We start from the raw sequence: 43,352 nt of genomic DNA, 5'->3' as shown, positions 1-43,352 counted from the left end.
CAGGCTGAAGGACTGGCGCCGTATCGCCACACGCTATGACAGATGCGCCACGACCTTCCTCTCCGCCGTCGCTCTCGCCGCAACCGTCATCTTCTGGCTTTGAAAATCAATGAGTCTGGAGCCTAGCCACCCCACGGTTCAAGGAGCGCTTCCTTGTTCGGAGATCAATCGAGTCAGGTGGGAAGACGCGTAATTTGGTGTATCCCGAGTCCCGGCTACGCGGCGTGCATGAACGACTGAAGTACCAACTCGCAAAGATCTATCAACCAAGCTACCTCATGAGCCCGCGTGTCGGTAAAGCGCAGCGCGACAACGCCGAAGCGCATATGAACGCTGCGGAATATCTGACTCTAGACATCAAGCAATTCTATCCTTCAACGACGCGTGGTATGATCCGGAACGCTCTGGTCGGGCAATTCGGAATGGCCGCCGACGTTGCGGGATTGATCGCCCACCTGGCCACGGCAGACGACAGAGCGTGCTTCGGCTCCCCGCTGACGCCAGTCTTGGCGTCTATTGTACACCGGCCAATGTTTGATGCGATTGCGAACCTGTGTTCAGAATATGACCTCAGCTACACCGTGTGGGTCGATGACTTAACGATCTCCGGCGATTGCATTCCCGGGGAGTTTCGCGCCAAGATTCGGGCCATCGTTTCGAAGAGCGGATTGCGGTCGCACAAACTTCGAATGCGAACAGGGAACCGTGTCGTGTTTATCACTGGCGTTGGGGTGGTTGGCTCAGAGCTTGTAGTTCCCCGCCGCCTAGAGTTACGAAGCAAGGAACTCTGGGACGAATTTAAGGCTGCTGAATCATTCGACGCGCTGGACATGGCGGCGATTCGTTTACTCGCGCATCTCGGTGGAATTCGACATGTTGTGGGCAAGGCATCCCAAAGGGGACGGAAGCTTGCCGATGAAATGAACTCTGTTCGGCAGAAACGCGAGAAAGCACTTCGTGCGAATGTAGCACGCTTGACGGTGGACGTGTCTGGTCTGCGATACTTTACGGACGAAGAGAAAGAAGAACGTATGGAAGAGATCGCCGCTATCCCCTTCTAGTGCTGATCGCCCAATAGAAGATTCCCGCGCGTGGGTGAATGTGCCGTTGTCGGGGCATAAGACGTCACGGCATCTGCCTTCTTGTCGGCCCGCCGACTGCGCGCCATGCTGCTCCGCCAAGCTTGGTACGCGGCACGCTACAGCACCGCATGACCGGTTCGAACCCAGGTTGCTCATTCGATAGTATTCAGCCAGAGGTCTTCTTCCTTAAAGCTCGCGTGCAAAAATCGAGAAATTTGCACGGGCGCGTATCGAGGACTGACCGCATTACGCATGCGAAAGTTGTAAGGGTTTTCGTCGCGCTACATTTAGATATCTCTGCTTTCGACAGATCAACATGAGGCATTGTCACTATGGCTGGGAGCAAGAAGGATGGCGGCAAGATCGCCGAAAACCCAAGTGCTGCAAATCTGGCTGCCATGCTACCCCTTGTGGATGTCATGGCAGCAGGGCCAGACTTCTTGAAATTGCTCGGTTTATCCCCTGAAATCATTAGCGAACTTCAGAAATCAGCGCTGGAACTACAGGATCACGCCAACATTCTAACTCTGCCGGATGAGTTCAACGCACAGTTCGCCAACCAGGGCTGGATCGCGACCGGAGCACTGTCGCCAGAAGTAATGCGAAACGCGCTCGCCCATTCACGGGAGGGTAACAGCGAAGCTGCTGAAGCCGAAATACTATCGTGGTTCACCGAGGACAGAATTCGGCTCTTTGCAATCACGCGTGGCAAACGTTTCAACAAAGCGCAAGCGCGCTATCACCAGATGGTCGAAGCGCTGAGCCTCTACAAAGAAGAACGGTACATCTCAGCGGTGCCGCTGATCCTGATCGTCTGTGATGGTCTGGCGTCCGACGTTCTTGGCGGCAGTCCGTTTGAGAAGGATGCTGATCTGTCGTGCTTCGATTCAATCACCGGGCACCCTACTTCGCTTCCGAAGCTGATCAAGCTCGTGACCAAGGGGGTGCGCAAGTCGTCTGACGATGTGCTCTCGCTGCCCATGCGGCATGGAATTCTGCACGGCAGGTCGGTCAATTACGCCTCGAAAGCGGTTTGCTGCAAAGCTTGGCTACTACTCATCGCTTTGGTCGATTGGGCTTGCGACAAGGTCGATGAAGAGGCGCGGCGGAACCGTCACGAGACTGAACAGGAGCAAACACTGGTAGGCTCGCTCTCGAAGCTCCGCAAGACGCAGGAGGATAAGCGGAAGCTCAATGCTTGGGTGCCTGTCGTTCTGACTGCCCCGTTCGATCAGCCATTCGAGCCAGGATCACCAGGCGAAGCGTTCCAGCGGTTCTTTTCGGGTTGGAAAGCCAAGAACTACGGCATGATGGCCGCGCACGCGGTCAATCTGGCGGACAAGTCACCGCGCGCGCTGGCAGGCGAACTGCGTCGGGATTGCGAGTTTATCGAGCTTCTGGATTTCGATTTGGTCAAAGTTGTTCAAGCTAACCAAGCACGCGCAGACGTGACCTTGGACGTGCGCGGCAAAACGCTCAAGGGGCCGGTCGAAGGCCGGATCAATGCGACGGCCGTCTGCTACCTGCCGAACGGCGACCCGGCTATGCCGACCGATGACGGCGGCACTTGGTGCGTCCAGCAGAACTGCATCTACAAGGTCATGCACCTCGATATACCGTCAGAGGAATAGATGCGTTGATTTGCATGTGACTTATGCACGCCATAAGCCCTTGATGCTAAGGGCGTCGATCGGGGGTGAAAAAATCACGCAGTTTGAGCAAGCGCACGAAGGCTGTCCTTCGCTGCGTGTCCGCTCTGCCGGCCTCGGGTCGTTGGACACGCGGCGGCGGGGATGAGCGGCCGCTTCGGTGACGCTGCGCTGCCGCACTGGCAGTCGCTTCGAATGGCCGGATTGGGCCGATCGCGAAGCGCTTGCTCTTAACTCATGTGGTCTTCTACCCGCCCCCGAAAATACCGCTCCATCCCGACCGCCAGGGCAAAGGCCGGTGCACCCAGCACCAGCACAGCCGCAGACACTGCCGCCACGACCGCCATCGCCCCGGCAGCAGCCCCAAGCACCATCACCACCGCCCAGCTCGCCAGATAGGCCACCCCGCACAGCCCCACCACGCGGATCACCGGATGGGTATAGCGCGCCAGATCCCGCTGCATCCGCTCCAACGTCGCCAGCTGGTGCCGTTGCCACGCGTCGCTCTTTTCGATTTCCATCATCATTCTCTCAACAATTCGATCCAGGTGTGGACGTCGTCCATCGGGATTTCCTTCCCCTCCAGGAACGACCGGTACCAGCGCGCCACGATCGCCCCGCGCTTCTCGCTTTTCAGGCGGATGCCGGTCACGCTCAAATGACGGTCGAGCGCCGTCTCGAACCCTTCCAGCGCGGCAAGGTCATGGCCTGGGCGCACAGCTTCGACCCCCAGCAGGATCCAGTTCAGGTCCACGCCGAACTGGCGGTGCATGTCGACCAGCGCCTCGACCGGCATCGAGCGTTTGCCGGTCTCGTAGCTCTGATAGGCGCGCTGCGACATGCCAAGCTCCGCAGCCATGCGGGCCTGCGACAGGCCAAGCTCGTTGCGCGCGATCGCCATGCGCGCGCCGAGGCCGCCGAGGTAGGTATCCGAACGATTCACCATTCTTGACATCAATCAGCTTGTAATGACTCATAAAAGCAGATAAATGCACGTTTGTGCGTTAACGTCTGCGCTCCACCATCGAACCACGGCGCGGCACCGCATTCAATGCGTTTTCGTCCATTTGCAAGAAAGGAGAGAGGTTTGTCACAGGAAAAGCTGCTGTCGCCCAAGGAACTTGGCGCCCTTGTGGGGCTCAGCACGGCGCAGATTCGTGCCTTGATGAACGACGGGCGGCTCGAGTTCGTCGAGATCACGCCCAAGACCCGCCTGCTGACCATGACCGGCTGGGAGCGGTTCCAGAAGCGCGCGACCAAGCTGCGCGGGGACGAGAGTGAGAGGGATGGTTCGGTGTCGAGTGTGAATTGATCAGGGGGAGAGCCGATGGGCACGACCAATCTCAACATCAGCGTGATCGACAAGCGCATGCTGAAACAATCCGAGGCCGCCAGCTACACCGGCCTTGCCATCAAACATTTCAAGGCAAGTTGCCCGGTGCGGCCTGTCGAGCTGGCGCGGGGCACCCTGCTGTGGGACCGGCGCGACATCGACCGCTGGATCGACACGATGAAGGCCGACCACATCGAGATGACGCGCGACGACATCCTGGACCGGCTGTGATGACCCATGTGCGCGTCAAGGGGTTCAAGATATTCAAGGATCGTCACGGCCGGATGCGCTGCTACCACCGCGCGACAGGCCACAAGATCGACCTGAGCGAGGCCCCGCTGGGGTCGGCCGAATTCCTCGCGCAATGCGAGACGATCCGCGCCATCGCAGTGGCACAGAAAGAGAAAGGCCCTCGCGCGGGCACCCTTGGCGGGCTGATAAAGGGCTATTTCGAGACCGGGCATTTCGCCAATCTGGCCGAGGCTACGCGCCGCGACTACCGCAAATGCGCGGATTTCCTTGCCCCCATCCGCGACACGCCGGTCCATGTGATCGACACGCCGCTGATAGCCGGTATCCACGACAAGGCCGCGAAAAAGATTGGCTGGCGGCGGGCCAACATGGTACGCACCCTGCTGAGCGAGGTGTTCCGCCATTCCATCCCGCAGGGCCTGATCGCCGCGAACTACGCCAAGGACGTGATCCCCAAGCGCCGCCCCCGCGACCGCGCCTATGCCAACCGGCCATGGACGATCCAGGAGCGCGACATCGTCCTGTCCCGCGCCAAGCCGCATGTGCGGGTGGCGCTGGCGCTGATGATGAACACTGGCCTTGATCCCTCGGACGCGCTGAAGCTGCGCAAGAACCAGATCGACGGTGACACGATCTGGGGCGTGCGTGGCAAGACAGGCGAGGAGGTGGCGATTCCCGTCAGCCCGACCCTGCAGGCGGCCCTCGACAGCATCCCCGCGCATGAGGCGGCTACCGTGCTGGCCAGTTCACAGGGCGCGGCCTGGACCTACAACGGCTTTTCGACCGTCTGGCACCGCTTCAAGGCGGGGCTGGAGGAGGAAGGGCTGATCGCCCCGGGCCTCACTCTGAAGGGCCTGCGCCATACCGTGGCGACGACGCTGCGCGAGGCGGGACTCGATGAGCGGCGCATCGCGGACCTGTTGGGGCAGAAAACGCCGTCCATGGCCCGGCACTATTCGCGGTCGGCGAACCTTGCCGACAAGAACCGCGAGACGATGGCGACGCTGGAAAAAGAGAACGCAAGACGCGCGAAGATTGTCAAACCTGTCGCCGAAAAGCGTCAAACCCGACCCTGACAAGGACCAGACATGACCACAAAACCCAACCATTTCAGCTTGTTAAGTGGTGCCCGGGGGCGGAATCGAACCACCGACACGAGGATTTTCAATCCACTGCTCTACCCCTGAGCTACCCGGGCACGGGAGAGCGTCGCCGCTCTGGGTTGGGGTGTATTAGTCGGGGCGGCAGGGGCTGTCCAGAGGGTCAGGCGAAAAATTTCGCCGATCAGAGAACCTCGCGATCCTCCTGCAATTCCCGGCAAGCCGCTGAAATAGTCCCGCCTCGACGACGGTTGGAACACGGGATCATCCTTCGCACGACCACGGGGGGATGATGAAGCGGCGCGGACGCGGCGCGCGGGCCGCAGTGCAGCCACGTTGATCTGCAAGAAACGGTTCTGCGGCGGCGGACTGTCGAAGGACTGCGTCACGGCGCGCCCGGCCCAATTGCGGCACGCGGCGCGAATCGGACGCGTGCTGCAACAACCGCATCTCCTACATGGACAAGGCTGCGGTGCTGAGCGGCCCCATGCAGCACCCTCAAGGCCCCGCATCTGTTGAGGGAGTTCGCCGTAGCCCATCAGCAAGAGCGCCAACGTGCGGCGGCGGGCAAGCGGTGGCAGCACATCGTTCGGAAGAACAAGCTTGCGCAGATCAGAAGGCGCCTCGACCGAGCTTGGAAGATGACCTGGCCGGACGCCTGCCGACCGATGTGATCGGCGCACAGATGCTTAAACTGTCTGCGCGGCAAAAATAAAGTGAGGCAAGTCGGCATTCGTGCCCGGAGGCCCGCAAGGTCTGGGCCTGCATCCCGCCGCACTGCGCCGGTACGAGGCCGCCACACCGAGAGCCATGGCGGCGATCTGGAGGGTGTGCACGCGGCAGGGATATCCCCGGACAGCGAAGATGCAGTCGAACGGATCAGGCACCTGATCCCGAAGCTTCTGGCCACACCAGAGGAGACGGGTTTCAAGATAATGCCGGAGGACGGTTTGTCGGAGCTTTTGGAAGCCGCGAACCTCTCTCCCGATATGGGCCTCAGGAGAGCGGCGGTAACGTGGTAGCGGAGGAGGGACTTGAACCCCCGACACGCGGATTATGATTCCGCTGCTCTAACCAACTGAGCTACTCCGCCACTGGGTGCGCGCTAGGTAAAAGAGGGGCCGGGCCGCGTCAAGCGGAAAAACCGTCCCCCGACCGGCAAATCCATCCGCCTAATCGGCCACACGCAGCACATGGGCGGGCCGGGCCGCAAGCGGCCTGAGAGCAAAGACCAGACCGGCGAGCAGAGTCGCCAGAACCCCGCCCAGAACGATGGCTGTGGCCGATATCGGCTCGATCCGGAAGGGCGCCTCCATCACGAAACGCATCACCGCCCAGGCGGCGAGCGCCCCCGCCGCCACCGCGACCAGACCGGCAGCTCCGCCCATAAGCGCAGAGCGAAGCGCAAAGCTGCCAAGGATGCGCCCGCGCGTGGCCCCAAGGGTCTTGAGCACCGCCGCCTCGAATATCCGTCCCCTCTCACCCGCCGCCGCAGCCCCGATCAGGACGATGAACCCGGTCAGAAGCGTTGCCGAAGCCGCATAGGCGGTCGCCGTGGCGATCCCCCCCAGTGCCCCCGCAACCTGATCGATGGCGTCCCTGACCCGGATGCCGGTAATGTTCGGATAGGCCCCGGCCAGGTCGCGCAGGATCGCGGCCTCGGCCATCTCATCGGCATAGACCGTCGCGATATGGGTGTGCGGCGCCCCGGCCAGAGCGCCCGGATTCATCGACATGACGAAGCCGATGCCGCCGGCCGAAAAATCGACCTCGCGGAAGCTCGTGATGGTCGCGGTGATGTCGCGGCCAAGAATGTTCACCGTGATCTCATCCCCCAGGCTCAGGCCCATCTCGGCGCCTTCCTCGGCGGCAAAGCTGATCACCGGCGGGCCGTCGTAATACTCGGGCCACCAGCTGCCCTCGGTCACGACGGTTTCCGCCGTGGGGGCATCGGAATAGGTCACGCCGCGATCACCGCGCAGAATCCAGTGATCGCCCGCAACCTCCCGCGCCGGCCGGCCGTTGATCTGGGTCAGGATGCCCCGCAGCATGGGCGCCGTGTCGACGCGGCTGACCGCCGGATCCTGATCCAGCCGCTGCAGGAAGCCCTCCAGTTGGTCGTTCTGGATATCGACGAAGAAATAGGCAGGCGCGCGGTCAGGCAGGTCACCCTGAATGGCCTGACGCAGGTTCCATTCGATCTGCCCCACCGCCGCCAGCACGGCAAGCCCCAGTCCGAGCGAAAGGATGACCGATGTCGCCTCGGACCGGGGGCCGCCCACGGCCCCAAGCGCCAGACGCCAGGCGGGCCAGCCGCGCACCGCACGCGACCGCGCCCCGCGCCGGGCCAGCCGGCTGATCGCCATCGCCGCGAGCCAAAGGATGACCAGCGCCCCCATCACCCCCCCGGCAGCGCCGAGTGCAAGCTGTGGCACGCCGGAAAACCAGACCGCCGATCCGACAAGCAACGCAAGCAGCAGGGCGCTGAGCGCGATCCACACTGCTCCGGGCCGGATGCCGCCCATCGCCTCGGTCCCGCGAAACAGCGCCGCCGCCCGGACCTTGCGCGTCCGCGCCAAGGGCCAGAGCGTGAAAAGCGCCGCCGTGAGAAAGCCGTAAAGCGCGGCCTCGATCAGCGGCGCGGGATAAAGCGCAAAGTTCGCCGGGATGGGCAGGCGCGCCTCGATCACCGGAGCAAGGGCCAACGGGACCCCCGCGCCCAAGATCAGGCCCAAAAGGACGCCAAGCGCGGTCAAGACCCCGATCTGCGCCGCATAGATGCCAAAGATCATGCCGCCCGTCGCGCCCAGCGTCTTGAGCGTGCCGATCACCGGCGTCTTGCCATCCAGGTAGGCGCGCACCGCGGCCGACACGCCCACGCCGCCCACGGCAAGCCCGGCAAGGCCCAGCAGGACCAGAAAGGCGCCGATCCGTTCCACGAACCGCTGGATGCCGGGGGCCCCGTTGCGCCTGTCCTGCCAGCGCAGGCCGCTGTCACGAAACTGGGCCAGTGCCTCGGCCCGCAGCGCCGCAAGGTTCGCATCCTCGGCCAACCGCAGGCGATAGCGGGTATCATAGAGCGTCCCCGGCCCCAGAAGCCGCGAATTGGCCAGCGCCTCGGTGGCAACGATGGTGCGCGGGCCGAGTCCGAAACCGCCCGAGCTGCTGTCGGGCTCGGACACCAGAATGGCGCTCAGCCGGAAGTCCTGCACGCCAAGGCGAAAGACGTCACCGGGCGCAATCCCCAGACGGTCGGCAAGCAGGCTGTCCATTATGCCGCCGGGAAGATCGTCGCCCGCCAGCGCCGCGCCGATCTCCATCGGCGGGTCCAGCACGACGGAGCCGAGCAGCGGATAGGCATCGTCCACCGCCTTGACCTGCGTGAGCGCCCGGTCCGCCCCCGTCCCCTCGCCCACCGTGGCGAGCGAGCGGAAATCGACGATTTCCGAGACCTCTTGCGCGTTCGCCTCCATCCAGGCGCGCTCCTCGGGTGCGGCAAAGCGATAGGTAAAGCTCAGCGCGGCATCGCCCCCCAGAAGGACCGCACCCTGATCGCGCAACCCCGCCTCGAGCCCCGCGCGGATCGTGCCGACGGCGGCGATGGCCGCGACGCCCAGCGTCAGGCAGGCCAGAAAGACACGAAACCCTCGCAACCCGCCCCGCAATTCCCGGCGGGCGATGCGCAGCGCCGCGCTCATTCCGCGGCCCCGCGCAGATGTCGTTCCTCTCCCTCGATGCGGCCGTCACGCAGGCGGACCACCCGGTCGCAGCGCGCCGCGAGTTCCGGCGCGTGGGTGACAAGGATCAGCGTCGCCCCGTGCCGGTCGCGCAAGCCAAAGAGAAGGTCCATGATCGCCTGCCCGGTCGATCCGTCCAGATTGCCGGTCGGCTCATCCGCCAGAAGGATCGCCGGGCGCGGTGCCGCCGCCCGGGCCAGCGCCACGCGTTGCTGTTCCCCGCCCGACATCTGCGTCGGGTAATGATCCAGCCGGTCGCCGAGGCCCACGGCGCGCAATTCCGCCTCGGCCCGGTCAAAGGCATCGGTGACACCGGCGAGTTCGAGCGGGGTCGCGACATTTTCAAGCGCCGTCATCGTCGGGATAAGGTGGAAGGATTGGAAAACCACCCCCATATTCCCCCTGCGAAAGCGGGCAAGCGCGTCTTCGTTCATGGCCGTCAGGTCATGGCCCAGCGCATGGACCCCGCCTGCAGTGGCGCGTTCCAGCCCGCCCATGAGCATGAGGAGAGACGACTTGCCCGACCCGGACGGACCGATCATCCCCAGCGTCTCTCCGCGCGCGACGTCGAGCGTGATGCCGCGCAGGATTTCCACCGGCCCCGCATTGCCCTGCAGCGTGAGCCGCACGTCACGAAGCATCAGAATAGGATCGTCCATGAAGCCCGCTCGCCTTTTCGCCACCCTGTCTGCCAAGGGATATGGGACGTACCGCCCCCTGCGCAACCGCTGCGTTGCAGCACTGATTGCCGCATCCGCATTTTTCCTTCCCGCAATGGCCGCGGCGGAAACGCGGCTTCTGGCGCTGGGGGACAGTCTGACCCAAGGATATGGCCTGCCGGCGGATCAGGGGTTCGTCCCGCGGCTGCAGGCCTGGCTGCGCGATCAGGGGCGGGATGTGCGCGTGATCAACGCCGGCGTTTCCGGCGATACCACCGCAGGGGGCCGCGCGCGGGTGGAATGGGCGCTGGCCGATGAACCCGACGCGATGATCGTGGCGCTTGGGGGCAATGACCTCTTGCGCGGGATCGACCCGGCCAGCAGCCGCGAAAACCTTTCCGCCATTCTGGATGCGGCGGCGTCACGCGACCTGCCGGTCCTTCTGGTCGGTCTGGTGGCGCCCGGTAACTATGGCCCCGAGTTTCAGCAGGCGTTCGAGGCGATGTATCCCGATCTCGCCGCCGAATACGAGGTCATGCATTATCCCAACATGCTGCAGCCGATGATGGAAAAGGCCGATGCGGGTGAAAGCTTTGTCGATCTCATGCAGGACGACCATATCCATCCGAGCGCGCGCGGCATCGATCTGATCGTCGAGGCGATGGGGCCGACGGTGCTCGAACTTCTGGATCGGGCCGAAGAAGGTTAGGCCCCGCCTTCGCGCCAGTCGAAAAATCCGGAAGGCGCGCGGTCCAGAAGATTGCGCGCCAGATCCCGGCCTGCGGCCGCACCCTGACCGACAGGCACCCGCACCTCATCGAACAGAGCCTCGGACCCATCGGGCCGCAATATTTCCCCCCGCAGCCAGAGCCTGTCATCCTCCAGCACCGCAAGACCGGCGATCGGCGTTTCGCATGACCCGTCAAGCTCGGCGAGAAATGCCCGCTCTGCAGCAAGGCGCAACCCCGTCGGATGGTCGTGGATGGCCGCCAGAAGCGCGGCAGCGCCGGCATCATCCTCGCGCCGCTCGATCCCGATCGCGCCCTGGGCGACGGCGGGCAGCATGAGTTCCGTCTCGATCGGACGGGCGGGGACATCGGACATCGCCAGACGGTTCAGCCCGGCGGTGGCAAGAAAGGTGGCGACGGCCACGCCCTCTTCCAGCTTGCGCATCCGGGTCTGGACGTTGCCCCGGAACTCCACCACCTGCAGATCCGGCCGGCGGTTCAACAGCTGGGCGCGGCGACGCAGGCTCGACGTGCCCACGACAGAACCCTCTGGCAGGTCAGCGACGCCGCCATGCCGGAAGGACACGAACGCGTCGCGCACATCCTCACGCGGCAGGTAACAGTCCAGCGCCAGCCCGGCGGGTTGCGCCACCGGCATATCCTTCATCGAATGAACGGCAATGTCGATGCCGCCGGACAAGAGCGCCTCCTCGATCTCTTTGGTAAAGAGACCCTTGCCGCCGATCTCTTTGAGCGGGCGGTCGATGACCCGGTCGCCCGTGGTGCGGATCACGACGATCTCAAAGGCTGCATCCGGCAGGCCATGGGCCGCCATCAGCCGGTCGCGCGTTTCATGGGCCTGCGCCAGCGCCAGCGGCGAGCCGCGTGTACCGATGCGAAGCGGGTGGTCGGGGGAAGGAAGCACCTGGGTCATGGCGACTTCCTACCCGCGACACATCGGCCTGACAACTGGCCGCGCCTTGACAACGCCCCACCGAACCCCGAAGCCCGTAGGCAAAGAGGAGCCGACATGTCAGCCACACCTTTGCCGGAAAAATCCATCCTGCGCGCCCTTCGCGGAGAGAAACAGGCCATCCCCCCGGTCTGGATGATGCGGCAGGCGGGGCGCTACCTGCCGGAGTACCGCGCGACCCGCGCCAGGGCCGGCGACTTTCTGTCGCTGTGCTACACGCCCGACCTGGCGGCCGAGGTCACCTTGCAGCCGATCCGACGCTACGGGTTCGATGCGGCGATTCTCTTTGCCGACATCCTTTTGCTACCGCAGGCGCTCGGGGCCGATCTGTGGTTCGTGACCGGCGAGGGGCCTCGTCTGTCGACGGTCACGTCATCGGCAGACCTGACCCGCCTGCGCCCGGTGGCTGAGGTGCATGAAACGCTCTCTCCCATCTATGAAACGATCCGCATCCTGCGGCGCGAACTGCCCGCGCCCGTGACGTTGATCGGATTTGCCGGGGCACCCTGGACGGTGGCGACCTACATGATCGCGGGACGGGGCACCCCGGATCAGGCACCGGCGCACCGGCTGATGCAGGAAGACCGCGAAACGTTCCGGCGGCTGATCGACCTCATCACAGAAGGGACCATCGAATACCTCTCGGCGCAGATCGAGGCGGGGGCCGAGGTCATCAAGCTCTTTGACAGTTGGGCCGGATCGTTGCACGGCGAGGATTTCGGCCGCTATGCGCTTGAACCTGCCCGCCGCATCATTGCGGCCCTGCGTGAACGCCACCCCGGCATCCCCGTCATCGCCTTCCCGCGTGAGGCGGGCGACAATTATATCGGTTTCGCCCGGGCGACCGGCGCCGATTGCGTCGCGCTCGACAATTCCGTCGCGCCGGAATGGGCGGCGGAACATGTGCAGCGGGACGGATGCGTTCAGGGCAATCTCGCCTCGTCGCATCTGGTCACCGGCGGTCCTGCGCTGATCGAGGAAACGCGCCACATCGTGCGCACATTCGCCGGCGGGCCGCATATCTTCAACCTCGGGCACGGGATCACCCCGGACGCCGATCCTGACAACGTGCAGCGCATGATCGACGCGATCCGCGATCCGGGACGGGTCTGACCGGCCTCAGACCCACTTGGCCAGCGGCGGCAGGCTCATCAGAACGGCATTCGCGTCATGCCCGGTCGCGAGGCCGAATTTCGTGCCGCGGTCGTAGACGAGGTTGTATTCGGCATAAAGCCCGCGATGGATCAGCTGGACCTCCCGGTCGGCATCGGTCCACGGCTGGTCGCGTCGCCGTTCCACCACGCCCAGAAAGGCGGGCAGAAAGGCGCGGCCCACATCCTGCGTGAAGGCAAAATCGGCCTCCCAGTCGCCGGTGTTCAGATCGTCATAGAAAATCCCGCCGACGCCCCGCGCACGGCCCCGATGCGGGATAAAGAAATATTCATCCGCCCAGGCCTTGAAGCGCGGGTAATAGTCCGGGTCATGCGACGCGCAGTGATCGCGCAGCACGTCATGAAAATGCGCCGTGTCCTCGGCATATTCGATGCAGGGGTTGAGATCCGATCCACCCCCGAACCACCAGGCATTGGGGGTCCAGAACATGCGGGTGTTCATATGCACTGCGGGCACATGCGGGTTCTGCATATGTGCGACCAGAGAGATACCCGAGGCCCAGAAACGCGGGTCCTGTTCGATGCCCGGCACACCGCGCGCGGCCATGGCCTTTTGCGCGGCCTCGCCCAGATGTCCGTGAACCTCCGAGACGTTGACACCGACCTTTTCGAACACGCGCCCGCCGCGCATGACGCTCATGAGGCCACCGCCCGCATCCGACCCGTCGTCCGAGGCCCGGCGCGTTTCGCGCAGTTCAAAGCGTCCCGCGGGGGCGTCGCCGTAGTGCCGGTCTTCCAGCGCTTCGAAGGCTGTCACGATCTCATCCCGCAGGCTCCGGAACCAGGTCGCGGCCCGGGCCTTCTCGGCTTCAAACATCCCGGCATCCTCCTTCTGACATGCTGACGCTCTGCAAGGCGTGAATTGGCTTTGCCCTGCTTTGGCCCTATGTTGTGCGCTCCGCAAGACCTTCGGAGTATCCATGCGCCTGCCCCTGACCATTTGTCTCATCGCGCCGCTGGCGCTCGCGGCCTGCTCGAACGCACGAGAACGCTGCATCAATGCGGCGACCGAGGAACTGAGGGTGATCAACGCCCTGGTCGCAGAGACCGAGGTCAACCTTGATCGCGGGTATACGCTGATCCGTGAACCAGGGGTGCGGACGGGAATGCATTTCTGCCTTTCGCCCACCAACCCGTTCACATTCTGCAGCACCACGCAGCCGACCGTCACCGACCGTCCCACCGCGATCGACATCCGGGCCGAGGAACGCAAGCTGGCGCAGTTGCGGGCAAAGCAATCGGAACTGACGGTGCGCGCCGCAAGCAGCATCGCCGCCTGCGATCAGCAGCACGGGCGGCGATGAGCGGTCTGCCGGCAGCGCCGCCTAATGCGCGGCGCAGCCCACCGGATCAAGCAGCGTCCGTCCGCCATCGACTGTCAGGATCTGGCCGGTCATGAACCGCGCCCCTTCCGATGCGAGGAACTGGACCGCTTCGGCCACCTCGTCCGGCGAGGCGATGCGCCCCATCGGGGTGCCTTCTGCGATGGCGCTGCGATAGCCTTCGTTCGTGCGCAAGGCTTCCTTGAGGCTCGCGCTCATGACGCTGCCAAAGGCCACGGCGTTCACGCGGATGCGATGCGGCGCAAGGGCCACCGCCATGGATCGGGTCATCTGGTCCAGTGCCGCCGCGCTCACGGAATAGGCCAGCAGCTCGGGCCGGGTCCGGTTTGCCGCGATCGACGACAGGTTGATGATCGAGCCAAGGCTCGTCTCCTCGTCCGCGCCCTTGCCCTGGGCGATCATCCGTTTTGCCACCGCCTGGCTCAGGCGCAGGCCGGTCAGCAGGTTCTGCTGCAACAGGGTCTCTACCCCGTCGTCATCTACGCTGAACGGGTCGGAATGGAGCATCTGGCGGCTCGCATTCACCAGGATGTCGACCCTGTCGAAGGCGTCGATGGTCGCCGAAACAAGGTTGGCGACCGTCAGCTTCTGACGCAGGTCGCCCGCGAAATAGCGCACGGCGCCTTCCTGTCGGGCCTCTTCACCGACTTCATCGGCCAGTCGTTCTTCGTCGATATCGGCGAACATGACATTCGCCCCCGCATCGACCAGGTGGCGGGCGATGGCAAGGCCGATGCCGTTGGCCGCACCGGTCACGATGGCGGATTTGCCAGAAATGGAGAAGGACATGGGATAACCTCTGTTCGGGCGCGATGGCGCCGTCAAGCCCGCCGGGGGCGGGAACCCTTTGGTGTGGCCGCCGGACGGGCGGCTCGGTAAATCTTGAAGGCGGGGGTCCCTGCAAGCTCCTCCACCTCGCGGAATCGCGCCTTCAGATGCTCTTCATACGGCAAATGCCGGTTTGCAACCAGCCATAGCGTCCCCGCAGTCGTCAGCATCCGCGCCGCAGCCGCTATGAAGTCGGCGCCGATCTTCGGGTCGGCGGCGCGGGCCGTGTGAAAGGGCGGGTTCATGATCACCGCGTCGAAACCCCCGTCCGGCACATGGGCCCGCGCGTCGGCCCAATGGAACCGCGCCCGTGGGTCCGCGACATTCTTCCGGGCACAGTCGAGCGCGACCAGATCGGCCTCGACCAGATGCAGTTCCTCCACCCCGTCGCGCGCCAGCGCGGCGAGCGACAGATAGCCCCAGCCGGCCCCCAGATCGGCGACGCGCGCCGGCAGCCGGTCGGGCAGGGTCGCCGCCAGAAGGGCCGAAGCCGGATCGACCCCATCCGCCGAGAACACGCCGGGCATCGTGGTGAAACCGCCCGCCAGCAGGACCGGCTGCGCCACCCAGTCGGCAAAGAACGGCCCCGAGGGCAGAACCGCGATCTTGCCATGGGCCTTGGAAATCGGCTGCGGAAACTCGACCCTCTCGCGCAGGGCCCGCACCATGGCATCCACGCCATCGGTCTTTTGCCCGTCGACCACAAGCGGCGCGCCCGGGGGCAGATGGGCCGCAGCCTCGGCGATCAGGCCCTTGGCGGCCGCGCGCGCACGGGGCAGGCAGACGATGGCGGCCGTGTAATCCCCCTCTGGCGCCGTTGCCACCTGCCAACCGGCCTGCAGCAGCGCGTCGTGATCGGGGCGGAACCGCTGGATCACCTGAACCCGGCCCCTCGGCAGATCTGCCAGGTCGCGGGCCGAGGTCGCGCCAAAGACCGCGACACGGCCCGATGCGGGCAAAGCCAGCAGACCGCTTTGCAGCGCCAGCGTCAGGCGATCGGACAGCATGAGCCGCCTATTCCTTTTCCATCGTGCATTGAAGGGGGTGCTGGTGGCGCCGTGCGAAATCCATCACCTGGGCCACCTTGGTTTCGGCCACCTCGAACGAGAATACGCCAACGACCGCCAACCCCTTTTTGTGAACGGTCAGCATGATCTCGAAGGCCTGCGCATGGGTCATGCCGAAAAACCGTTCCAGCACATGAACCACGAATTCCATCGGCGTGTAATCGTCGTTGAGCAGCAGCACCTTGTACATCGGCGGGCGCTGCGTCTTGGGACGCGTCTTGGTGATGATCGACTCATCGCCGTCACGCTGGTCCTTGTCGTCGGACATCATGCGGGGCACAAGTGTCAAGAGCATCTCCGGGGCATTCAGGGTTCTATCGGGCAGGGGTCTATCGGGGGACCGTTACGCGCTGCGCAATATAGTGGTTCTGGCGGCCAAGAAAAGCCCCGCCGGCCCACAGGGGGCCGCTGCGGAAAATCCGCTGGAACATTTGGCTCGCGCGGGGCCCGCGCCATCGACAACCCCGAATGAAGACGATGCCCGCAACATGTTTCCGCTCCGGATGAGTACCTTCCTCCAGCCCCTTGCGGTAGAAGAAGCCCGCGCCGCAAGATATTGAGAGACTGCAGAATTCCGCCTGAATCCTTTGGATTACGTGCTTTTCGGCCTGCATCTGCTGTGTTAGCCTTCACTCATAAAAGCAAAAGAAGCCCGACTTACGGGCACTGGCAGGAAAAGGACAGTGGCGTGAAACAGTCCGTGGGGCAGGTTGTCCGCACTTTCGTCGCGATGTCATTGGTTTGCGTTCTCGCTGCGCTCCCGGGCGCGGCCCTTGCGGCACCCTATGCCGCGATGGTGATGGACGCACGCTCGGGCGAGGTTCTGCATGCGCAGAACGCCGATACCCGGCTTCACCCGGCTTCGCTGACCAAGATGATGACGCTTTACATCGCCTTCGAGGCGATCCGGAACGGCGAGATCACCCTTGATACGCAGGTGCGCATCTCGCAGAAGGCGGCGAATGAGCCGCCATCGAAACTCGGGCTCCGGGCGGGGCAGACGATCGCCCTGCGCTATCTGATCCGCGCCGCGGCGATCCGGTCCGCGAACGATGCCGCCACCGCGATAGGTGAGGCGATATCTGGCTCCGAAGCCGCATTCGCCGAGCGCATGACCCGGACCGCCCGTGCGCTGGGGATGAACAGCACGACGTTCCGCAACGCGCATGGCCTGACGGCCTCGGGCCACCTGTCGACCGCGCGGGACATGACGATCATGGGCCGCAGGCTGTTCTACGACTATCCCCAATATTACAACATCTTTTCCCGCCGCTCGGCGGATGCGGGGATCGCCACGGTTCAAAGCACCAATGCGCGCTTTCTCGACAGCTATCGCGGTGCCGACGGGATCAAGACCGGGTTTACCCGTGCGGCGGGCTTCAACCTCGTCGCCTCGGCCGAGCGTGGAAACACCCGCGTGATCGCGACGGTGTTCGGCGGAACCTCGACCGCGCAGCGGAACCAGCGCGTGGCCGAGCTTCTCGACCTCGGGTTCCGCAACGCCCCGGCGCAGGTGGCGGTGAACCGCCCTGCCCTGCCCAGCTACACCGCCCCTGCGGCCAGCGGAACGGCCGCCGTCGTGACCGCGGTGGCCCGCAGCCCGCGCCCGGCGACGCGCCCGGTCGCCGCACCGCCGGCCGAGCTTCTGGTGGCGATGCGCGACGACATCAGTTCGGTGCTTGCCGAGGTTGCGGTCGTCGAGGAGGGTGCCGGTATCGAACCCCCGCCTGCCCCGCCGCAACGGCCCGAAGCGCTCGCCTCAGCCGAGACGGTTGCGGAAAGCGTGGCCGAAGCCGTGGCAACCGATATGGCCGCGATCATCGACCTGCCCTCGGAATCGGAAGAGGCGCCGTTCGAGGTCGCCGCCGCGGCCCCGGCCGCCGCTGCCACGATCCCCTATGTCGCGCCGCGCCCGCGCCCCGCTGCCGCAGCACCGACCCAGATGGTCAGCCCGGCGACGCAGGTGGTGGAACGCCCACAAGAGGTTCTGGCCGAGGCGACGCCCGCCGTCGCAACCGACCAGGAGGTCGTGACCCGCGTCTCCACCTCGGGCGGGCGCCATTGGGGCATCAATATCGGCCGCTACAACAGCCGGAACGATGCGGAACGCGTGCTGCTCACCACTGCGCTGGCGGAACCGAATGCGCTTGAGGGCTCTCTCCGCCGTGTCAACCAGATGAGCGGGGGGTTCGACGCGACCTTCATGGGGCTCAGCCAGGAACAGGCCGATCTTGCCTGCCGCAGATTGCAGGCGCGCAATCAGCTCTGCTTTACCATCGGACAGTAAATCACCGTTAAACGGCGCATCAGGGCCGGGTTCATCCCGGCCCTTTTTCCTGCGCGGTCATTCCTTCGGCGCTTCATCATAGTCAGGGTTAAGGATGCGCCGCGCGTCCCCCTCGGGATCTTCGTATTGCCGGTTTCGCAGGGACCAGAAGAACGCCACCAGCCCAAGCCCGCCAAGCAGCAGCGAGATGGGGATCAGCATCGCCAGAATGTTCATGGGCAGCCCCTACTTCAGACGCAACGCGTTGAGAGATACGGTAATCGACGACAGCGACATCGCCAATGCGGCGGCAAGCGGGGTCGCAAAACCCAGAAGGGCAATCGGGACGGCGACGACATTGTAAAGCCCCGAGATGGCAAAGTTCTCGCGGATCCGTCGCGCTGCCTTGACCGCAACCCGCCGTGCCTCGGCAATCGGCGCCATGTCGCGGCCCAAGAGCACGATGTCTGAGGCCACGCGCGCCGCATCGAGCGCCGAGGCCGGCGAAACCGAAACATGCGCCGCCGCCAGCGCGGCCGTATCGTTGAGCCCGTCGCCGACCATCAGCACATGTCGGCCAGCGGCGGCCATCGCCTGAACCAGCGCGGCCTTTTCCTGGGGCAGCGCTTCCGCCTGCCAGTTCGGAATGGCGAGGCGTGCGGCGAGTTCCGCCACGGCGCCCGTCGCATCGCCCGAGATCAGGTGCACCTCGCACCCTTGGGCCACCAGCCCGCGCACCGCCTGCGCCGCGCCCGGGCGCAACCTGTCCGCAAAGGTAAAAGCCAGCGGCGGCGCATCGCCCAAGGAAAGGTAAGTCGCGGTAACCGGCAGGGGCGTGGCCCCGACCCATTGCGCGCGGCCCAGACGAACGCGCCTGCCATTCCACTCGCCCTCGACGCCAAAGCCTGGAACCTCGCGCAGCGATGTGATGCGGACGGGGTTCAGGGGCTTGCCCGCCTGGGCCAGCGCCTGCGCCAACGGGTGGGAAGAGCCCGCGCCCAAAGCCGCCGCCACCGCCACCGCCTCGGGTCGGTGATCGGCCAGGTTTGTGGGTTCGGGCGTGCCGAGGGTCAGCGTGCCGGTCTTGTCGAACACGACCGTATCGACCTCGGCCAGACGTTCCAGCGCGGTTCCGTCCTTGATCAGCAGTCCCGCCCGGAACAGCTTGCCGCTCGCCGCCGTAATCACCGCCGGGACCGCGAGGCCCAGCGCACAGGGGCAGGTGATGATGAGCACCGCCGCCGCGATATTGACCGCAAGCCGCACATCCCCGCCCGAGACATACATCCAGCCGATGAATGAAATCAGTGCCATGAGGTGAACGACCGGCGAATAGGCCCGGGCAGCACGGTCGGCAAGCGAGGTGTAGCGCGTCCGCGCGCTTTCCGCCACGGCGACAAGATCGGCCATCCGGTGCAGCGAGCTGTCCCGGCCCGCGGCCGTCACGCGGATGACAAGCGGGCCCGTCAGGTTGACCTCGCCGGCAGAGACAAGGGTGCCGCGCCCGGCAAAAACCGGCAGGCTTTCGCCTGTCAGGAGCGAGCGGTCAAGCTCGCTTTCGCCGTCGACCACCGCGCCATCGACCGGCATCCGCCCGCCGGGGCGGACCCGCACCAGATCGCCCGCCCTCAGATCGGCGATCGCAACGGTTTCCTCGGCCCCGTCGCACAGACGAACCGCCCGCGGCACCTCCAGCGCGGCAAGCTCCTGCGCGGCCGAACGCGCGACCGCCCGGGTGCGATAGTCGAGATAGCGCCCCGCAAGCAGGAAGAAGGTCAGCATCACCGCCGCGTCGAAATAGGCGTGATGGCCGCTGTGAAACGTCTCGAACACCGAGATTGCCGAGGCCAGCACAAGCGCGAGCGAGATCGGCACGTCCATGCCCAGCCGCCCCGCCCGCAGCGAGGCCCAGGCGGACCGGAAAAAGGGCTGCCCGGAAAAAGCAACCGTCGGCAGGGCGATCGCGCCGGATATCCAGTGAAAGAGGTCGCGGGTCGCATCCTCGGCCCCCGACCAGACGGCGACCGACAAGAGCATGACATTCATCATCGAAAACCCGGCCACGCCGAGCCGCATCAGCAGGTCGCGCCCCTGCCGGTCGGTTTCCGTCATCGAAAGGCTGCCCGGGTCAAGCTCATGCGCTTCATATCCCGCGCGGGACAGCGCCTCGACCAGCGGTTCGGCGGTGATGTCCTGCGTCGCATCGACGCTCGCCCGCCGCAGGGTCAGGTTGACCCGGGCCGACCGGACACCCGGCACCCGCGCCAGCGCCCCTTCGACCGCCGAGATGCAGGCGGCACAGTGGATCGTCGGCAAGGACAAGAGAATCCGGCCTCCGGGATCGGCCGTCGCCTGGGCGGCAGGAACCACGGCGCAGGCCGGGCAGGCAGAGGGCGGGGGGCGCAGGGCACTCGTCATCGCTCAGCCCCGAACATAAAGGACAACGCGCTGGCGAAAGACCGTTCCGTCAGAGGCGGTCGCCGTCAGGCGCAGGTTCCAGTTGCCGGTTTCGACCGTCACCGGGGCCACGAACCGGCCATTTCGATAGATGAAGGCCGGCATCTGATCGTCGCGCAGATGGGTGGGACGGCCAAGGATGCCCTCCAGCCGGGAAACCTGCGCCGGGCGACCGTCCGCATCGGTGATCCGCAAGGTCAGGAGCCCCTTTTCGATCTGCGCGTCAATGGCCCAGCCCAGCCCCACTTGCGCGGCGCGATCGGCGTTGAAATGCTGGCTCGCGATATAGCTGTTCTGGACCTCCAGCCCCGAAAAGGTGCCGACGGCCTTGACGGCCATCACGACATTCACCGCGATGATGATGCTGAAGGCGGAGCAGGTGATCGCCAGAACCTTGCGGCCGGTCAGCGGGCGGGGTGCAGAAATGCTCATTCGCTTTTTCCATTGAAGAGGGTGTCGGCATGGACGCGTCCGGCACCATCGGGCGCAGTGACCCAGATGCGCAGATCCGTCATGGCCATCGTTGCTGCGGGCGTTCCCGCAGGGGCGGTGATATAGAGGCGCTGCAGCTTCTGGCTGTCGGCGGGAACCACGGTTTCATGGCCCTCCTCGCCTTCGAGCGTCATCACGAAGGGGGCGTCGGCGCTGTAGGAGAGGGTGAAGACCCGATCCTCACCCTGCTGGTTGCGGATACGGACATCATAGGTGTTGCGGATCGAGCCGTCAGACAACGTGACAAAGGTCGGGTTCCGCACCGGCGAGACCGACACCCCGATATCCGACCGGACAAACAGCGCGACGATCAGACCGATCCCGATTCCCGCCCAAAGCACGGTGTAAAGCATCGTCCGCGGCCGCAGGACATGTTTCCATACGGGGCGCGGCGGGCGCCCGGCTTTTTCCGCGACCTCATCCGAAAGCGCCAGATAGCCGATCAGACCGCGCGGCTGGCCAACCTTGTCCATTACCTCGTCGCAGGCGTCGATGCAGAGCGCGCAGGTGATGCAGGCCAGTTGCTGTCCGTCACGGATGTCGATGCCCATCGGGCAGACGTTCACGCAGGCGCGGCAGTCGATACAATCACCCCGGGGCGCGGTGCTTTTCAGTTTGCCGCGCGGCTCGCCCCGCCAGTCGCGATAGGCGACGGTCAGCGTATCTTCGTCCATCATCGCCGCCTGAATCCGCGGCCAGGGGCAGGCATAGATGCAGATCTGTTCGCGGAAAAACCCGCCGAAGAAAAAGGTCGTCAGAGTCAGGATGGCAATGGTGATCCAGACGACGGGATGGGCCGAGAGCGTGAGGATATCCCGCGCAAGGGTCGGCGCATCGGTGAAGTAAAAGACCCACGCCCCCCCTGTCGCCAGCGCGATCAACAACCACAGCGCCCATTTCACCAGCCGCAGCCGCAGCTTGCGCAGGTCCCAGCCCTGATTCCAGAGCCGCACCCTCGCGTTGCGGTCCCCCTCGACCCAGCGTTCCACCAAAATGAAAAGGTCGGTCCAGACGGTTTGCGGGCAGGCATAGCCGCACCAGACCCGCCCCAGCGCCGAGGTAAACAGGAACAGTCCAAGCCCCGCCATGATGAGAAGGCCCGCCACGAAATAGAATTCATGCGGCCAGATCTCTATCCAGAAGAAAAAGAAGCGCCGCCCCGCCATGTCGACCAGCACGGCCTGATCCGGCAGGTGCGGCCCGCGGTCCCAACGGATCCACGGCGTGATGTAGTAGATCCCGAGCGTCACCGCCATGATCCACCACTTGAGCGTCCGGAAACGCCCGCTGACCCGGCGGGGGAAAATGGGTTCGCGCGCGGCATAAAGACTGGCGGGTTGTTGATCCTGTGCAGACACGGGGGCGTCGCCTTTCGTTTCGCTCCGCCCCTGATAGCGCCCGATCCGCCGGCGCACCTTGACCTGAGTCAAAGAAGCGGATCGCCCGCATCTTTTCATGCCCCGTATCGTCCATGCAAAGGGCCGGCCCCCGAAAGGACCGGCCCGATCATCGCGCCCTCAGGCTGTCAGCGCCTATTCGCCCCCGCCCAATTGATGTACATAAAGCGACACGGCACGGATATCGGCCTCGCGGATACGCCCGGCAAAGGCCGGCATGACGCCGAAGCGGCTCTTCGCTACCGTCTCGCGGATCGCGGCCTCCGAACCGCCATAGAGCCAGATCGCGTCGTTGAGCTGCGGCGCCCCCTGGAAACGGTCGCCCTGCCCTGCATCACCGTGACACGATGCACAGTTGTCCGCAAACATCCCCGCCCCGGTTGCCGCAAGGGCGCGATCATGGCTCTGCCCCGAAAGGGCAAGCACATGCTGCACCACCGCGTCGATCTCTTCGCGGGGCAGGATCTCGCCGAAGGCGGGCATTTGCGACCAGCGGGCATCGGGGTCGGTTTCGTTCCGGATGCCGTGGCTTACCGTGGCATGGATATCCTCGACCGTGCCGCCCCACAGCCAGTCATCGTCCAGAAGGTTCGGAAAGCCCTGCGCCTGCACGCCCGCCGCGCCAGAGCCATGGCATTGCGAACACTGGGTCCGGAACACCGCCGCCCCGGCCGAAACGGCAAAGCGGTTCAACTCATCATCCTGTGGCACGGTGGCAAGATCGGCCGAGGCGAGGCGTTCGAACCAGATGGCGTTGCGCTCGTTGAAGCCCTCGATCTCGGTCACGACAGCCGCCCGGGTCGAATAGCCCAAAAGACCCGGGGTCGCCTGCCGGATCAGTGGCCAGGCGGGAAAGGCGATCATGTAGAGGATCGCCCAGGCGATCGTCACGTAAAAGGTCCAGAGCCACCAGCGCGGCATCGGGTTGTCGTATTCCTCGATCCCGTCCCAGACATGACCGGTGGTCTGCACCTCGCCGGGAACCTTCTTGCGCAGCACCGGCTTCGGGTCGGGATATTGCCGTTCCGGCGGCGCGACCCGGTTTTCCGGCACCTTGTCTTCTTTATCGACCATCACCGGGTCTCCTTTTCGGGTGCGGGGCAGTCATCGTTGCGAAAGATCATGCCAGCGGTTTCCTGATGCACGCGGCGGCTGCCGGGCCGGAAGGCAAAGAGGATGACGCCCACGAAGAACAACGTCATGAACAAGAGCATCCAGCTGTCGGCAAAGGCGCGCAGAAGCGTATAGAGTTCCATCGCGACCTCCTCAGCGGCTCGCGTCGGGCGTGAAGGTCGAGAAATCGACCAGCGTGCCGAGCATCTGCATGTAGGCCACCAGCGCATCCATTTCGGACACCCCCGGCCGCCCGTCGAAGTTGCGCACCTGTGCGCCCGGATAGCGTTCGACCAGCGCGTCAAAGTTGCTGTCGGCATCCGCCTGCGCAAGGAAATCGGCGCGGGCGTTCCGGATCATCTCATCGGTATAGGGCACACCGATGGCACGATGCGTGCGCATCAGGTCGGCGATATAGCGGCCATCGAGCTGCCGGTTCAGCAGAAAGCCATATTTCGGCATGATCGATTCCGGCACCACCGATTGCGGGTCGATCAGATGCTGGACGTGCCATTCGTCGGAATAGCGCCCGCCAACCCGCGCCAGATCGGGGCCGGTCCGTTTCGACCCCCACTGGAACGGGCGGTCATACATCGATTCCGCCGCCAGGCTGTAATGGCCATAGCGTTCCACCTCATCGCGCATCGGGCGGATCATCTGGCTGTGACAGGCATAGCACCCTTCGCGGACATAGACCTCGCGCCCCGCCAGTTCGAGCGGGGAATAGGGCCGCACGCCCTCCACCTCTTCGATGGTGTTTTCCAGATAGAACAGTGGTGCGATCTGCACGATGCCGCCGATGGTGACCACCAGAAAGCTGAGCACCAGAAGCAGCGTGGCGTGGGTTTCGATTTTCTTGTGCTTGTCGAGGATTCCCATGACAGCCCCCTTATTCAGCCGGAACGGCCGTGGCGGTGGCGGTCGAGCGGGCGCCGACCGAAGTCACGGTTTTCCAGAGGTTGTAACACATGATGAGCGCGCCCGAGAGATAGAGCACCCCGCCCAGCGACCGGACCACATACATCGGGAACTTGGCCGCCACGGTGTCGGCGAAGGAGTTCACGAGGAAGCCCTGGGCGTCGACCTCGCGCCACATCAGGCCTTCCATGATGCCCGTCACCCACATCGAGGCGGCGTAAAGCACGATCCCGATCGTCGCGAGCCAGAAGTGCCAGTTCACGAGGCTGACGCTATAGAGCCGTTCCCGCTGCCAGAGCCGCGGCACGAGGAAGTAGAGCGCGCCAAAGGTGATCATCCCGTTCCAGCCAAGCGCGCCGGAATGGACATGCCCGATGGTCCAGTCGGTGTAGTGCGACAGCGAGTTGACCGCCTTGATCGACATCATCGGCCCCTCGAAGGTCGCCATGCCGTAAAAGCCCACCGCCACGACCATCATGCGGATCACCGGATCGGTGCGCAGCTTGTCCCACGCGCCGGAAAGGGTCATCAGCCCGTTGATCATGCCGCCCCAGCTCGGCATCCAGAGCATGATCGAAAAGGTCATGCCCAGCGTCTGGGCCCAGTCGGGCAGCGCGGTGTAGTGCAGGTGGTGCGGCCCCGCCCAGATATAAAGAAAGATCAGCGCCCAGAAGTGGATGATCGACAGCTTGTAGCTGTAGACCGGACGCTCGGCCTGTTTGGGGATGAAGTAATACATCATGCCCAGAAAGCCCGCGGTCAGGAAGAAACCCACCGCGTTATGGCCGTACCACCACTGGACCATCGCGTCCTGCACGCCCGAAAACGCGCCCACCGACCGCGACCCCCAGATCGACACCGGCAGGCTGAGGTTGTTCACCACATGCAGCATCGCGACAGTGACGATGAAGGCAAGGTAGAACCAGTTAGCGACATAGATGTGCCGCTCTTTCCGGTTGATGATCGTCCCGAGGAAAACCGCAAGATAGACGACCCAGACAATGGTCAGCCACCAGTCCACATACCACTCGGGTTCCGCATATTCCTTGGACTGCGTCGCGCCCAGCAGATAGCCCGTGGCGGCCAGCACGATGAAGATGTTGTAGCCCCAGAATACGAACCAGGCCGCGTTCCCGCCCCAGAGCCGCGCGGCGCTTGTCCGCTGCACGACATAGAACGACGTGGCGATCAGCGCGTTGCCCCCGAAAGCAAAGATCACGGCCGAGGTATGCAGCGGCCGCAGCCGCCCGAAATTCGCATAGCCCTCGGCCCAGTCGAAATTGAGCACGGGAAAGGCAAGCTGGAAGGCGATGAAGGTGCCGACCAGAAAGCCCGCAACCCCCCAGAAGGCGGTGGCGATCACGCCGGCGCGCACCACACCGTCCATGTAGCCGGCCTGCGGCACGGGTTTCGGCTCATCTATCCGGCGGACCTGCCACAGGAACATCCCGCCCGCGATGAGCATGATCAGTATTGCATGGACCATATAGGCCAGGTCGCGCGCGTAGTTGGCGGCGATCGCTGCGAACAGCGCAATCAGCCCCAGCGCGACCAGTTTGACGTAATCCCACATTTTTCTCGTTTCCTCGTCCCTGCCCCATGCGGGGAATCATCGCGCGGGGGGCGTTTCGACAGCCTGCTTGTGACGGAAGGCCGCTGGGGAAACCTTGATCTGCGTCAAACCGCCGGACGGCGCCGCTTGATCCGTGTCAATGTCGCGCCTCCGGAATGTGCTAAGGTGCAACCAGTAGCCAAGAGGAGGTGACCGATGGCTTACAAGACATTGCTGACTGTTCTGACCCGCGAGGCGGATGTCGCCCCTACCCTTTCGGCGGCAGCCGACGTGGCACAGCGGATGGATGCCCATCTCGAGGTGCTCTGCCTCGGGCTCGACCGGACGCAGGTCGGGTTTTACTACGCCGGTGCCTCGGCGGTGGTGTTTCAGGAAACGCTCGCCAGGGCGCAAGAGGATGCGAAGGCGCTGGACAAGGCCGCGCGCGACTGGCTGGGCCGGCAGACCCTGCGCTGGGGCGTCGAGACGGCCGTGACCCAGGTCGGCGCGCTGACCGACATTGTGTCGCTGCGCGCCCGGTTCAGCGACCTCGTCATCCAGCCGAAACCCTACGGAGAGGACAAGGCGCTGGAAGATGAGGCGGTGGTCGAGGCGGCGCTCTTTGCCGGCGGCGCCCCGGTGCTGGTCATGCCGGCCGAAATGCCCGCGGCTTTCGGCAAGCGCATCCTCGTCGCCTGGAACCAGAGCGCCGAGGCGATGGTCGCGATCCGCCGCGCACTGCCGCTGCTCAAGGAAGCGGATCTGGTGAACGTGGCGATCATCGACCCGCCACAGCACGGTCCGGAACGGTCCGACCCGGGCGGTGCACTTTGCCAGATGCTGGCACGGCACGGGGTGCGGACCGAGGTTTCGGTGCTTGCCCGCACCATGCCCCGCATTTCAGACGTCATCATCCGCCACGGGCGCGATATCGGCGCGGACATGGTGGTGATGGGTGCTTATGGCCATTCGCGCCTGCGGCAGGCGATCCTTGGCGGCGCGACCCGGAACATGCTGGAAAACACCGACCTGCCGGTCTTCATGGCCCATTGACCCTGCGCCACAGCGACGGCGTCAGACGAGGAAACCGCCGTCGCTGTCATCGCCCGCCTCTTCCAGCAGGCGGTCGAAATCGGGGATCGTGACGTGGCGCTTGCCATCCAGGACGATGATGCCGTCCTTGCGCAGCGCAGAAATCTGCCGGCTGACGGTTTCGAGCGTGAGCCCAAGGTAATCCGCCATCGCCTCACGCGTGAGCGGCAGGTCAAGCGTCAGGTTCCGCGTCTTGCCCCTGAGCCCGAGCGCCGCGTCGCGGCGTGCGATAATGGCAATCAGGCTCGCAATCTTTTCGCGCGCGGTCTTGCGGCCCAGAAGCAACATCCACTCCCGCGCCGCGTCCAGTTCGTCCAGCGTCATCTCAAGCAGGCGCTGGCCGATATGGGGCGTCCGGATCATCATGTCTTCGAACGGCTTTTTCCGGAAACAGCACATGACAAGGTCGGTGGTCGCCGTCACGTCATAGGCCGCCCGGTCGCGCCCCGGCCGACCCACGAAGTCCGACGGCAGCAAGAGCCCCACCATCTGCCGGCGCCCGTCCTCCATTGTCTGGGTCAGGGTGGCGATTCCGGTCACGACCGATGCCACGAAATCCATCCGGTCGCCCGACCAGACCACGGTCTGGCCCGCCTCGAAGCTGCGGTAGAACTTGATCTCTTCCAGCTGCACCAGTTCGTCCGTGTCGCAGCGTGCGCAAACCGCCCGATGCCGTATCGGGCAGTCGCCGCATTGCTGGTGCACGACGATGGGTGCCGGGTCTTTCAGGGCGGGTCGGTTCAAGGGATTGATCTGTATCAAGGCTGCAAGGGCGTATCGAACCTACGGTAGTGCAATGAACACGGAATCGCAACTTACCCGTCTCGGGCTCTTTGACGCGCGTGTCCCGCGCTACACGAGCTATCCGACCGCGCCTCATTTCTCGGCCTCGGTGGGGCCGGGAAACTTTACCGACTGGGTGTCCGCCATCCCCCGTGGATGCGACGTCTCGCTTTACATCCATGTGCCTTTTTGCCGCCGGCTGTGCTGGTTCTGCGCCTGCCGGACGCAAGGCACGAGCACGCTTGGCCCCGTCCAGTCCTATGTCGAGGTGCTGAAGGCCGAGCTTGCCATGCTCTCTCGCATCCTGCCGGAAGGGGTGCGGCTCGGGCGGCTGCACTGGGGCGGCGGGACGCCGACGCTGCTCGATCCCGCGCTGATAACCGATCTTGCCCGCGCGATTGCCGCCGTGGCCCCCCTTGCTCCCGGTGCCGAATTCTCGGTCGAAATCGACCCGAACGAGATAGACGGCCCGCGTCTTGACGCGCTGGTCGCGGCCGGCATGACACGCGCCTCGATCGGGGTGCAGGATTTCGACCCGCTGATCCAGAAAACCATCGGTCGCGACCAGAGCTACGAGATCACGGCAGCGGCAGTCGAGGCGATCCGCGCCCGCGGCATCGCCAGCCTGAACGCCGACATCCTCTATGGCCTGCCGCACCAGACCCAGCGGCGGATCACCGACTCGGTGCAAAAGCTCCTGAGTCTCTCGCCCGACCGCGTTGCCCTTTATGGATATGCGCATGTGCCATGGATGGCACGGCGCCAGACCATGATCCCGTCAGACGCCATGCCGACCCCCGAAGAGCGCCTGCATCTTTTCGAAACCGCGCGCCGCCTTTTCGCATGGGACGGCTATGAAGAGATTGGCATCGACCATTTTGCCCGCCCTGGCGACGGTCTCGCTGTGGCGGCCCGCACCGGGCGTCTGCGGCGGAATTTCCAGGGCTATACCGACGATACCGCGCCCGTCCTGATCGGGCTGGGGGCGTCCAGCATCTCGCGGTTTCCGCAGGGCTATGCGCAGAACGCCCCTGCGACCTCCGACTACATCAAGGCGGTCCGGGGGGGCGGTTTTGCGACGGCGCGGGGCCATGTCTTTCGCGGCGACGATCTGATGCGCGCCCGTCTGATCGAGGCGGTGATGTCCGACTTCGCCATCTCGACCGCCGAGATCAGCGAAACCTTCGGGGTGTCGGCACCGGAGCTGACCGCCCTGTTCCACGACGTTCGGGCGAGGTTCGAGGGGATGATCGAGGTCGATGCGCAGGGTCTGCGGGTGCCGCCAGAGGCGCGCCCCCTTACGCGGATGATCGCGCGCTGCTTCGATGCCTATGATCAGACCAAGGCGCAGCATTCGGCCGCGATCTAGGTTCCGGCGGTTTCCACGAAGTCGAGAAGACGGGGCAGGCAGATGCGGCGGAAATCGAACCGGGCGACCGCCTCTGCCCGCGCCGCCCGTCCCAGATGCGCATATGCGGCCGGGTCCGCCAGCGCATCGGCTAGGGCGTCGGAAAGACGGGTCGTGTCGAAGTAATCGACCAGCAGCCCGGTTTCGCCGTGGCGGATGACCTCCTGCACCGGGGCGGTGTCGGACCCGACGATGGTCGCGCCGGTGCTCATCGCCTCGATGAGCGACCACGACAGGACAAAGGGCACCGTCAGATAGCAATGCACCCGCGACACCTGCATCAGGCGGCGATAGCTGTCATAGGGCAAAGTCCCGGTGAAATGGACGCGCGAACGGTCCAGCCTGTGCCCCAGTTCATGGATCATCGCGTCCTTCCAACTGCCGCCGCCCGTGGGCGGGGCGCCGTAGCTGGTGGCCGTCCCGCCCACGATAACCACCTGCGCGTCCGGGCGGGCCTGAAGAACGGCCGGCAGCGCACGCATGAAGCGATGAAAGCCGCGATAGGGCTCCAGATTGCGGGAGACATAGGTCAAGACCTCCTGCCCCGCATGAAGGAACCCGCCATGATCCGGCAGCCGGAAGCGGGCAGTCGGGTCGGGGCAAAGCGTATCGGTGTCGATCCCGTCATGGATCACGCTGATGCGCGGCCGGAAACAGGCGGGAAAGGTGCTCGCCTGCCATTCGGTCGGGCAGACGGCGGCATCCGCCTGCGCCATCGCCTGCGCGTAGCCCGCCGTCCGCGCCACGACCCCGAGGGCCGCCGGCAACCCGGGCTGGCCGAATTCCGGGTCGAAGAACGTGTCGCGGCCCCGGGTCCCGTGAAAGAATTCCGCATAAACCAGCAGGCGCGCCTGCGGCCAGACCTCGCGCAGGAACAGCGTCTCGCCCCAGCCGCAATGGCCAAAGATGACATCGGGCACATATCCATGCCTGTCCCGCAGCACCAGCGCCGCCCGCGCCACCGCGGACGCACGGTCGGTCTGCTCGACATAGCTGCGGCCAAGGCGCACGGCCCCACCGTCGACCGGGGGCGGATCGAACCGGTAATAGGAGACGGGCACCGGCGACGGGCGACGGTTCCCGAGCGCCGTGAGCCCGAGCACCTCATGCCCGCGCGCCCGCAGGGCGGGGACAAGATGCAGGAACTGGCCCGGAAAGTTCTGGTGGACCAGCAGAACCTTCACGCCGGCCTCACACCGGCTCTGCCTTCATCTGAAAGGCCGCCGCCATCAGGGCGCGGGTGTAATCCGTCTGCGGCGCCTCGAAGATCTGCGCCCCCTCGCCCGCCTCGACCACATCGCCGGCGCGCATCACGATCACCTTGTGCGCCAGCGCCCGCACGACACGCAGATCGTGGCTGATGAACAGATAGGCCAGCCCGTATTTGCGCTGCAGGTCGCGCAGCAGATCGACGATCTGCACCTGAACCGTCATGTCGAGCGCCGAGGTCGGTTCATCGAGGACGACCAGCTTCGGGCGCAGGATCATCGCGCGAGCGATGGCGATCCTCTGGCGTTGCCCCCCCGAGAATTCGTGCGGATAGCGGGACATCATCGCGGGGTCGAGCCCGACCTCGGTCATGATCCGTGCGACCAGATCGTCCGGTTTTTCACCAGGCGCGGTGCCGTGAACGCCCAGCCCCTCGGCAATGATCTCGCCCACCGTCATCCGGGGCGAGAGGCTGCCGAACGGATCCTGAAAGACGATCTGCATGTCCTTGCGGAACGGACGCATGGCCTTGGATCCAAGCCCCTGCAGATCACGCCCCATGAAGACGACGGGCCCGTCCGACTGGATCAGGCGCAGGATCGCAAGGCCCAGCGTCGTCTTGCCCGATCCGCTTTCGCCCACGACGCCCAGCGTTTCCCCGGCCCGGAGGCTCAGCGTCGCCCCGTTCACCGCCTTCACATGGCCGACAGTGCGCCGCAGGAACCCGCGCGTGATCGGAAACCAGATGCGCAACGCGTCGGTCCGCAGAATCTCCGGCGCCCCTGTGGGCAAGGGATCGGGGCGGCCCTGCGGTTCTGCGGCAAGCAGCTTTTGCGTGTAGGGATGCTGCGGATTTCCGAAGATCTCGGCCACCGGTCCCTGTTCCACGATCTCGCCGGATTTCATCACGCAGACCCGGTCCGCGAACCGGCGCACGATGCCCAGATCATGGGTGATGAACAACATGCTCATCCCCTCGGCCCGCTTGAGATCGGCCAGAAGGTCGAGGATCTGCGCCTGAATGGTGACATCGAGCGCGGTCGTCGGTTCATCCGCGATCAGCAAGTCCGGCCCGTTCGCCAGCGCCATCGCGATCATCACCCGCTGGCGCTGCCCGCCCGAAAGCTGGTGCGGATAAGCCCCCAGCCGGCTTTCGGCGTCACGGATGCCGACCTTCTCCATCAGTTCGAGGATGCGCGCCCGCGCCTTCGGCCCCTGCAGCCCCTGATGCAGGGCAAGGCTTTCCCCCAACTGCCGTTCGATCGTGTGCAGCGGGTTGAGGCTCGTCATCGGCTCCTGAAAGATGAAGCTTATGTCATTGCCCCGCACCTTGCGTAGCCGCGCCTCGCTTGCGCCCACAAGCTCTTCGCCCCGATAGGTCACCGACCCGTCGACCTCGGCCGCGTCGCCAAGCAGCGATACGGTGGAAAGCGCGGTCACCGACTTGCCCGAGCCGCTTTCACCCACCAGGGCGACCGTTTCCCCATGCGCCACGCTAAAGGACACCCCCTTGACGGCCTCGGTCGTCCTGCCGTCCTGGCGGAACCGGATGCGAAGGTCCTTGACCTCCAGGATCTGGGTCATCGAAAGGTCTTTCGTGGGTCGAATGCGTCGCGCACCCCTTCGAATATGAAGACGAGCAGCGAGAGCATGATCGCAAACGTGAAAAATGCGGTAAAGGCGAGCCAGGGCGCCTGCAGGTTCTGTTTCGCCTGCAGCGTCATCTCGCCCAGGCTGGGCGCCGAGGCCGGAAGGCCGAAGCCAAGGAAGTCGAGCGCCGCGAGCGAGCCGATGGTGCCCGTCACGATGAAGGGCAGCATGGTCAGCGTCGCAACCATCGCATTGGGCAGCACATGGCGGAACATGATCCGGCCGTTCGACACGCCCAGGGCCCGCGCCGCGCGCACATATTCAAAGTTGCGCGCCCGCAGAAATTCGGCCCGCACCACGCCCACCAGCGCCGTCCAGCCGAACAGCGTCATGAGGCCGACAAGCAGCCAGAAGTTCATCGGCAGGATCGCCGCGACGATGATGATGATGTAAAGGCTGGGCGTCGCGCCCCAAAGCTCGATCACCCGCTGAAAAAAGAGATCGACCGCGCCGCCGAAATACCCCTGGATCGCACCGGCTGCGATCCCGATGACCGAGGTGAGAACCGTCACGATCAACGCGAAGAGCACCGACAGACGGAAACCGTAGATCACCCGCGCCAGAACGTCGCGCGCGGTGTCATCGGTGCCGAGCCAGTGGTTCCGGTCCGGGGCCGACGGTGCAGCGACGCCAATATCGTTCACCGTATTGTAGGAATAGGGGATGGGCGGCCAGATCATCCAGCCCTCCACCACGGGCTCCCCCTCGACCGAGCCCGTCTCGGCCTCGGCCAGCGCCGCGCGGGGATCGTCCAGGCAAAGCTCCGCCCCGCCGGTGCGGATCAGGCAGCGGACCTCCGGGTCGCGATAGACGGCCTCGGTCTGGAAATCGCCGCCAAAGGCGGTTTCGGGATAAAAGCGGAAGATCGGCGCGTAATAATCGCCGCGATAATTCACGAGGATCGGGCGGTCATTGGCCAGAAACTCGGCGAAGAGCGAGAGACCGAACAGGACCGAAAAGATCATGAGCGACCAGACCGCGCGCCGGTTCGCCTTGAAGTTCCGCCAGCGGCGGCGGTTGAGCGGAGAGAGGGTCATCATGTCTCGCGGGTTTCAAAGTCGATGCGCGGGTCGATCCAGACATACATCAGGTCCGACAGGATGCCGACGACCAGACCGATCAGGCTGAAGACGAAAAGCGTGCCGAAGACGACCGGATAATCGCGCGCCACCGCGGCCTCGAACCCCAGCCGGCCAAGCCCGTCGAGCGAGAAGATCGTCTCGATGATCAGGCTGCCGCCAAAGAAGACCGAGACGAAGACCGCCGGAAAGCCCGCAATCACGATCAGCATCGCGTTGCGAAAGACGTGGCGATAAAGCACCCGCCGCTCGGTCAGACCCTTTGCGCGGGCGGTGATGACATACTGCTTCTTGATCTCGTCCAGAAAGCTGTTCTTGGTCAGAAGCGTCAGCGTGGCAAAGGCCGAGATGGTGGAGGCCAGCACCGGCAGCGTGATGTGCCACAGGTAGTCGAGGATCTTGCCCATGAGCGTGAGATCCTGCCAGTTGTCCGAGGTCAGACCCCGCAAAGGGAAGATCCGCCAGTAGGACCCGCCGGCAAAGAGAACCAGCAGCAGGATGGCGAAGAGGAAACCGGGGATGGCATAGGCCGCTATGATCGTGCCGCTGGTCCAGGTGTCGAACCGCGTCCCGTCCCGCACCGCCTTGCGGATGCCCAGCGGGATCGACACCAGATAGGCGATCAGGGTGGACCACAGGCCCAGCGTGATCGAGACCGGCATCTTTTCAAGCACCAGATCCACCACGCTGACCGACCGGAAATAGCTTTGCCCGAAGTCGAGGCGGATATAGTTCCACATCATGTCGAGGAACCGCTCCAACGGCGGCTTGTCAAACCCGAACTGCCGTTCAAGCTGGGCAATGAATTCAGGCGGCAGGCCATGGGCGCCGACATTCGACTGCCCGCCAAAGCCCCCCGGCGCATCCAGAAGCGCGTCGCTGCCCGATCCGGCAAAGCCGCCGAACACGTCGCCCTGCCCCTCCATCCGGGCGATGATCTGGTCGATCGGCCCGCCGGGGACGAACTGCACCAGCGTGAAGTTGATGATCATGATCCCGATCAGGGTCGGGATGATCAGTGCCAGACGGCGAAGGATATAGGCGCCCATTCGTCCCCCGGATCAGCGCAGCGCGCCAGCACTGCGCAGCGCCGCGGCCCGTTCCTGATCGATCCACCAGAAATCCATCACACCATCGGAATAGCGCGGCAGCGGGTCGGGATGGGCATACATGTCCCAATAGGCCATCCAGCTTACATCGTTATACCAGAGCGGGATCATGAAACGTTCATAGCGCAGCACGCGGTCCAGCGCCATCAGCGAGGCGTCGCGATCCTCGACCGTCGTTGTTTCCAGCGCGATGTCGATCACGGCATCCACCAGGGGCGAGGCCAGCCCGGCGGGATTGAAGCTGCTGCTGACCGCCGCCTCGCGCGAACCGTAGCGCTGCAAGAGCCCGGTGCCTGCGTCGATGAAGGCCGCGTAGCCTCCGAAGACCATGTCGTAATCCCGCTCGCGGGTGCGGAGCGTGTATTGCGCCGGGTCCATCCTTGTCATTTGCAGGTCGATCCCGAGGTTGCGCAGGTTTTGCCCGAAACTGCCCACGATCGACTCGATGATCGGCGAGGATGAACTGTTCAGCGGGAACTGGATGCGCAGCACCTGCCCCGCCTCGTTGCGCCGCAGGCCGTCGCTGCCCACGGTCCAGCCTGCTTCCTCGAGCATTCGTCCGGCGCGGCGCAGGTTTCCGCGATCCGCCAGCGACTCGATCCCGGAGCTATGGGCACGGACGGCAGGCTCGGTCAGGATTTCGGGCGGCACCAGATCGCCCAGCGATTCCAGCATCTCCAACTCGCGGCCCTCGGGCGCGCCATGGGCCTCGATCGGCGAATCCTGGCTGAACGAATGGCGCTGGCTGAACAGCCCGTATTGATAGGTCGCATTCGTCCATTCGAAGTTATAGGCGAGCGAGATCGCCTCTCTCACCCGCTTGTCGGCAAAGATGTCCCGGCCGAGGTTGAAGACAAAACCGCTTGGCGTGGGGGGCGTGCCGCTCGGAATTTCCTCGCGCACCACATTGCCCTGACGGATCGCCGGAAAGTCGTAGCCCGTCGCCCATTGGCGCGAATTGGTCTCCTGACGGAATGTGTATTCGCCGACCTTGAAGGCCTCGAACGCCGCGGTTTCGTCTGCGAAATATTCGATCCGGATACGGTCGAAATTGTGACGCCCACGGTTGATCGGCAGATCGGCGCCCCAGTAGTCGGGGTTGCGGCGATAGATGATGCGCCGGTTGATGTCATAGCTGTCGAGCATGTAGACACCCGAGCCCGGCGGTGCCTCCAGCCGCGGTTCATCGAGCCGGGCGCCGGTCTGCTCGAACCACTGGCGCGGAAAGACAGGCGTGCCCCCGACCTGCTCGATCAGGCTGCGGCGCGGGATGCCGTCGGCGAATTCGAACCGAACGGTGTGGTCGTCCAGCGCCTCGGCCCCCAGCACGATCTGGCTGACTGCCGCAGCGTAAGAGGGCAGGCCCTGCTCCAGAAACAGATTGTGGGTAAAGACCACGTCATCCGCCGTAACCGGTGTGCCGTCGGAAAACCGTCCCTCTGGCCGAAGATGGAACACCACCCATTCACGCCCCGCCGGGTATTCCAGCCCCTCGGCCAGCAGCCCATAGGCCTCACCATAGGCATCGGCGGGCAGGGAACCACCGCCCGATGGTTCCTCCCCCAGGAGGCTTTCATAGACGATGCTCGCGTAAAGCGCCGCGCGTCCCCGCTGGCTGAACGGGTTCAATGTGTCAAAGGTGCCGGGCGCCCAGGTTGAAAACTCTCCGCCCTTTGGCGCATCGGGATTCACATAGTCGAAATGCGGAAAATCGGCGGGATAGCTCAGCGTTCCGTAATAGGAATAACCATGCGCGCGGATGATCCCGTCCTCATCGGGCACAAGCTCGATCAGCGGCCGGTCCTGCGCCCGCGCCCGCCCGCCAAGCCAGAGCGATCCGAAAAGCGCAAGCCCCCCCATCATGACCCCGCGCCGACTGGCCGAAAACGGCAGGACGGGGCGGACAGGGTAAGGCAGATGCCGATGGGACATGGGCGTTCCTCCGGTTGCTTGGCGCGGGCGGATGCCTAGCGCGGGACCTTCAGGTCAGAGATCAGGCTAAAGGCAGGGCAATCAAGGGTTCAAGTCGATATTCCGTGATCCGGATGTCATAAAACCCCGCAAGCAAAGAAAAACCGCCCCGAAGGGCGGTTTGCGCAGGCAGGTCGCACAGCCGGATGTCATTCGTCCTGCGCATCGAGGAAGGCGATCAGCGCCGCGCGATCTTCTGCGCTGCGCATCCCGGCATAGGCCATCCGGGTGCCCGGCGCGTAGCCGCGCGGATCGGCGATGAAGGCGTTCAGGTTTTCCGGCGTCCAGACATCCGGGTTGTCGGCGAAGACATCGGAAAAGTTGTAACCTTCTACGTCGCCCTTGCCACGACCCACGACGCCGTAAAGATGCGGCCCGGTGCCGTTGCGCCCGTCCTCCAGCGAATGGCAGGCAGCACATTGACGCCACAGACGCTCACCCTGGGCGGGGTTCGCCTCGGCCAGCAGCAGGTTGAAATCAACCTCTTCCACCTCGGCAGCGCCCGCATCGGCATCCGCGCCGGTGTCGATCACATAGGCCTGTTCAAGCGAGCTGTGCGGGCCATCCGTATGATAGATTTCCTCGGCCACCCACTTGCCCAGAAGGAAAATGAGCAGCGCGCCACAGAACGCGCCTACGGTCTTGGTAAGGGTCATCGTGTCGAACATTATTCGTCCCATGGCTTGGCCGGAGTTGCGTGTATCTATCCGCTTCCCCTGCGGCTTTTCAAGGTGTAGTTACCGCGACCAAACGCCCGAAGTGGCGGGGACGGCACGAAGGAAGACCCCATGACCCCGATTATCGCCTTTCAGGGAGAGCCCGGCGCCTATTCCCACGAGGCCTGCCGCGCCGCGCGGCCCGATCATGATGTCCTGCCCTGCCGCACCTTTGAAGACGTGATCGAGGCGGTCCATACCGGGGCCGCGGCGCTCGGGATGCTGCCGGTCGAGAACTCCACCTACGGGCGGGTTGCGGATATCCATCAACTGCTGCCGTCGTCCGGGCTCCATATCGTCGATGAGGCGTTTGTCCGCGTCCATATCAACCTGCTCGCCGTTCCGGGCGTGCCGCTGTCGGACATCCGCCAGGCCATGAGCCATACTGTCCTTCTAGGCCAGTGCCGGGAATTTCTGCGCAGCCACGGCATCCAGCCGGTGACCGGGGCCGACACAGCCGGGTCCGCCCGCACGGTGGCCGAACGTGGCGAGCGTCCGCTTGCGGCACTCGCCTCGGAACTCGCCGGAGAAATCTATGGGCTGGAGGTTCTTGCCCGCCACATCGAGGACCAGTCGAACAACACGACCCGCTTTCTTGTCATGGCGCCCGAGGCCGACCTGACGCGCCGGGGCGCGGGCGGGATGATGACCTCGTTCGTCTTTCAAGTCCGCAACATTCCGGCAGCCCTTTACAAGGCGCTCGGCGGGTTCGCGACCAATGGCGTCAACATGACCAAGCTCGAAAGCTACATGGTCGGCGGGTCGTTCACCGCGACGCGCTTTTTCGCCGAGGTCGAGGGGCACCCGGACGACCGCAACCTGCAGCTCGCGCTGGAAGAGCTGCGCTACTTCACCTCCAGCCTGCACATCCTGGGCGTCTACCCGGCCGATCCGCGACGCCACTGAGCGTCTTCGGGTCGGGCGTCACGCCCGTTGCAGCCGCGCCTCCACCTCGCGCAGGAAGCGGTGGATGCGGGTGCGATAGCGCTCCTCGGCGCGACCGCGGGCAAGCCGCAGCGACTGCACCAGCAGCTTCGCGGTGATGCTCTGGGGCTCAAGCTCCATGTCGATGCGGATGCGGGTCCGGCTGGCGGCAAGTTCGGTCAGATCCGCCTGAATGACGCCGCCGATTCCGGCCGACCGGACGCGCATCGTCAATCCGTTCGGCGGATCAAACGCTTCCAGTTCGGCGACAGCGCTGCGCTCCTTGCCCCGATAGCGGAAATCGGCGGCCCAGGACGAGCCGGCTGCGGGCTGCGGCAACCTGTCGGTCCGTTCGATCCGGACACCGTTCCGTTCGCCCATCCGCTGATAGACGCTGAAATCTGCCACGGCCCGGAAAACCGCATCCACCGGCGCCTCAAGGTCTTCGGTCGTCGTGAATTTCATCGCGCTGCCCCTCGCACTTATACCGCTACAGGTTTGCCCCTAGTCGAGCCGGTCGGCAAGCCAGTTGCGCATCAGAAAATTCGCGATCGAGCCCTCTCGCGGCGGAGCGACATCCGGGTGCCGGCCGGCAAAGGCATCAAGCAAGGCCTCACGGCTCAGCCATCGCAGGTCCTCGATCTCGGCGGGGTCGGGGGTGAGGCTGCGGGAAATGGCGTGCCCGTGACACCCGATCATCAGCGAGGCCGGAAAGGGCCAGGGCTGGCTGGCCAGATACGCGACGCCCGCAACCTCCACCCCCGCTTCTTCGCGGGTTTCTCGCCGGACCGCAGCCTCCAGCGTTTCGCCGGGTTCCACGAAACCGGCCAAAAGCGAGAACATCCTGTCCGGCCAACCCGGAGACCGACCCAGCAGCACCGCGTTTCCCTGCGTGATCAGCATGATGACCACCGGGTCGGTGCGAGGGAAATGATGCGCACCGCAGGCCGGGCAGGTCCGCTGCCATCCCGCCATCACGATGTCGGAGGGATGGCCGCACCGCGCGCAAAACTCGTGTGTCCTGTGCCATTCCAGCAGCGCGCGGGATGTCGCCGCAAGCTCCGCGTCCCGGGGCGAGAGCCGCGCCATCAGCCTCCGGAGTTCCGCGAAAAGATGATCCGGGGGCAGCGCGGGATGATGCTGTTCGGACTGGTCGAAAAACGCCACCGTCGCGGCCGCGTCGATCTCGGCCGGTTCCCAGGCTGAAAGGTCCACGGCGAATCGTGGGCCGCCGTCCTCGCCCAGGTAGATCGGCGCGCCGCTGTCCTGAAAAATCTCATGCCCCGGTGAAAGCCAGCCGAGCCGGTCCCGCCCCGCCCCGGAAACAAGCGGCTTGCCCCGCCAGAGCGGCAGGACCCGCGCCGCCGGGTCGCGAAACGCGGCAGTGAGCGCGGCCGCGTCCTTGCGCAGGGCCGCGTTGCGATCAAGCTGAGAGCCTCCGAATGTCACCGTTTCTGCAAGCTTCATCTGCCCTGCCCCATTTTTGCCGTGACTCGCATCCCAAGGGGGCATCCCGCAAGCCGCAAAAACCGAAACAGCCCAACGAGTCAGCAGATCGCCCATAAAAAGGGCATGTGTCGCGTGATCGGGCAGGGATGACCGCGGGATGGGCAGGTGGCATATATCCGCCGCCGCCGCACTCGCGCAATTTCGTCGGATCGAAACGCATCCGATACGCTGCCAAGGAGGTTTTCCCGTGTTCTACCGCACCCTCGGTGCTGCGATGGCTGTTGCCTGCATCTCAGGCCCTGCCCTGTCGCAGTCTGTCGCCATGCCCTTCGCCCTCGACTGGCAGTTCGAAGGTCCGTCCGCCCCCTACTTCGCCGCCGTGGACAACGGCCATTTCGCGGCCGAGGGGCTGGAGGTCGAGGTGACCCCGGGCCAGGGCAGCCTTGACGCCATTCCAAAGGTCGCCACGGGGGCCTTTCCGGTCGGCTTTGCAGATATGGCCAGCCTGATCAAGTTCCTCGACCAGAACCCGGGCGCCCCGGTGACCGCCGTCATGATGATGTATAACAAGCCCGCCTTCGCGGTGGTTGGACGCATCAGCCGCGGCGTGGAAACCCCCGCCGATCTGGAGGGCAAGGTTCTTGGCGCACCGCCACCCGACGGGGCATGGGCGCAGTTTCCCGTCTTTGCTCGCGAAAACGGCATCGACATGGACACGATCCGGGTCGAGCCCGTGGGCTTTCCGACGCGTGAGCCGATGCTGGCGGAAAATCAGGTGGATGCGGTGACGGGCTTTTCCTTCACCTCTTCGCTGAACCTCAAACGCCTTGGCGTCCCGGCCGAGGATATCTCGGTCATCCTGATGGCCGATCACGGGCTCGATCTCTATGGCAACGCCATCATCGTGAACACCGACTTTGCCGAGGCCAACCCCGAGGCCGTGACGGGCTTTCTGCGCGCCGTCGCGCATGGCCTGCACGATGTCGCGGCGGACCCGGCATCGGGCGTCCAGATGCTGATCGCGCGCAACCCGGCCGCCGACCCGGAGCTGGAGCTCGAACGGCTTCAACTCGCGCTCGACCAGAACATCCTTACGGACTGGGTCATGGAAAACGGCCTGGGCGGGATTGACGAGGCCCGTTTCGCCAACGCGATCGAGCAGATCCGCGAAACCTACGAATTCCAGAACGAACCTGACGCAAGCCTCTACTTCACCGATGCCTATCTGCCCGACGATGGCAGCCTGAGCTTCGAATGATCACAGCCGCGCCCCTTGCCCAGGCGGGGGGCGCGACGGACGGACCGATGACAAACCTCATTGAAATCAAGGGCGTCTCACACGCCTACCAAACGGCAAGCGGGCCTTTGCCGGTGCTGGACAAGCTGGATGTGTCGATCCCCGAGGGCACGTTCTGCGCGGTTGTCGGCCCCTCGGGCTGTGGCAAGTCTACCCTCACCAGGCTCATCGCGGGGCTTCTGCGCCCCGACAGCGGCGAGGTCTGGCTGCACGGAGAGCTTGTCCGCTCCCCCCGCGCGACGGTCGGCATGGCCTTTCAGAACCCGGTCCTGCTGGAATGGCGGACGATCCTGCAGAACGTCATCCTGCCGCTGGAGATCGTGGCGCCCCGGATGCCACGGGCGCAGAAAGAGACCCGCGCGCGCGAGCTTCTGGCGCTGGTCGGCCTTGAGGGGTTCGAGGACAAGCGCCCGTCGGAGCTTTCGGGCGGGATGCGGCAGCGGGCCTCGCTCTGCCGGGCAATCGTGCACCGCCCGGAAATCCTGATCATGGATGAACCCTTCGGCGCGCTCGACGCCTTCACGCGGGAAGATCTGTGGCAACTGATGCACAAGCTGCGCGCGGAAGAGCCCTTCACAGCGCTTCTCATCACCCATGACCTGCGGGAAAGCGTCTACCTTGCCGATCAGGTGCTGGTTCTGTCGGGGCGCCCGGCCCGCACGCAGTTCCGGCTCGATATCCCGCTCGCCGGTACGCGCCCGCTCGACATGCTCTATTCGCCGCAATCCGTGGAATGGCTTGCGGAACTGCGCGACCAGATCGAGATTGCTCAGGGCCGCGCCCCGGTCCGCCAGCGGGAGGCCGCGCAATGACCGACCGCTGGCGCAAGATCGTCGTGCCGCTGGCCGCGATCGTGATCTTCCTGATCGCATGGGAATGGCTGGTCTGGTTCATGGCCTGGCCACGTTACAAGATGGCCGCCCCCTCGGATATCTGGCCGGCCTTCTGGCGATTCCGGCATCTGTTCCTCGAATATGGCTGGCAGACGCTGTGGCGCACCGTGGTGGGGCTTTGTCTCGCTGTCGTCGTCGGCACGGCGTTCGGCATGATCATGGGGTTCTCGCGCACGATGCGCGACGCGCTCTATCCGCTTCTGGTGGGGTTCAATGCGGTGCCAAAAGCGACGGTCGTGCCGGTGATCGCGCTGATGTTCGTCGGTCAGCACGATTTCAACACGATCCTGATCGCCTTCCTGATCTCGTTCTTCCCGATCTCGGTCTCGGTCGCCATCGGCCTTTCGACGCTGGAGCCCGAATATCGCGACATCCTCCGCTCGCTCGGGGCGTCGCGCTTCACGATCTTCCGCAAGATCGCGCTGCCGAAAACGCTGCCCGAATTCTTCGGGGCGACCAAGGTGGCCGCCACGCTCGCCTTCATCGGCACCAACCTGATGGAGATCGTGGAACCGCATGGGCGCGGGCTGGGGCATCTGTTCAACAGCGGCAAGATCAGCGCCGATTACCCGCTGATGTTCGCGGTGCTCATCGCGCTCGCCTTTCTGGGCATCCTTCTCTACTACGCGGTCGTTATCCTGGAACGCATTTTCGCCGGCTGGGCCGATCGCAGCACCGCCTGACCGGCTCTCTCTTGCAGAGCTGTCACATGGCGGCTATATGACCCATCGAGAGGTTGGCGCGGGCAGGCGCCTCGCCAACCCGGTCAGGTCCGGAAGGAAGCAGCCGTAACGAGCCCCGCTTGGGTCGTTGTCCAGCCTCTCACCCCTCCCCGACGTCCCGAAGCCACTGGCATTTCCCCGCCCCCGGCATTAGCTTGGCGCGACCAAGGAAGGGTGCCAATGTCCGAAACCGCTGCCTATCAGGTTCTTGCCCGCAAATACCGCCCCGCAACCTTTGCCGACCTGATCGGGCAAGAGGCGATGGTGCGCACGCTCAAGAACGCATTCGCAGCGGACCGGATCGCCCATGCCTTCGTGATGACCGGGGTGCGGGGGGTCGGCAAGACGACGACCGCGCGGATCATCGCCAAGGGGCTGAACTGCGTCGGGCCTGACGGCACGGGCGGGCCCACGACCGAACCCTGCGGCACCTGCGAACATTGCCGCGCCATCGCCGAGGGGCGCCATGTCGATGTGATGGAGATGGACGCCGCCTCGCGCACCGGCGTCGGCGACATCCGCGAAATCATCGAGTCGGTGCATTACCGGGCCGCCAGCGCGCGCTACAAGATCTACATCATCGACGAGGTTCACATGCTCTCGAACAGCGCGTTCAACGCGCTGCTCAAGACATTGGAGGAACCCCCGGCCCATGTGAAGTTCATCTTTGCGACAACGGAAATCCGCAAGGTCCCGGTCACGGTCCTGTCGCGCTGCCAGCGCTTTGACCTGCGCCGGATCGAGCCCGAGGTGATGATGACGCATCTCGCGCGCGTCGCGGGGCTGGAAGGGGCGCAGATCGCGCCCGACGCCATGGCGCTCATCACCCGCGCCGCCGAAGGGTCGGTCCGCGACGCCATGAGCCTGATGGATCAGGCGATTGCCCATGGCGCCGGCGAAACCACCGCTGAACAGGTCCGGGCCATGCTCGG

General features: G+C 64.8%; 42 protein-coding genes, 2 tRNA genes, 1 other RNA gene and 1 pseudogene (1 of these 46 cut by a window edge). 18 read left to right on the top strand and 28 right to left on the bottom strand.

From position 1 onward, the window contains the following. The 3 genes and pseudogenes from ACFSGJ_RS14190 to ACFSGJ_RS14180 all read left to right on the top strand — a co-directional run. Positions 1 to 103, top strand: a pseudogene (locus tag ACFSGJ_RS14190) (IS5/IS1182 family transposase); the annotation flags it as partial. A gap of 175 nt (positions 104 to 278) precedes the next feature. Further along, on the top strand, positions 279 to 1,061 hold the full coding sequence (locus ACFSGJ_RS14185; RefSeq protein ID WP_390263111.1) for an RNA-dependent RNA polymerase family protein: 783 nt from the start codon (positions 279 to 281) through the stop codon (positions 1,059 to 1,061). Between the two features lie 353 nt (positions 1,062 to 1,414). Continuing rightward, on the top strand, positions 1,415 to 2,713 hold the full coding sequence (locus ACFSGJ_RS14180) for a hypothetical protein (RefSeq protein WP_390263108.1): 1,299 nt from the start codon (positions 1,415 to 1,417) through the stop codon (positions 2,711 to 2,713). 248 nt (positions 2,714 to 2,961) lie between these two features. Here the strand turns inward: ACFSGJ_RS14180 and ACFSGJ_RS14175 are convergent, their stop codons facing one another. Together ACFSGJ_RS14175 and ACFSGJ_RS14170 are read right to left on the bottom strand one after the other, a co-directional pair. Then, positions 2,962 to 3,252 (bottom strand): hypothetical protein, encoded by a 291-nt coding sequence (locus tag ACFSGJ_RS14175; protein WP_390263105.1) that lies wholly within the window; start codon positions 3,250 to 3,252, stop codon positions 2,962 to 2,964. Positions 3,253 to 3,254: 2 nt separating this feature from the next. Beyond that, positions 3,255 to 3,677, bottom strand: a complete 423-nt coding sequence (locus ACFSGJ_RS14170; RefSeq protein ID WP_390263102.1) for a helix-turn-helix domain-containing protein — start codon at positions 3,675 to 3,677, stop codon at positions 3,255 to 3,257. Between the two features lie 141 nt (positions 3,678 to 3,818). Here ACFSGJ_RS14170 and ACFSGJ_RS14165 point away from each other — a divergent pair, with 141 nt between their 5' ends. From ACFSGJ_RS14165 to ACFSGJ_RS14155, 3 genes are read left to right on the top strand one after another with little or no spacing between them, the layout of a single operon-like run. Next, the gene (locus tag ACFSGJ_RS14165; protein WP_390263099.1) at positions 3,819 to 4,043 is read left to right on the top strand and encodes a hypothetical protein; all 225 of its coding nucleotides are present in this window, start codon (positions 3,819 to 3,821) and stop codon (positions 4,041 to 4,043) included. 15 nt (positions 4,044 to 4,058) lie between these two features. After that, the gene (locus ACFSGJ_RS14160; protein ID WP_390263096.1) at positions 4,059 to 4,295 is read left to right on the top strand and encodes a hypothetical protein; all 237 of its coding nucleotides are present in this window, start codon (positions 4,059 to 4,061) and stop codon (positions 4,293 to 4,295) included. After that, the gene (locus ACFSGJ_RS14155; protein WP_390263093.1) at positions 4,295 to 5,392 is read left to right on the top strand and encodes a tyrosine-type recombinase/integrase; all 1,098 of its coding nucleotides are present in this window, start codon (positions 4,295 to 4,297) and stop codon (positions 5,390 to 5,392) included. Before ACFSGJ_RS14160 ends, ACFSGJ_RS14155 begins: the two co-directional genes overlap by 1 nt. A 47-nt stretch (positions 5,393 to 5,439) precedes the next feature. On the opposite strand, the gene ACFSGJ_RS14150 is transcribed toward ACFSGJ_RS14155, so the two are convergent. The 4 genes from ACFSGJ_RS14150 to ACFSGJ_RS14135 form a co-directional block, all read right to left on the bottom strand. Further along, positions 5,440 to 5,514, bottom strand: a tRNA-Phe gene (locus ACFSGJ_RS14150). A 918-nt stretch (positions 5,515 to 6,432) separates the two neighbouring features. Next, a tRNA-Met gene (locus ACFSGJ_RS14145) sits at positions 6,433 to 6,509 on the bottom strand. Between the two features lie 79 nt (positions 6,510 to 6,588). Continuing rightward, a complete protein-coding gene (locus ACFSGJ_RS14140; RefSeq protein ID WP_390263090.1) occupies positions 6,589 to 9,114 on the bottom strand; it encodes an ABC transporter permease in 2,526 nt (841 codons plus the stop codon). After that, a complete protein-coding gene (locus tag ACFSGJ_RS14135; RefSeq protein ID WP_390263088.1) occupies positions 9,111 to 9,812 on the bottom strand; it encodes an ABC transporter ATP-binding protein in 702 nt (233 codons plus the stop codon). The genes ACFSGJ_RS14140 and ACFSGJ_RS14135 overlap by 4 nt, the downstream gene beginning before the upstream one ends. Here ACFSGJ_RS14135 and ACFSGJ_RS14130 point away from each other — a divergent pair. Then, on the top strand, positions 9,811 to 10,521 hold the full coding sequence (locus ACFSGJ_RS14130; protein ID WP_390263085.1) for an arylesterase: 711 nt from the start codon (positions 9,811 to 9,813) through the stop codon (positions 10,519 to 10,521). The genes ACFSGJ_RS14135 and ACFSGJ_RS14130 overlap by 2 nt on opposite strands. On the opposite strand, the gene hemC is transcribed toward ACFSGJ_RS14130, so the two are convergent. Beyond that, entirely contained in the window at positions 10,518 to 11,474 is a 957-nt protein-coding gene (hemC, locus tag ACFSGJ_RS14125) for a hydroxymethylbilane synthase (RefSeq protein ID WP_390263082.1), read from the bottom strand. The two genes, ACFSGJ_RS14130 and hemC, sit on opposite strands and share 4 nt — an antisense overlap. 96 nt (positions 11,475 to 11,570) lie before the next feature. Between hemC and hemE the strand changes: the two genes are divergently transcribed. Next, positions 11,571 to 12,626, top strand: a complete 1,056-nt coding sequence (gene hemE / locus ACFSGJ_RS14120; RefSeq protein WP_390263079.1) for a uroporphyrinogen decarboxylase — start codon at positions 11,571 to 11,573, stop codon at positions 12,624 to 12,626. Positions 12,627 to 12,632: 6 nt separating this feature from the next. Here the strand turns inward: hemE and hemF are convergent, their stop codons facing one another. Next, positions 12,633 to 13,502, bottom strand: coding sequence for an oxygen-dependent coproporphyrinogen oxidase (gene hemF / locus ACFSGJ_RS14115; RefSeq protein ID WP_390263077.1), 870 nt, complete (start codon positions 13,500 to 13,502; stop codon positions 12,633 to 12,635). Between the two features lie 103 nt (positions 13,503 to 13,605). Here hemF and ACFSGJ_RS14110 point away from each other — a divergent pair, with 103 nt between their 5' ends. After that, positions 13,606 to 13,989 carry a hypothetical protein gene (locus ACFSGJ_RS14110; protein ID WP_390263075.1) on the top strand — a complete coding sequence of 128 codons (384 nt, stop codon included), beginning with the start codon at positions 13,606 to 13,608 and terminating at the stop codon, positions 13,987 to 13,989. A gap of 21 nt (positions 13,990 to 14,010) precedes the next feature. Here the strand turns inward: ACFSGJ_RS14110 and ACFSGJ_RS14105 are convergent, their stop codons facing one another. Genes ACFSGJ_RS14105 through clpS form a run of 3 tightly spaced genes read right to left on the bottom strand, consistent with a single transcriptional unit; the run spans position 14,011 to position 16,218 of the window. After that, entirely contained in the window at positions 14,011 to 14,817 is an 807-nt protein-coding gene (locus ACFSGJ_RS14105) for an SDR family NAD(P)-dependent oxidoreductase (protein ID WP_390263072.1), read from the bottom strand. 32 nt (positions 14,818 to 14,849) lie between these two features. Next, positions 14,850 to 15,863 carry a methyltransferase gene (locus ACFSGJ_RS14100; protein WP_390263069.1) on the bottom strand — a complete coding sequence of 338 codons (1,014 nt, stop codon included), beginning with the start codon at positions 15,861 to 15,863 and terminating at the stop codon, positions 14,850 to 14,852. 7 nt (positions 15,864 to 15,870) lie between these two features. After that, complete coding sequence (gene clpS / locus ACFSGJ_RS14095) at positions 15,871 to 16,218, bottom strand: ATP-dependent Clp protease adapter ClpS (protein WP_390263066.1); 348 nt, start codon at positions 16,216 to 16,218, stop codon at positions 15,871 to 15,873. A gap of 435 nt (positions 16,219 to 16,653) precedes the next feature. On the opposite strand from clpS, the gene ACFSGJ_RS14090 reads away from it, so the two are divergent. Further along, positions 16,654 to 18,210: a D-alanyl-D-alanine carboxypeptidase family protein gene (locus ACFSGJ_RS14090; RefSeq protein ID WP_390263129.1), complete on the top strand. Its 1,557-nt coding sequence runs from the start codon at positions 16,654 to 16,656 to the stop codon at positions 18,208 to 18,210. Between the two features lie 57 nt (positions 18,211 to 18,267). Here the strand turns inward: ACFSGJ_RS14090 and ccoS are convergent, their stop codons facing one another. From ccoS to ccoN, 8 genes are all read right to left on the bottom strand, one after another. Beyond that, positions 18,268 to 18,426, bottom strand: a complete 159-nt coding sequence (gene ccoS / locus ACFSGJ_RS14085; RefSeq protein WP_390263063.1) for a cbb3-type cytochrome oxidase assembly protein CcoS — start codon at positions 18,424 to 18,426, stop codon at positions 18,268 to 18,270. A gap of 9 nt (positions 18,427 to 18,435) precedes the next feature. After that, positions 18,436 to 20,607 (bottom strand): heavy metal translocating P-type ATPase, encoded by a 2,172-nt coding sequence (locus tag ACFSGJ_RS14080; RefSeq protein WP_390263060.1) that lies wholly within the window; start codon positions 20,605 to 20,607, stop codon positions 18,436 to 18,438. Positions 20,608 to 20,610: 3 nt separating this feature from the next. Further along, positions 20,611 to 21,078 carry a FixH family protein gene (locus tag ACFSGJ_RS14075; RefSeq protein ID WP_390263057.1) on the bottom strand — a complete coding sequence of 156 codons (468 nt, stop codon included), beginning with the start codon at positions 21,076 to 21,078 and terminating at the stop codon, positions 20,611 to 20,613. Beyond that, positions 21,075 to 22,496 carry a cytochrome c oxidase accessory protein CcoG gene (gene ccoG / locus ACFSGJ_RS14070; RefSeq protein WP_390263054.1) on the bottom strand — a complete coding sequence of 474 codons (1,422 nt, stop codon included), beginning with the start codon at positions 22,494 to 22,496 and terminating at the stop codon, positions 21,075 to 21,077. The genes ACFSGJ_RS14075 and ccoG overlap by 4 nt, the downstream gene beginning before the upstream one ends. Before the next feature lie 174 nt (positions 22,497 to 22,670). Next, on the bottom strand, positions 22,671 to 23,609 hold the full coding sequence (gene ccoP / locus ACFSGJ_RS14065) for a cytochrome-c oxidase, cbb3-type subunit III (protein WP_390263051.1): 939 nt from the start codon (positions 23,607 to 23,609) through the stop codon (positions 22,671 to 22,673). Next, complete coding sequence (locus ACFSGJ_RS14060) at positions 23,609 to 23,791, bottom strand: cbb3-type cytochrome c oxidase subunit 3 (RefSeq protein ID WP_390263048.1); 183 nt, start codon at positions 23,789 to 23,791, stop codon at positions 23,609 to 23,611. Before ACFSGJ_RS14060 ends, ccoP begins: the two co-directional genes overlap by 1 nt. Before the next feature lie 10 nt (positions 23,792 to 23,801). Next, positions 23,802 to 24,527, bottom strand: a complete 726-nt coding sequence (gene ccoO, locus ACFSGJ_RS14055; protein WP_390263045.1) for a cytochrome-c oxidase, cbb3-type subunit II — start codon at positions 24,525 to 24,527, stop codon at positions 23,802 to 23,804. A gap of 10 nt (positions 24,528 to 24,537) precedes the next feature. Next, on the bottom strand, positions 24,538 to 26,139 hold the full coding sequence (gene ccoN, locus ACFSGJ_RS14050) for a cytochrome-c oxidase, cbb3-type subunit I (RefSeq protein WP_390263042.1): 1,602 nt from the start codon (positions 26,137 to 26,139) through the stop codon (positions 24,538 to 24,540). Positions 26,140 to 26,334: 195 nt separating this feature from the next. Here ccoN and ACFSGJ_RS14045 point away from each other — a divergent pair, with 195 nt between their 5' ends. Further along, the gene (locus tag ACFSGJ_RS14045; RefSeq protein WP_390263039.1) at positions 26,335 to 27,171 is read left to right on the top strand and encodes a universal stress protein; all 837 of its coding nucleotides are present in this window, start codon (positions 26,335 to 26,337) and stop codon (positions 27,169 to 27,171) included. A gap of 21 nt (positions 27,172 to 27,192) precedes the next feature. On the opposite strand, the gene fnrL is transcribed toward ACFSGJ_RS14045, so the two are convergent. Further along, positions 27,193 to 27,939, bottom strand: a complete 747-nt coding sequence (fnrL, locus tag ACFSGJ_RS14040) for a transcriptional regulator FnrL (RefSeq protein WP_390263126.1) — start codon at positions 27,937 to 27,939, stop codon at positions 27,193 to 27,195. Between the two features lie 67 nt (positions 27,940 to 28,006). Between fnrL and hemN the strand changes: the two genes are divergently transcribed. Further along, on the top strand, positions 28,007 to 29,362 hold the full coding sequence (gene hemN / locus ACFSGJ_RS14035; protein ID WP_390263037.1) for an oxygen-independent coproporphyrinogen III oxidase: 1,356 nt from the start codon (positions 28,007 to 28,009) through the stop codon (positions 29,360 to 29,362). Here the strand turns inward: hemN and ACFSGJ_RS14030 are convergent. From ACFSGJ_RS14030 to ACFSGJ_RS14005, 6 genes are all read right to left on the bottom strand, one after another. Continuing rightward, complete coding sequence (locus ACFSGJ_RS14030) at positions 29,359 to 30,585, bottom strand: glycosyltransferase (RefSeq protein WP_390263034.1); 1,227 nt, start codon at positions 30,583 to 30,585, stop codon at positions 29,359 to 29,361. The genes hemN and ACFSGJ_RS14030 overlap by 4 nt on opposite strands. Positions 30,586 to 30,592: 7 nt before the next feature. Continuing rightward, entirely contained in the window at positions 30,593 to 32,194 is a 1,602-nt protein-coding gene (locus tag ACFSGJ_RS14025) for an ABC transporter ATP-binding protein (RefSeq protein ID WP_390263031.1), read from the bottom strand. After that, on the bottom strand, positions 32,191 to 33,297 hold the full coding sequence (locus ACFSGJ_RS14020; protein ID WP_390263028.1) for an ABC transporter permease: 1,107 nt from the start codon (positions 33,295 to 33,297) through the stop codon (positions 32,191 to 32,193). Before ACFSGJ_RS14020 ends, ACFSGJ_RS14025 begins: the two co-directional genes overlap by 4 nt. Then, positions 33,297 to 34,388 (bottom strand): microcin C ABC transporter permease YejB, encoded by a 1,092-nt coding sequence (locus ACFSGJ_RS14015; RefSeq protein WP_390263025.1) that lies wholly within the window; start codon positions 34,386 to 34,388, stop codon positions 33,297 to 33,299. Before ACFSGJ_RS14015 ends, ACFSGJ_RS14020 begins: the two co-directional genes overlap by 1 nt. Before the next feature lie 12 nt (positions 34,389 to 34,400). Further along, positions 34,401 to 36,380, bottom strand: coding sequence for an extracellular solute-binding protein (locus tag ACFSGJ_RS14010; protein WP_390263022.1), 1,980 nt, complete (start codon positions 36,378 to 36,380; stop codon positions 34,401 to 34,403). A gap of 188 nt (positions 36,381 to 36,568) precedes the next feature. Then, positions 36,569 to 37,087: a c-type cytochrome gene (locus ACFSGJ_RS14005; protein ID WP_390263020.1), complete on the bottom strand. Its 519-nt coding sequence runs from the start codon at positions 37,085 to 37,087 to the stop codon at positions 36,569 to 36,571. Between the two features lie 120 nt (positions 37,088 to 37,207). Between ACFSGJ_RS14005 and ACFSGJ_RS14000 the strand changes: the two genes are divergently transcribed. Then, entirely contained in the window at positions 37,208 to 38,041 is an 834-nt protein-coding gene (locus tag ACFSGJ_RS14000; protein WP_390263017.1) for a prephenate dehydratase, read from the top strand. Between the two features lie 18 nt (positions 38,042 to 38,059). Here ACFSGJ_RS14000 and ACFSGJ_RS13995 read toward each other — a convergent pair whose 3' ends face one another. After that, on the bottom strand, positions 38,060 to 38,524 hold the full coding sequence (locus ACFSGJ_RS13995) for an SRPBCC family protein (protein WP_390263014.1): 465 nt from the start codon (positions 38,522 to 38,524) through the stop codon (positions 38,060 to 38,062). A 39-nt stretch (positions 38,525 to 38,563) separates the two neighbouring features. Continuing rightward, positions 38,564 to 39,526: an NAD(+) diphosphatase gene (gene nudC, locus ACFSGJ_RS13990; protein ID WP_390263011.1), complete on the bottom strand. Its 963-nt coding sequence runs from the start codon at positions 39,524 to 39,526 to the stop codon at positions 38,564 to 38,566. Positions 39,527 to 39,782: 256 nt separating this feature from the next. Here nudC and ACFSGJ_RS13985 point away from each other — a divergent pair, with 256 nt between their 5' ends. From ACFSGJ_RS13985 to ACFSGJ_RS13965, 5 genes are all read left to right on the top strand, one after another. Further along, the gene (locus ACFSGJ_RS13985) at positions 39,783 to 40,766 is read left to right on the top strand and encodes an ABC transporter substrate-binding protein (protein WP_390263123.1); all 984 of its coding nucleotides are present in this window, start codon (positions 39,783 to 39,785) and stop codon (positions 40,764 to 40,766) included. A 47-nt stretch (positions 40,767 to 40,813) separates the two neighbouring features. Further along, positions 40,814 to 41,617, top strand: coding sequence for an ABC transporter ATP-binding protein (locus ACFSGJ_RS13980; RefSeq protein WP_390263008.1), 804 nt, complete (start codon positions 40,814 to 40,816; stop codon positions 41,615 to 41,617). Further along, positions 41,614 to 42,381, top strand: coding sequence for an ABC transporter permease (locus ACFSGJ_RS13975; protein WP_390263005.1), 768 nt, complete (start codon positions 41,614 to 41,616; stop codon positions 42,379 to 42,381). The genes ACFSGJ_RS13980 and ACFSGJ_RS13975 overlap by 4 nt, the downstream gene beginning before the upstream one ends. Before the next feature lie 47 nt (positions 42,382 to 42,428). Continuing rightward, positions 42,429 to 42,525: signal recognition particle sRNA small type (gene ffs / locus ACFSGJ_RS13970), an RNA gene on the top strand. A gap of 75 nt (positions 42,526 to 42,600) precedes the next feature. After that, positions 42,601 to 43,352, top strand: partial view of a DNA polymerase III subunit gamma/tau gene (locus ACFSGJ_RS13965; protein ID WP_390263002.1) — the 5' end (the start) only. The gene runs 1,069 nt beyond the window's last position; the window shows 752 of its 1,821 coding nt (coding positions 1-752); it begins with the start codon at positions 42,601 to 42,603; its stop codon lies beyond the right edge, outside the window.

It is taken from the genome of Halodurantibacterium flavum (assembly GCF_042681825.1).
GTDB classification, from domain to species: domain Bacteria; phylum Pseudomonadota; class Alphaproteobacteria; order Rhodobacterales; family Rhodobacteraceae; genus Halodurantibacterium; species Halodurantibacterium flavum.
The sequence above is the reverse complement of the archived record's forward strand: the minus strand, read 5'-3'. Positions and strand labels throughout refer to the sequence as shown.

Coding starts and splice junctions, on each gene's coding strand:
- hemC (WP_390263082.1), bottom strand. CDS start 11,474: ATGACCCAGGTGCTTCCTTCCCCCGACCACCCGCTTCGCATCGGTACA.
- ACFSGJ_RS14180 (WP_390263108.1), top strand. CDS start 1,415: ATGGCTGGGAGCAAGAAGGATGGCGGCAAGATCGCCGAAAACCCAAGT.
- ACFSGJ_RS14135 (WP_390263088.1), bottom strand. CDS start 9,812: ATGGACGATCCTATTCTGATGCTTCGTGACGTGCGGCTCACGCTGCAG.
- ccoN (WP_390263042.1), bottom strand. CDS start 26,139: ATGTGGGATTACGTCAAACTGGTCGCGCTGGGGCTGATTGCGCTGTTC.
- ACFSGJ_RS14105 (WP_390263072.1), bottom strand. CDS start 14,817: ATGTCCTTCTCCATTTCTGGCAAATCCGCCATCGTGACCGGTGCGGCC.
- ACFSGJ_RS13985 (WP_390263123.1), top strand. CDS start 39,783: ATGGCTGTTGCCTGCATCTCAGGCCCTGCCCTGTCGCAGTCTGTCGCC.
- ACFSGJ_RS14170 (WP_390263102.1), bottom strand. CDS start 3,677: ATGGTGAATCGTTCGGATACCTACCTCGGCGGCCTCGGCGCGCGCATG.
- ccoS (WP_390263063.1), bottom strand. CDS start 18,426: ATGAACATTCTGGCGATGCTGATCCCCATCTCGCTGCTGCTTGGCGGG.
- ACFSGJ_RS14025 (WP_390263031.1), bottom strand. CDS start 32,194: ATGACCCAGATCCTGGAGGTCAAGGACCTTCGCATCCGGTTCCGCCAG.
- ACFSGJ_RS14080 (WP_390263060.1), bottom strand. CDS start 20,607: ATGACGAGTGCCCTGCGCCCCCCGCCCTCTGCCTGCCCGGCCTGCGCC.
- ccoP (WP_390263051.1), bottom strand. CDS start 23,609: ATGGTCGATAAAGAAGACAAGGTGCCGGAAAACCGGGTCGCGCCGCCG.
- ACFSGJ_RS14075 (WP_390263057.1), bottom strand. CDS start 21,078: ATGAGCATTTCTGCACCCCGCCCGCTGACCGGCCGCAAGGTTCTGGCG.
- ACFSGJ_RS14160 (WP_390263096.1), top strand. CDS start 4,059: ATGGGCACGACCAATCTCAACATCAGCGTGATCGACAAGCGCATGCTG.
- hemE (WP_390263079.1), top strand. CDS start 11,571: ATGTCAGCCACACCTTTGCCGGAAAAATCCATCCTGCGCGCCCTTCGC.
- ACFSGJ_RS14110 (WP_390263075.1), top strand. CDS start 13,606: ATGCGCCTGCCCCTGACCATTTGTCTCATCGCGCCGCTGGCGCTCGCG.
- ACFSGJ_RS14005 (WP_390263020.1), bottom strand. CDS start 37,087: ATGTTCGACACGATGACCCTTACCAAGACCGTAGGCGCGTTCTGTGGC.
- ACFSGJ_RS13980 (WP_390263008.1), top strand. CDS start 40,814: ATGACAAACCTCATTGAAATCAAGGGCGTCTCACACGCCTACCAAACG.
- ACFSGJ_RS14155 (WP_390263093.1), top strand. CDS start 4,295: ATGACCCATGTGCGCGTCAAGGGGTTCAAGATATTCAAGGATCGTCAC.
- ACFSGJ_RS14175 (WP_390263105.1), bottom strand. CDS start 3,252: ATGGAAATCGAAAAGAGCGACGCGTGGCAACGGCACCAGCTGGCGACG.
- ACFSGJ_RS14140 (WP_390263090.1), bottom strand. CDS start 9,114: ATGAGCGCGGCGCTGCGCATCGCCCGCCGGGAATTGCGGGGCGGGTTG.
- hemN (WP_390263037.1), top strand. CDS start 28,007: ATGAACACGGAATCGCAACTTACCCGTCTCGGGCTCTTTGACGCGCGT.
- ACFSGJ_RS14100 (WP_390263069.1), bottom strand. CDS start 15,863: ATGCTGTCCGATCGCCTGACGCTGGCGCTGCAAAGCGGTCTGCTGGCT.
- ACFSGJ_RS14130 (WP_390263085.1), top strand. CDS start 9,811: ATGAAGCCCGCTCGCCTTTTCGCCACCCTGTCTGCCAAGGGATATGGG.
- ACFSGJ_RS13995 (WP_390263014.1), bottom strand. CDS start 38,524: ATGAAATTCACGACGACCGAAGACCTTGAGGCGCCGGTGGATGCGGTT.
- hemF (WP_390263077.1), bottom strand. CDS start 13,502: ATGTTTGAAGCCGAGAAGGCCCGGGCCGCGACCTGGTTCCGGAGCCTG.
- ACFSGJ_RS14010 (WP_390263022.1), bottom strand. CDS start 36,380: ATGTCCCATCGGCATCTGCCTTACCCTGTCCGCCCCGTCCTGCCGTTT.
- ACFSGJ_RS14045 (WP_390263039.1), top strand. CDS start 26,335: ATGGCTTACAAGACATTGCTGACTGTTCTGACCCGCGAGGCGGATGTC.
- ACFSGJ_RS14020 (WP_390263028.1), bottom strand. CDS start 33,297: ATGACCCTCTCTCCGCTCAACCGCCGCCGCTGGCGGAACTTCAAGGCG.
- ACFSGJ_RS13975 (WP_390263005.1), top strand. CDS start 41,614: ATGACCGACCGCTGGCGCAAGATCGTCGTGCCGCTGGCCGCGATCGTG.
- ACFSGJ_RS14000 (WP_390263017.1), top strand. CDS start 37,208: ATGACCCCGATTATCGCCTTTCAGGGAGAGCCCGGCGCCTATTCCCAC.
- clpS (WP_390263066.1), bottom strand. CDS start 16,218: ATGCTCTTGACACTTGTGCCCCGCATGATGTCCGACGACAAGGACCAG.
- ACFSGJ_RS14185 (WP_390263111.1), top strand. CDS start 279: ATGAGCCCGCGTGTCGGTAAAGCGCAGCGCGACAACGCCGAAGCGCAT.
- ACFSGJ_RS14090 (WP_390263129.1), top strand. CDS start 16,654: ATGTCATTGGTTTGCGTTCTCGCTGCGCTCCCGGGCGCGGCCCTTGCG.
- nudC (WP_390263011.1), bottom strand. CDS start 39,526: ATGAAGCTTGCAGAAACGGTGACATTCGGAGGCTCTCAGCTTGATCGC.
- ccoO (WP_390263045.1), bottom strand. CDS start 24,527: ATGGGAATCCTCGACAAGCACAAGAAAATCGAAACCCACGCCACGCTG.
- ACFSGJ_RS14015 (WP_390263025.1), bottom strand. CDS start 34,388: ATGGGCGCCTATATCCTTCGCCGTCTGGCACTGATCATCCCGACCCTG.
- ACFSGJ_RS14060 (WP_390263048.1), bottom strand. CDS start 23,791: ATGGAACTCTATACGCTTCTGCGCGCCTTTGCCGACAGCTGGATGCTC.